Source organism: Streptomyces sulfonofaciens (genome assembly GCF_014656295.1).
Taxonomy (GTDB): Bacteria; Actinomycetota; Actinomycetes; order Streptomycetales; family Streptomycetaceae; genus Streptomyces; species Streptomyces sulfonofaciens.
Genome location: NZ_BNCD01000015.1, coordinates 1 through 56,160, shown reverse-complemented (window position 1 = coordinate 56,160; position 56,160 = coordinate 1). Strand labels below are relative to the sequence as shown.

Sequence of the window (56,160 nt, the reverse complement as noted above, 5' to 3'; positions counted from 1 at the left end):
CCCGGCGCGGGCGGTGGTGATGTAGAGGTCGGTGAGGCCGGCGCCGCCGAAAGCGGCCGCCGTGGGCCGCCGCACCGGCAGCTCCACCACGCGGTCGAGCCGGCCGGCCGGCGTGTATCGGCGCACCGCCGCGCCGTCCCAGAGCGCCACCCACACACAGCCTTCCGCGTCGACGGTGAGCCCGTCCGGGAACCCGGCGCCCTCCTCGACGGTGGCCAGCTCCCGCCGGCCGGTGACCCGTGCGCCGCCGTCCGCCACGTCGAAGACGTCGATGCGGCGGGTGGGGGTGTCGATGTAGTACATCAGGCGCCCGTCGGGGCTCCAGCCGATGCCGTTGCTGACGGTGACCCCGTCGAGGACACGGGTCGCGGTGCCGTCGGGGGCGATGCGGGTCAGGGAGCCGCGCCCCGGCGCCTCGCCGTAGTCCATGGTGCCGGCCCACAGCGAGCCGTCCGGGCCGACCGCCGCGTCATTGCCGCGTACGCCGGGCACCGGTGCGCGGTGCAGCCAGCGGAAGGCACCGGGCGGGCCGTCGCCGCCGGGGCCCGCGGGGGCGTAGGCGCCGACACCGTCGCGGAGGTTGACGACCAGGCCGCCGCCCGCGCGGGGCTTGGCCGCGCCCACGTGCTGCTCGGTGGCCCAGACCGTGCGGCGGCCGGAGACGGGGTCGAAGCCGTGGACCCGGGCGCCGAGGATGTCGACCCAGATCAACCGCCGGGCGGCCGGATCCCAGGTGGGGCCCTCGCCGAGGGTGGCCCGGGCCGGTACGGCGACCTCGAAAGCGCTGCCCATCACCTCACACCCCCCGGTACCCGAGTCGCTCCGACAGGTCGGCGGCGCCCTTGGCGGCGAGCCTCGCCAGCTCCGCGCGCCGCTCGTCGCTCCAGCGGCTCATCGGCACGGAGATCGACAGCGCGGCGACGACCCGTCCCGAGCGGTCGCGCACGGGGGCCGCCACGCAGCTCACGTCCGGGTTCGACTCACGGCTTTCGACCGCGGTGCCGCGGGCCCGGATCTCCACGAGTGCGGTGCGCAGCGCGGCCGGGTCGGTGATGCTGTTCGGCGTCATCGCGCTGAGGCGGGCGTCGTCCGGGATCCGCGCGGCGAGTTCGGCCTCCGGGAGCGAGGCCAGCAGCATCTTGCCGACCGAGGTGCAGTGCGCGGGCAGCCTGCGGCCCGCGGCGGATACCATCCGCACCGCGTGGGTGGAGTCCACCTTGGCGATGTAGATGACGTCGGTGTCCTCCAGGATGGCGACGTGCACCGTCTCGTCGCAGGTCTCCGCGACCAGCCGGGCCACCTGCCGGCCCTCCGCCGCCAGGTCGAGCTGTTCCGCGTAGCGGCTGCCGAGCTGGTAGGGGCGGACGCCCAGCCGGTAGCGGCCCGGTGTGTCCGGCAGGGGCACGAGGTAGGAGCGGGCGACCAGTGTGGTCACCAGCTCGTGCACGGTGGTGCGGGGCAGTTGCAGCTTGCGGACGATCTCGGGCGCGGACAGGGTGCCGTCGCCGTCGAGGAAGAGCTCCAGGATGTCCAGAGCCCGGGTGACTGCGGGTACGAGGCGTCCCATGGCGCCAGCCCCCTCCCTGCGCGGTTCGATATTTCAACGGATGATCGGAATGACGAACGACCGCCGCCAGCGTAGGCCGCGCCCCGGCACCCCGGCAATGCCCCCCCTTGACGGCGCCCGGCCCCGCCCCGGTACCGCACACCGGCCAGTGGCCCGGCCGCGATCGGGGCAGCCCCCTCAGGACGGTGACGACCTGTCCGGCCCCGGCGGGCCTCCTCGCGTGGCTTCCCGCGCCCCCGCCCGGCGGGGCCGCTGCCCCGCACAGGGCCCGGGGCACTGGACCGGGGCGGCTTCTCGCCGCGGTGGAGCTGGACGGCGGGGCGCTGGTCGGCACGGCGGAGCTGTGGGCGCCGACGACCACAACCGGTACGCCCGCATCCTCCCTTGGGCCCGGGGCGTCGCGGGATCCGCTCCCCCGGCCTCGCGGAAGCCGGTCCCCCAGGCCGGTACGGGAGTCCTGCTCCTTCCACGACCCGGTGCCACGGCCCGCCCGCACTCCGCGCCGCACCACCTCCGCGCCGCACCACCTCCGCGCCGCACCACCTCCGCGCCGCACCACCTCCGCGCGGCGCACCCACGCGTACCCGACCGTCGGCCCCCTCCGACGTGAGCCCTACTGGCGCCGCCGGCCGAGGACGCAGAACTCGTTGCCCTCGGGGTCCGCCAGTACGACCCACGACTGATCACCCTGGCCGATGTCCACACGCTGTGCGCCGTGGGCCACCAGACGGGCCACCTCCGCGTCCTGGTCGTCGGGCCTGAAGTCGAGATGCAGCCGGCTCTTGGCCTTCTTGCCCTCGTCGAGCCGGACGAAGTCCAACCCCGGCAGACGGTCCGGCTCCGGGCGGATCTCGAACTCGTCGTCGGAGGAGTGCACCACGACCCAGCCGAGAGCCGTGGCCCACCATTGCCCCAGGGCCACCGGATCTGCCGAGTGGACGATTACCTGTTCCCATTCCAAGGCCATCCGCCGAGCTTAGACGTGCCGGGGCTGCGCACAACAGGGATCAGGAACCCTCCCTGACCGGGCGGAACGCGAGCGCCTCCCCCTCTCGCGGAGCCGACGCCATCCGTAGGCGCGGCGCACACCGGCAGACGTATTCCGCGAACCCGCCGGTTCGCCGGCACGGCCGCCGGACACGGCCGCGGCAGTTCCCCGGGACGGTCGGAACCCGACGGGCGGAACCCGACGGGCGGACCGGGCGGGCGCGCCGTCGGGGCCCGGGGCCCGGGGCCCGAGGCCGGGGGCCGGGGGCCGGGGCCCGAGGGGAGAATGGGCAACATGCCCCCTGCGCCCTTCACCCCCCTGCACTTCCAGCTCGTGCTGCTGCGCCGGATGGCCGACCACCAGCCGGACCTCGTCGAGGACGCCCGGCGCGCACTGGGCGCGTCGAGGGAGGAGATGCGCGAGGCCAACCGGCGCTGGCAGGCCATGGTCCGCTCGCCGAGGGGGCGGTCCGCGGCGGGCCGCTACCGCTCCGTGCTCGGTGCGCCCGAGGCCCGGCAGCCCAGGCGGATCGGAGACCTGGACTGCGAGGCCCTGCTGTGGCCCGTACCGCTGTGGCCCACGCTCCGCTTCGAGGTGCTGCTCGCTCCGGACGGTGCGGTGTGGAACGACTGGCTGGTACGCGCCCCGGGCGCGCCGGCCCCCCGGCTGCGCACCATCGCGGACCTGCGCCCCTGGTCCTGCACGGTCGACGAGGTGGCCCGCGCCTTCGCCCCGGCCCGCCCGATGGAGGGCACCGCACCGACGCGCTGGCGGCTGGCGTTCACGGCCCCCCTCGACGCGGTACCGCGGGAGCGTGGGGCCGCGCCCCCGGAGGCGGCACCCCGGACGGTCGCACCGCACAGGGCCGCACGCCCCGAGGACGTCTCCGCAGCGGCGCGGGAGCCCGCCGGGGCGAGGCGGTGCGTGGCGGAGTTCACCTGGGGGCTGCTGCAACGGGTCAGTGCGGACGGATGACGGCGGCCGCCTTGAGGACGCCCTCCACGACCTGGGACAGGGAGCCGGGGTGGACGGAGAGGAAGAGGTTGGGCTCGACCAGCTCCAGTTCCATCACGCGCGGCCGTCCGTCGGCCCCGTCGACGAGGTCCACGCGCGCGTACAGCAGCTCGGGTGCGCCGGGCACGGCGGCGAGGGCGCGCTCTGCGACGTCCAGTTCGGCCCGGGTCGGCTCCCACGGCCGCGGATCGGGATGGGCGTTCTTCTTCGCGTCGTAGGCCGTTTGGGGCACGAGCACGGCGCCCTTGCGGATGGCGTGCAGCAGCCGTCCGCCGAAGAACAGCAGGGCGCGCTCGCCGGTGGTGTCGATCCGCCGCACGTACGGCTGCACCATCGCGGTCAGCCCGTCGGCGGCCAGCCTGGCGAGGTGCTGCCCGGCCGCCTCGGCCGCGCCGGGATCCGCGGTCCGGTAGCGGGCGGCGTACCGTCCGCCCGCACCGGCCGTCGGCTTGATCACGTACTCGCCGCCGTCCGGCTCCCCCGGCTCTTCCGGCCCCTTCCAGTTCCCCGGCTCCCCCGGCTCCCAGGGCCGCGCGCCCGCGGCGATGTCCTCGGGCGACAGATACCGGGTCCGTACGACCGGCACTCCGGCCGCGGCCAGATCGCCGAGGTAGCGCTTGTCGGTGTTCCAGCGCACCACCTGCGGCGGATTAACGAGCCTGGTGAGCGCCCCGCACCGGTCGGCCCAGGCCGTGAAGGCGTCGGTGCGCCAGGTGTAGTCCCAGGTCGAGCGGATCACCGCAAGGTCGTAGGACGCCCAGTCGATCGCCGGATCGTCCCAGCAGACGGCGTCCGCCTCGGCCCCCGCCTCGCCCAGCGCCCGCCACAGGCCCGGCAGGTCGGGATCGACCCGCACCCCCGGCTGCGGCCGGCAGGTGACCAGCGCGATCCTGCTGCGTGCGGGTATCACGGCATCCTCCTGCCAGGGTGTCCAGTAGGTCCGCCGGAAGGCTAGCAACCGGCGCGCCCCGCACCGCCCGGGGCCCGGCCCCGCCCGGGGCCCGGGCCCACCACCGCACGGCCGCGCTTGACCTTCCCCCTCGGGCAAGCCGCAGCATCGGTGGCGCCGGGCGAGGGCCCGGTGAGAGGGGACGCCAGGAGCAGGAGGGGGAGCGGGTGGACGGGCAGTCGCGGGGCGGATCGGCAGGTGCCGGGAGCACGGAACGGGGCGGTGCCGGCGGGAGGCCCGCGGACGTGCCCGCGGGCGCCGGGCGGGACGCGCCCGTGCTGACGATCGGAGTCTTCGCACGGGCGGCGCGGCTCTCCCCGAAGGCGCTGCGGCTCTACGACGAGCTGGGCCTGCTGCGTCCGGCCCGCGTCGATACGGCCACCGGCTACCGCTACTACGCGGTGGGCCAGCTCGAACAGGCCCGGTTGGTGGCGTGGCTGCGCCGGCTCGGCATGCCGCTGGAGCGGATCCGGCGGGTGTGCGCGGCCGGGTCCGCCGCGGCGGCCCACGAGGTCGCGGCGTTCTGGGCGGACGTCGAGGCTGACACCGCCGCCCGCCGCGCACTGGCGTCCTTCCTCGTCGAGGAGCTGTCACGAAAGGACACCGTCATGACCCGCGATCCCGATCTGCCGGTACCCGCCGCGCCCTTGCGGCTCAGCTACGCGGCACTCACGGACACCGGTCTCATCAGGCCGGACAACCAGGACGCGGTGTACGCCGGTTCACGGGTGCTCGCCGTCGCGGACGGCTTCGGGCCCGGCGGCGCGCCCGCCTCCAGTGCCGCGGTGGCCGCCCTGGGCGCCCTGGAGGACACGGCGCGCTCCGTGCCGGCGGGCCAGGTGCTCAACCTGTTGGACGACGCGGTGCGGGACGCCGCCCGGGCGGTGCGGGAGGCGGCGGGCGCCGGTGCGGCACCGGATGAGCAGGGCACCACGCTGACCGCGCTGGTGTGGACCGGGTCGGAACTGGCGCTGGTGCACATCGGCGACTGCCGCGCCTACCTGCTCCGCGACGGCGGCCTGTTCCGGATCACCACCGACGACACCCTCGTCCAGTCGATGGTCGACGAGGGGCGGCTCACGCCCGCCGAGGCCGCCGCCCACCCGCAGCGGTCCCTGCTCCTCAAGGCGCTGACGGCGGGCGCGGCACACGTCCCGCGGGTGTGGCTGCGGCAGGCGGGGGCCGGCGACCGGTATGTGCTGTGCTCCGACGGGGTGACCACGGCACTGCCCGAGGGGGAGCTGCGGGATGTGGTCGCCGCGGCGGCCACCCCCGAGGACGCCACCCGCGACCTGGTCGGCCGGGTCCGCGCGGCCGGGGCGCCGGACAACGTGAGCTGCGTGGTGGCCGACGTCGAGCCGGCCGCGGCCTGAGACGGACCCCGGCGGGCCGGGCCCCACGCCCCGCACACCGCATACCGCATACCGCATCCCACCCGCCGCGGGCACTATCCCCGGGCCACGCCGTCCCGGCGCGGCAGCGGATACCCGATCTCGACCGCGTCCTCGGTGAGGTCGACCAGCGTCAGCCCCGGATTGAGGACGCCGACCACCTCCTCGGTGAGGGGGTGGCCGGCGTAGACGTGGCGGACCGCGGACAGGGCGACCGGAACCTCGTAGTAGTCCTCGGCGAAGCGCCGGAACGCCTCTGGAGAGCGGTCGGTGAGCAGGTGGAAGAGGGATCCGGAGCCGTCCGGGTCGCCCGAGCCGTCGTCCGGGAAGTCGATGGTGCCGGTCCGCCAGGCGTCGTCGCCCGGGGCGCGCCACAGACAGGCGGTGACGACCGGTGTGCCGTCCTCGTCCGTGAAGGCGGGCTCCGTGACGTACGCGCGGAAGGCGTCGGGCACCTCGTCGAGGACGCCCGGCCACGGCCCGTCGCCGGCGAGGCCCGCATAGGGGCTCATCACCGACTCGTGCGCGAAACCGCGGACGTACGCCCCGGCGGGTGAGAAGACGACGGCGTACTCGTCGCCGGAGCCGTTGGTCATGGAGGCCATCTCCTCCGTCGCCGACCAGTGGGCGTCGAAGGCGTGGGCGCGGTCGGCGCGGTCGGGGTTCAGCACCGCCTCCAGCATCGCCAGGGCACGGCAGTGGTCGCGGAGCACGTCCGTCGCGGGCAGCAGCCGTGCAACATCGTGAACGGTCATGCGGCCATCCAAGCGCACCCGGATGACGCCCCGATGCCGAGCCCCGCACCACCCGTGCCGCCGACCGGCCGGCACCCCGTACCGTGGCGTCGGGCGACCGGCCGCCGTACGGCGAATCGGCGCACCGCACAGGCGGCGCACCGCACCCCACAGGCAACGCACAGCACAGGCAACGCACGACACGGCACCCCACAGGCAACGCACAGCACAAGCAACGCACGGCACCGCACCACACCGCACCGCACCGCACCGCACCGCACCGGCAGCACGCCGCCCCGGCGGCACACCGCACGACGACAAGGAGTACCGCGTGAGCCCCCTCCTCCCGGCCGTGGCGGCCGGTGCCGACCGCCCGGCCCTCAGCTTCGGCTCCCGGACCCTGAGTTACGCGGCCCTGCGCACCGCGGCGCTCGGCCTCGCGGTCCGGCTCGGGGGCAAGGAGCGCGTCGCCATCTGGGCGACGCCCACGCTGGAGACCGCGGTGGCCGTGGTGGGCGCGCTGCTCGCCGGAGTCTCGGTGGTGCCGCTGAACCCGCGCTCCGGCGCCGGCGAGCTGGCCCACATCGTGTCCGACAGCGCACCGGCCCTGCTGCTCGCCGCTCCGGGCGAGCAGCTCCCGGACGCGCTGGCCGGCCTCCCCCGCACCGACGTCGACACGGCGGCGGTGGCCACCACCGCCGCGGCCCCGCTGCCCGAACCCGACGCCGCCGCACCGGCGTTCGTCGTCTACACCTCCGGCACCACCGGGCCGCCGAAGGGCGTGCTCATCCCGCACCGGGCCGTCGCGACGACCCTGGACGCGCTCGCCGCGGCCTGGCGGTGGACCGGCGACGACGTGCTGGTGCACGGGCTGCCGCTGTTCCACGTGCACGGCCTGATCCTCGGCGTCCTCGGCCCCCTGCGGCGCGGCGGTGCGCTACGGCACCTGGGCAGGTTCAGCACCGAGGGCGTGGCGCGGGAACTGGCCGACGGCGCGACCATGCTGTTCGGGGTGCCCACCATGTACCACCGCATCGCCCAGGCGCTGCCGGACGACCCGGCGCTCGCCCGGGCGCTGGCCGGTGCCCGGCTCCTGGTGTCCGGCTCCGCGGCGCTGCCCGTGCACGACCACCGGCGGATCACGGCGGCCACGGGCCGCACCGTCATCGAGCGGTACGGCATGACCGAGACGCTGATGAACACCAGCGTCCTGCCGGGCGCGGAACCGCGGCCCGGCACCGTCGGCGTGCCGCTGCCCGGGGTCGAGCTGCGGCTCGTGGACGAGGCGGGCGAGGTGATCGCGGGCGCCGGGACGGCGGACGGCACGCCCCGTGCGACGGACGGCACGCCGGGCGCCGGGGGCCGCACGCCGGGCGTCGCGGACGGCACCCCCGGCGGGCCGGGCGCGGGCCGGGACGCCGAGGAGGTCGGCGAGATCCAGGTGCGCGGCCCCAACCTCTTCACCGGCTATCTGAACCGGCCCGACGCCACCGCCGCCGCCTTCACCGAGGACGGCTGGTTCCGCACCGGTGACATGGCGGTGCTCGATCCGGACGGCTCCGTACGGATCGTGGGCCGCAAGGCGACCGACCTCATCAAGAGCGGCGGTTTCAAGATCGGCGCAGGAGAGATCGAGAACGCGCTCCTCGAACACCCCGCGGTGCGCGAGGCGGCGGTGACCGGCGAGCCCGACGACGACCTCGGCGAACGGGTGGTCGCCTGGGTGGTGCCCGAGGACCCCGCGGCCCCGCCCACCGCGGCCCAGCTCGCCGACCACGTCAGCACCCGGCTCGCCCCCCACAAGCGGCCCCGCGCGGTGCGCTACCTGGACGCCCTGCCCCGCAACGACATGGGGAAGATCATGAAACGCGCGCTGGGCCGCTGACGGGCTCTCCCGCCCCCCGCTTCGACCCGCGGGCGACCGCCCCGCCGTTGGGCCGCGGGCGACCGCCCCGCCGGTGGCCCGCCCGCGGCCCGGCCTGCCCGCGGGCGGCCGGGCGGCCGGGCGGCCTCACGGTGCTCCGCTCGACCGGTGGGCACCCGTGCCCGTCCGCCCCTGGGCTCAGTCGAGTACGGGATCGGCGAACCGCCGTGCCGTGAGCCGCGCCGGCGGCACCCGGTCGCCCTCCGCGGTCACGAAGGCCAACTGCGCCACCGTCCCCGAGTCCTCGGAGGTGAACCGCGGCGAGGTGCCGTCGGGCCGCGGACGGTAGGCGCGCCCCCAGGCCGCCAGCGCCGCGATGACCGGGGTCAGACTGCGTCCGGCCTCGGTCAGGACGTACTCGTCGCGAGCCCGCACCCCCGGTTCCCGGTAGGTCCGCCGCTCCATCAGCCCCTCCTCGACGAGCAGCGCCATCCGCTTGGCCAGGATGTTCGGCGCGATCCCCAGCGCCTCCCTGAACTCCTGGAAGCGGGTCGATCCCGCCACGATCGCCTCGCGGATGATCAGCAGGGTCCAACTGTCCCCGAACACGTCGAGGCTCCGCGCGATGGAGCAGGTCGAGTCCTTGCCGAGCACCTTGTTCATGCCGCAAGTCTAGCGTTGAGTTGCGCGAAGCTATCCAGCCCGGCTAGGTTGCCCAGTGAAATCCAGCCATCGAGCTCCCGCCGTCGACAGCGGTCCCTCCCTCCTTCCGCCACCTTCCGGAGTCCCCCCATGCCCTCCCTCGGAAACCGCGCCGGCTTCTGGACCGCCGGCGCGGTCGTCGCACTCGCGTTGTGGACGAGCGCGTGCCCGACCATGACCTACCCGCTCTACCAGGCCGACTGGGGGGTCTCGACGACCACCATCACCTGGATCTTCGCCGCCTATCCGATCACCCTGATCCCCGTGCTCGTCGCCTTCGGCGACCTCTCCGACCACATCGGCAGACGGGCCTCCATACTGCTCGGCCTCGCCGCCGAGTTCATCGGGGTACTGCTCTTCGCACTGGCGGGCGACGTCGTCTGGCTCCTGGCCGGCCGGGCCTTCATGGGGCTCGGCGTGGGACTGGCCATCAGCCCCGCCAGCGTGGCCATGGTCGAGTTCAGCGCCCCTGGCCAGGAGAAGCGCGCCGGCGCCGCCAGCACGGCCGTATCGGCCCTCGGCATCGGCCTGGCGATGGTGGTCGGCGGCGCCCTGACCGAGTACGCGCCCTTCCCGCTCCACCTGAACTTCTACGTCCTGGCCGCCACGATCGCGGCCACGGCCTGCCTGGTGGCCCGGATGCCGCACCACACCCCGGACGAGACGAGGCAGCGGTGGCGCGTCCGGCCCGTCGTCATCCCCCGCGGCAGCCGCACCGTCTTCGTCGCCGGCGCGATCGCCTTCGCCTCGTCCTTCCTGCTCGGGGCGATCGTCCTGCCGCTCGGCGCGAAGATCGCCCAGCAGCTCGCCGGATCGACCAACGCCCTGGTCACTGGCGCCCTGCTGGCCGTCTTCGCGGCGTGCGTCACACTCTTCGCGCTGCTGGCCCGGCGGATCCACGTCTGGCTCCTCGTGGTCCTCGGGGCGGCGGGATCGCTCGCGGCGGTGTGGCTCTTCGTCGTCACGGGCGCGGTGCACTCGCTGACGGTCTTCTTCCTCGCCTCGGCCGTCGCCGGTGCCGCCTACGCATTCGACTTCGCGGGCGGGCTGATGGTCCTCAGCCGGTACGCCGCCCCCCACCACCGGGCGAGCATGGTGTCGGGCGGCTATCTCGTCGGTTACGCCGCCCAGGGCATCGGGGCGCCCGCGCTCGGCGCCGTCGTCACCGCCCACGGGCTGATGTCGGGCCTGCTGACCGGGGCGACCGCGTTCGGCGCCTTCTTCGTCCTCGCCCTCGTCGGGGGGCTCACCACCCTCGCACCCCTGCACCGGGCGGCACGCCGCAGCGAGGTGCACCGAGCCGGCCGCGCCGCCGCCCCGGGCACCGCACCGGCGGGGGAATCCTCCCGCGAGGCGGAGGTGGGCGGCTGATCAGGGCCTCGACCCCGCCACGGCGTCGCGCGGCGTCACGGACGAGAGGCGGCCCGCGGTCCGGTGGCGGCCGACGAGCGCCACGGCGCTGAGGGTCGCCGCGACCACCCAGGCGACCGGCCCCGCCAGGCCGGGCCACCACGGCGCATAGCCGGGCACGAGGACGAAGAGGACGAACGGGATGTCCAGCAGTGCCACCATGGTGAAGTTGAGCCAGAAACCCACCCTGGAGTTGCGCCAGTTCATCGTGAGGCCGACGACGATGGCGACGACGGCCCCGGCCATGATGTTCCAGGCGTCCTGGAAGACGCGCCCCTGGACCATGCCCGGGTCCTGCGACTGCCCCAGCCGCAGCAGGCCGTACGCCGCGTTGATGTGCAGGAGGCCCCAGATGACGTAGCAGAGCGCTGCGGCCCTGGCGACAAGCCGATGCATGTTCCACTCTCCCTGTTTCTTGGCACCTTCGCGCCTTCGCGCCCTCACGCCTTCGCGTCTTGGCTCTTGGCTTCCCGGCGTCTTCGTGTCTTCGCGTCTTCGCGTCTTCGCGTCTTCGTGTTGCCTGCCGCGGTGCGTGTGCGCGCCGCCGCCCATGCGGTGCCGGTGCGTAGGGGCGTTCGCGCCGGGGACGGCACGGGACCCCCGGCTTCTCCTCACCGGACGGGTTGTACAACATTAATCTTTCCATCTAGCTTTTCCTAAAGCTAGATAGCCAGAGGTGACCGTCCCGTGACACACGACACAGGCAGGGTCCGCCCGGCGCCGCGCCGGGCGGACCCTTGGACGAAAGCCTTCGGTACAGTCACTCCGTCCGGCGGAAGGAGATGAGAGGTGTGAGCGGAGGCAGCGGTCCGACCGGCCGCGATCGCGTGGACGGCCTCGCGGACGCGTGGCGCCGCGAGATGCCGAGCGTGGCGGTGCGCGAGTTCGAGCTCATCAAGCGGACCGCGCGACTCCACGCCCTGCTGGAGGAGACGCTCCTGGCCGAACTCGCCGCGTTCGACCTCACGAGGGCCGAGTACGACGTGCTGTCGACCCTGCGGTCCCTGGGTCCCCCCTACCGGATGCGCCCGACCGATCTGCGGCACCGCCTGGTGCTCTCCTCCGGCGGCACCAGCAACGTCCTGCGCCGGCTGCACACGGCGGGCCTCGTGCGGCGGGAGCCGGACGAAAGCGACGGCCGCGGCTCCGTCGTGACCCTCACCCAGGCCGGCATCGACCTCACCCACGCCCTGGTACCCGCCACCATCGCCGCACAGGCGAAGGCGTTCGGGAACGTTGCCGACGACACCGCCGCCGCGGCGTCCAACGCGCTGCGCGAGGTCCTGCTCGCCCTCGGCGACCGCGAGCCCGCGCCGGAAGGCGGCCGCCGCGGGCGGTCCCCCGGCCGGACGTCATGAGCGGACCGCCCCGGACGCCGGCCCGGCGCCGCCCCGCACGCCCGGCTCACGCCTGCGGTGACCGCGCGTCGTAGCGTGCGAAGCCCCGCCAGATCAGCCCGAGCCCCGTCACCGCGAGGACGCACAGCAGGCCGCCTCCGGTGATCGCGACCGTCGGCGAGGCGAGGTCGCCCACCGAGCCGGCCAGGAAGTCGCCGAGCCGTGGGCCGCCGGCGACCACGACGATGTAGACGCCCTGGAGCCGCCCGCGCAGCTCGTCCGGGCTGGCCGCCTGCATCATCGTGTTGCGCAGCACCATGGAGAAGGTGTCGGAGCAGCCGGCCACCGCCAGGAAGAACAGGCCGAGCGGCAGGCTCCGGGTCAGGCCGAAGGCGGCGACGGCGACACCCCAGCCGGCCACCGAGAGCAGGATCACCAGGCCGTGCCGGTGCATCCGCCCCAGCCAGCCGGAGAACACCGAGCCGACCAGCGCCCCCACCGCGGGCGCGGCCACCAGCAGACCGGTGGTGCCGGCGTCCCCGCCGAACCAGAGCGCGGCGACCGCGGGGAAGAGCGCCTTCGGGCTGGCCAGCACCATCGCGCACATGTCGGAGAAGAAGTTCATCCGGATGTTGGGCCGGGTGGCCAGGAAGCGCAGCCCGTCCAGGACCGAGGCGCGCCTGCGCCTGCCGTCCGCCCGCTCCGGGCGCATCGGGGGGAGCCGCCACATCGCGTAGAGCGAGGCGGTGAACACCACCGCGTCGATGAGGTACGCGGCCTGGTAGCCCCACAGGCCGACCACGACACCGCCGAGCATGGGCCCGAACATGGTGCCCGCCGTCATCGTCATGGAACCGAGGGCGTTGGCGGCGGGCAGTTGCTCGGCGGGCAGCAGCCGCGGCACCATCGCCGACCTGGCCGGCGAGTTCAGTGCCGCGCAGACGGCCTGCAACGCCACGATCGTGTACAGGAACCACACGTGCCGGAAGCCGGCGAGTGCGCCACCCGCGAGGATGAACGACAGCGCCCACAGGCCGAAGGACGAGTGGAGACCGAGCTTGCGGCGGTCCACGGTGTCCGCGATCGCGCCGCCGTAGAGCCCGAAGACGACGAGGGGGACGAGGGTGAAGAGACCGACGAGGCCCACCAGGAAGCTGGAGTGGGTGATGTCGTAGACCTGGAGCGAGATCGCGAGCGCGGTCATCGCCTGGCCGAGCCGGGAGACGGTGTCGCCGACCCACAGGCGCCGGTAGTCGGCGGAGGTGCGCAGCGGGGTCAGGTCGGCGAGGATGCGGCGCCTCGGGCCGGCGGGGGGCGGCACGGGCGGGGGCGCGGTGGCCGACGGGACGACGGCCTGCGGGGGGCCGGGTATCGGGCCGGCGTCGCGGGCGGCGCCGCTGTCTTCTTCTTCCGGGGCTCTGCTGGTCACACGGGATGCTAACAACGCCGTGCGAACGGCCCCGCGGAGTGCGTCCGCGCCACCCCGGGGGCGAGCGCCGGCGCGGCGTCGCGGGCGGGCCGTTCGGCGGGCCCCGCGTAGGCCGTCCGGGGGGCTTCCCGCGAAGATCACCCGTCCAGGGGCGCCCCACCCGGCTCATCCCATAGTGCGACTTTTGTCCTTTACCCGCACCATGCGAAGACGGGGCCACCTCCGTTGGCCCGCCACGGTCTTGCGCTCTCGGGAGGACCCGCCATGACCATCAGTGCCGGCCTGGAGCAGTTGCGCCGCTGCCATGTCGCCGTCGACCTCGGGGCCACCAGGACCCGTGTCTACGTGAAGGGCACCGGACTCGTCGTCGACCAGCCGAGCGCCGCCGCCGTCAACACCAGGACCGGGGCACTGATCGCGGTCGGCGAGCTCGCGGAGCAGATGACCGGCCGCACCCCGGGCTACATCCGGGTGGTGCGGCCGGTCTCCGGCGGCACCGTGGTCGACATCGAGGTGGGCCGGCGGATGCTGCGGGCCCTGCTCGGCGAGAAGGTGCGGCGTGCACTGCGCCGCAAGCCGCGGCTGAGGGCGGCCGTCTGTGTCCCGCACGACGCCGATCCGCTGGCCATGCGGGCGGCGACGGAGACGCTGCTGGGCCTCGGCGCCCGCCGGGTCGAGCTGGTGGACACGCTGATCGCGGCGGCCGTGGGCTGCGGCCTGCCGGTCGAGCGCGCCGAGGCGACCATGATCCTCGCGTGCGGTGCGGCCAGCACCCAGATCGCGGTGCTCTCGCTCGGCGCGGTGGTGACCGCCGACCGGGTGCCGGTCGGCGGTGACGCCATCGACCACGCGATCGTCCAGCACCTGCGGCAGCGGCACGAGCTGGTGCTGGCGTCCCAGTCGGTACGGCCGCTGCACCTCGCACTGTCCGGCGACGGCCCGGCGGCGGGGGCCGCGGTGGCCGAGATCCAGGGCACGGACGTGACCACGGGCCTGCCGCGGCTGGTGCGGGTGGACACCGCAGCGGTGCGCGAGGCGGTCCGCATGCCCCTGACCTCGGTGCTGGACGGCATCGGCAGGGTGCTGCGGGACTGCCCGCCGGACCTGGTGGCGGACCTCGCCGACCAGGGCGTGATGCTGGTCGGCGGCAGTGCGCTGCTACCCGGGCTCGACCGGACGCTGCACAACGCGACGGGGATGCCGGTGCGGATCGCCGAGCGGCCCGACGTGTGCGCGGTACTGGGCCTCGGTGCGCTGCTGGAGGGCAAGGTGCGGCCGATGGTCCTCGACCCGCTGGCCGGATAGCGCCGTGCGGGCCCGCCGCGCCGGGCAGGCGGCCCCGGGCCCACCACGCGGCGCCCCTCGCCGAGGAGGGCCGGCACCGTCGCGAACGGCAGATGCGGAGGACCCATGCCCGTCACCATCGAAGGCTCCCGTGTCCTGGTGACCGGCGCCGCCCGCGGCCTGGGGCGCGCCTTCACCGAGGAGTTGCTGCGGCGCGGCGCGGCCACCGTCTACGGCGGGGCCCGCGACCCCGCCGCGATCACGGTGCCCGGCGTGGTCCCGGTGCGGCTCGACATCACCGACGGGGCCGACGTCCGCGCGGCCGCGGGCCGCTGCTGCGACGTGGACGTCCTCGTCAACAACGCCGGCGTGATGAGCCTTTCCCCGCTGCTGTCCGCGCCGGGTACCGACCAGGCCCGCGCCCAGATGGAGACCAACTACTTCGGCACCCTCGCCATGTGCCGCGCCTTCGCGCCGGTGCTCGGCAAGAACGGCGGCGGAGCGCTGGTGAACATCCTCTCCGTCGTCGCCTGGTTCGCCATGCCGTTCAACAGCTCCTACTGCGCGTCGAAGTCCGCTGCCTGGTCCCTCACCAACGCGGCCCGCACCGAGCTGCGCCGCCAGGGCACGCTGGTCACCGGCGTCTTCGCCGGCCTCGTCGACACGGAGATGTCGGCCGCCGCGGGGGCGCCGAGGACCAGTTGCGAGAGCGTCGTCGCCCAGACCCTGGACGGGATCGAGGCCGGCGCCGAGGAGATCCTCGCCGACGACCGCTCCCGGGCGGTGAAGGCGGCCCTGCCGCACGACCTGACCGCCGTCTACCCGGCCCTCCAGAAGCTCTGGGACGCCTTCCACTAGCGGGCCCCGGGCGGCTTCCCGGCCCCGCTTTCGCGGCCCGTTTCCGCCGCCGCCGCGGGGGCACCCGTGGCCGGGAAGTGGCGGCACGTGCGAAAAGGAGCAGCGACAGATGAGCCAGCACGACCGGGGCACCGGCCACGATCCGCACTCCCTCCCGCTCGCCGACTACGACGAGCTGCCGCTCCCGGCGCTGGAGAGCCGCATCCGGCCACTGGGCCCCGCCGAGGTGCGCGAACTGCTCGACCACGAGAGGCGGCACGCGCGGCGCACCGGGGCCGTCGAGGTGCTGAAGGCACGGCTCGGCCAGCTCAAGTCCGGCAGCGAGCCGTCGTCGGGCGACCCGTCCGCGCCGCGTCCCGGTGCCGGGCACCACCGCGGGGGCTCGCCGGTCTCCCCGGCCACCTCCTCCGCGCCCGGCAGCCCGCCCCCGCACGGCACACCCGACCAGCCGGGCCGCCCGAAGGGCAACCGCGCCTAGGGCCTGCCGGCTGTCTCATGCCGGGCTCCCCCGCCGCTACGGTCGGTGGGCGGCGTCGAGCCGGCTCATCTCCTCGTCGGAGAGCCGCAGCGCGCCCGCCGCGACGTTCTCGACGAGGTGGTCCGGGTTGCCGGTGCCCGGGATCGCCAGCACGTGCGGGCCGCGCTGGAGCGTCCACGCCAGCCGGACCTGGGCCGGGGTGGCACCGTGCGCACGGGCGACGGCGGTCAGCTCCGGCGTCTCGGTGGTGTGCGCACCGCTTTCGCGGCCCTCGCCCGCGATCGCGAAGAACGGCACGAACGCCACGCCCTGCGCACCGCAGAGCGTCAGGAGGTCGTCCGCCTCCGGGCGCCGGGAGTCGAGGCTGTAGCGGTTCTGGACGCAGACCACGGGTGCGATGGCCCGGGCCTCCTCCAGGTGGTGCGCCCGCACGTTGGACAGGCCCAGGTGCCTGATGAGCCCGGCGTCCCTGAGGTCCGCCAGGGCGCCGAAGTGCTCCGCCAGGGAAGGGGCCCCGTTGCTGCGCAGGTTGACCACGTCCAGGTGGTCCCGGCCGAGCTGGCGGAGGTTCTCCTCCACCTGGCCGCGCAGTTGCTCGGGCCGCGCCCACGGCAGCCACCCGCCGGACGGGTCCCGGCCGGGGCCGACCTTGGTGGTGATGACCAGGTCGTCGGGGTAGGGGGCGAGGGCGCTGTTGATCAGCTCGTTCGCGGAGCGCAGCGAGGAGAAGTAGAACGCGGCGGTGTCGATGTGGTCGACACCGAGGTCCACCGCCCGGCGCAGCACCGCGATCGAGCGGTCGCGGTCGGCGGGCGAGCCGCCGAAAGCGGCGCCGCTGCTGGTCAGACGCATGGCGCCGAAGCCTATGCGGTGGACGGTGCGGTCGCCGAGGCGCCAGGTGCCCGCTGCCTCCGCGGTGATCGTCTGTGAGGTCATGGGCGGGAGTGTCGCACAACGCATCCCCGGCGAACCGGTCACCGCATGCCATACCACCGTCGTCAAGAAACCCTGGGAGCCCCGCGCCCGTCGCGCCGCGCGCTGTGCGCTGTGCGCTGTGCGCTGTGCGCTGTTTCGCCTAACGGCCTGGTTGACCGGGCCGCCCAGGGGTTAACCATGTGCACGCGTGGGGCCGCGAGGCAGGCAGGGCGGACGGGACGGAGGACGGTACATGCTGCTGCGGCGGCGCAGGGAGGGACTGCGGGCCCGGGCAGGGGAGACCGCGGTCACCGGCTTCGAGGTGCTGGACCGCAGACTGCCGGCGGCCGAGGCCGGCCGGCTGCTGCGCAAGGCGTTCCCCGACCACTGGAGCTTCCTGCTCGGCGAACTCGCGCTGTACAGCTTCGTGGTGCTGCTCCTGACCGGTGTCTACCTGACGCTGTTCTTCGACCCGAGCATGCGCGAGACCGTGTACCGCGGCAGCTACCTGCCGCTGCGCGGGCAACTGATGACGCAGGCCTACACCACGACGCTGCACATCTCCTTCGACATCCGCGGCGGGCTGCTGATCCGTCAGATCCACCACTGGGCCGCGCTGGTGTTCCTCGCCGCGATCGGGGTGCACATGCTGCGGATCTTCTTCACCGGCGCCTTCCGCCGGCCCAGGGAGGGCAACTGGACGATCGGCGTGACGCTGTTCCTGCTGGCCCTCCTGGAGGGTTTCTGCGGCTACTCGCTGCCGGACGACCTGCTGTCCGGCACCGGCCTGCGCACCGCGTACACGATCGTCACCTCGATCCCGGTGGTGGGCACCTACCTCGGCTTCCTCGCCTGGGGCGGCGAGTTCCCCGGGCACATCATCATCCCGCGCCTGTACATCACCCATGTGCTGTTCGTGCCGGGGCTGCTGGTCCTGCTGATCGCGGCGCACCTGGTCCTGGTGGTCTACCTGAAGCACACCCAGTGGGCCTCGCGCGGCAGGACCAACCGGAACGTGGTGGGCGCCCCGCTCTTCCCGCACTTCACGGCCAAGTCCTCGGGGCTGTTCATGATGGTGTTCGGGGTGCTCGCGCTCCTGGCCGCGCTGGCCCAGATCAACCCGGTGTGGGCCTACGGCCCCTATGTCGCCGACCAGATCGCCACCGGTGCGCAGCCGGACTGGTACGTCGGCTTCCTGGAGGGCGCGCTGCGTCTGATGCCGCCCTGGGAGAACTCCTTCGCCGGGCACACCCTGATGTGGAACGTGTTCGTACCGGCGGTGCTGCTGCCCGGCCTGCTCTTCATGGTGCTCTTCCTCTACCCGCTCTTCGAGAAGTGGGTCACGGGCGACCACCTGGAACACCACCTGTGCGACCGGCCGCGCGACCGGCCGGTGCGCACCGGGTTCGGGGTCGCGGGCATCGTGTTCTACGCCGTGCTGCTGCTGGCCGGCGGCAACGACGTCATCGCGTACTCCTTCAGGATCTCCGTCAACGCGCTCACGTGGATCTTCCGCATCGCCGTCGTCGCGGCCCCGGTCGTCGCCTTCGCCCTGACGAAACGGCTCTGCCTGGCGCTCCAGGCCCGTGAGCGCCGGGTGCTCACCGAGGGCGTGGAGACCGGCTGCGTACGGCAGAGCGTGTACGGCGGCATCAGCGAGGACCACCGGCCCGCGCCCGCACCGCGCCTGTACCGCTTCCTGGTGCGCGAGCTGCCCCGGCCGCTGCCCGCGCCCGGCGCGCGGGCCCCGCGCCGCCGCCGGCTGCGGGCCGCCCTGAGCACCTGGTACTACCGGGACAGGGTGGAGCTGCCGGTCACGCCAGAGCAGCGCAGGCACGTGGACGAGGCGCTGGCCGAGCCGGCCGTCGAGGGCAGGCGGTGAGGGCAGGCGGTGAGGGCGCGGCCCCTTCAGTCGAAGCGGCGCACGTACTCGAAGACCAGCCCGAGCACACCGGCCAGCAGCACCCCGACGCCGATCAGGAGGAGCCACAGGCCGTGCACCACGCCGAGCGCGGCGAGCCCCGCGCCGATCGCGGTCAGCACCGGGTAGGGGCTCTGCGGCGGGAAGAAGTCCAGCGGTCCCGCCCGCTCGGCGACCTCGGACGTCTTGGAGTCCTCCGGCCTGCTGCCCAGTCGCTGGTAGGTGCGGGCGAAGAAGAAGGCGATCAGGGAGGCCATCAGGAACGAGACGATGAGCGCGGCCGTGCCCGCGGGCTCCCTCGACCATCCCGCGTAGACGGCACCGGTGACGAGGAAGAAGCCCGCCACGACGGTGAACAGGTATGCCTCGGCCTTCATTCGCGCCACTCCTCGTACTGGCCGCGCCAGCCGCCCGCCCGCCGCTCCGTGTCGGGCGTGGGCCGCTGTGGAACACGCCCGCTCAGCAGTGCGCCGACCTCCGGATGGCGCAGGTCGAAGGCGGGCGAGTCGGAGCGGATGGGCGGCAGCGCGTGGAAGTTGTGCCGGGGCGGCGGGCAGGACGTCGCCCATTCCAGCGACCGCCCGTAGCCCCACGGGTCGTCCGTGGCCACCTTCGGCGACCGGGCGGTCCTTGCGACGTTGTAGAGGAAGGGCAGCGTGGAGAGCCCCAGCAGGAAGGCGCCGACGGACGAGACGGTGTTGAGGACGGTGAAGTGGTCGGCGGCGAGGTAGTCCGCATAGCGGCGGGGCATGCCCTCCTCGCCGAGCCAGTGCTGTACGAGGAAGGTGGTCTGGAAGCCGGTGAACAGCGTCCAGAAGTGGATCTTCCCGAGCCGCTCGTCGAGCATCCGCCCGGTCCACTTGGGCCACCAGAAGTAGAAGCCGCCGAACATGGCGAAGACCACCGTGCCGAACAGCACGTAGTGCAGGTGCGCCACGATGAAGTACGAGTCGGTGACGTGGAAGTCCAGCGGCGGCGAGGCGATCAGGACGCCGCTGAGCCCGCCGAGCAGGAAGGTCACGAGGAAGCCCACCGCCCACAGCATCGGTGTCTCGAAGGAGAGGCTGCCCCGCCACATCGTGCCGACCCAGTTGAAGAACTTCACTCCGGTCGGCACCGCGATGAGGAACGACAGCAGGGAGAAGAACGGCAGCAGCACGGCGCCGGTGGCGAACATGTGGTGCGCCCAGACGCTGGCGGAGAGCATCGTGATGGCGATGGTCGCGCCGACCATGCCCACGTAGCCGAAGATCGGCTTGCGGCTGAAGACCGGGATGATCTCGGTGACGATGCCGAAGAAGGGCAGCGCGACGATGTAGACCTCGGGGTGCCCGAAGAACCAGAAGAGGTGCTGCCACAGGATCGCCCCGCCGTTCGGCGCCTCGAAGATGTGCGCGCCGAACTTGCGGTCCGCCTCCAGCGCGAGCAGCGCCGCCGTCAGCACCGGGAAGGCGAGCAGCGCGAGGATGGCCGTGAACAGGACGTTCCAGGTGAAGATCGGCATCCGGAACATGGTCATCCCGGGCGCCCGCAGGCACACGATGGTGGCGACGAAGTTCACGGACCCGAGCGTGGTGCTCAGCCCCGCCAGCACCAGCCCCATGGCCCACAGGTCGCCGCCCTGGCCCGGTGAGCGCACGGCGCTGTTGAGCGGCGCGTACGCGAACCACCCGAAGGCCGCGGCGCCGCCGGGCACCACGAAACCGGAGACCACGATCACCGCGCCGAACAGGAAGAGCCAGTACGTCAGCGCGTTCAGCCGCGGGAAGGCGACGTCGGGCGCGCCGATCTGCAACGGCATCACGGCGTTGGCGAACCCGGCGAACATCGGCGTGGCGAACAGCAGCATCATCACGGTGCCGTGAATGGTGAAAAGCTGGTTGTACTGCTCCACGCTGACCACCTGGATGCCGGGCCGGGCGAGCTCCGCCCGCATCAGCATGGCGAGCACCCCGGCCAGCAGGAAGAAGCCGAACGCGGTCGCCATGTACATGTTGCCGATGACCTTGTGGTCGGTGGTGACGAGGTAGCCCAGCAGCCGGGTCCCGGCACGGGTGTCCCGGTCGGCCCCGGCCCTGGGGGCGGGCCGCACCTCCTCCTGGTCGAGCTGCGTCATCCCACCTCCCGCGGCACGCCGGTGCCGCGTTTCCCTAGCCGGACCGGGCGGCGGGCAAACGTGCGCTGGGCCATCCGGCCCATCTGGCTCATCCGGTGCGCGGGCGCGGCGGCCGGGAGCCCGTCGCCGCCGGACGGGTCGTTGAAGAGACAACAGGAAAGTTGCGGGCCCCGGCCTGAAGATGGCGTGAGGGGGCTCGAGGGTGCCGCGGGGCGCGTACGGGTGCGCGGCTTCGCGGCCCGGTCAGGGAATCGGGGCGCGGTCCGGGCCCAGGCCCGGATCGCAGTCGTCTGGAGGGCCCGTCTGATGCTTCTGCCCGACAAACCCCAGGTCGTCCGTCTGCTGCACCGCTACCGCATCTGGGAGCGGCGGCTGGGCGACGTGCCGTCCGATCCGGTGGTGCGGCGGCGGTTCGAGGACACGGCGTACACGCTGTGCATACTCATGGGCCGGCGGACGGCGCGTGAGGCGGTGACGGCAGCGGAGCTCTACGTCCGCTCGCCGTGAGTCCGCCGGCCGCGAGGCCGCCCGCCCCTGCGAGGCCGCCCGGGCCGACTGCCCCCGCGGGGCGCGGCGGGCCGTACCCCGCGGCGGGTCCGACCGCCCCGCGGGGTACGGCCCGCCGCGCCGCTTGTCCGCGGGCGCTCAGGCACCGGCGGGGAAGCGGTCCCAGACGCGGTGCGAGGCCAGCAGGGCGAAGACCCGGTCGAGGATGCCTCCCGCGCCGTCGCCGACCACCACGCCCGCGGCGTCCTCGGGCACCCCGGCCTCCTGAAGGACCCGCCCCGCGCCGCCCCAGGCCCCGATCGCCTTTCCGTGCCGGTACGCCTCGCCGAGCAGCAGGAGCACCCTCGGGTCGCTCGCCGCGTCAGCCGGTGCTGCGGGGTCGGCCGCCTTGGCGTCCCGCGCCCCGTAGGCGTCCGCACCCGGCCCGGTGACCCCGGCCAGCAGCACGGCGTCGAACTCGACCGACCGCGCCGTGGCGAAGGTGCGCTGCACCGCGACCGGCTGCGTGCTGCCGTTCTGCAGGGCACCGCCGGCCGGTGCGATCACCAGCGGCACCATCCCGGCGTCCAGTATCGAGCCGCGTGCCGACCGCACCGCGTCCAGGTCGCAGCCCTCGTCTGCGACGATCCCGACGACCCGCCCCTCGACGGGCCACTGACGGCCCAGTTGGGAGAGCGCCGGGCTGGGCTCCACCGCGGCCAGCGGCCGGTCGGGATCCGGCGCGGCGAGGCCGAGGCCGCGCGCCACGCCCTGGCACAGCTCCGCGTCGATGTTGGCCAGCACCTGGAGCGCCCGCTGCTTGATCGCCGTCTCGTGGCACTTGTTCAGCTCGAAGGTGTACGCGCCGATGATGTGCTCCCGCTCGACGGGCGTCATGCTGAGCCAGAACCGCCGCGGCTGGCTGAAGTGGTCGTCGAAGGAGGCCGGCGCCCCGCGCTCCTTCTTCGCCGCCGGCAGGTCGACCGGCACCTCGATGTACGCGCCCTCGTCCCGGCCCGCGAGGAACGGGCACCCGCCGTCCAGCGAGTTCGGCCGGTACGGTGCCGTGCCCCGGTGGACGGCGGTCTGGTGCATGCCGTCCCGCAGCATGTCGTTGACCGGGGCGTGCGGACGGTTGATGGGCAGTTGGGCGAAGTTCGGGCCGCCGAGGCGGGTGATCTGGGTGTCGATGTACGAGAAGAGCCGGCCGGCGAGCAGCGGGTCGTCGGTGATGTCGATGCCGGGCACGAGGTGGCCCGGGTGGAAGGCGACCTGCTCGGTCTCCGCGAAGAAGTTCGTCGGGTTGGCGTTCAGCGTGAGCAGCCCGATCGGCTGCACGGGGGCCAGTTCCTCGGGGACGATGTTCGTCGGGTCGAGCAGGTCGATCCCCTCGAAGGACTGCTCCTCGTTGTCGGGGAAGGTCTGCACGCCCAGCTCCCACTCCGGGAACGCACCGGCCTCGATGGCGTCCGCCAGGTCGCGGCGGTGGAAGTCGGGGTCCATGCCGTTGCTGATCTGGGCCTCCTCCCAGACCAGGGAGTGGATGCCCAGCTTCGGCTTCCAGTGGAACTTCACCAGGGTGGTCTCGCCCCGGGCGTTCACCATCCGGAAGGTGTGGACGCCGAAACCCTCCATCGTCCGGTACGAGCGGGGGATGCCGCGGTCCGACATGTTCCACAGCGTGTGGTGGGTGGCCTCGGTGTGCAGGGTGACGAAGTCCCAGAAGGTGTCGTGGGCGCTCTGGGCCTGCGGGATCTCGCGGTCGGGGTGCGGCTTGGCGGCGTGCACGACGTCCGGGAACTTGATGGCGTCCTGGATGAAGAACACCGGGATGTTGTTGCCGACCAGGTCGAAGACGCCCTCGGTGGTGTAGAACTTCGTGGCGAAGCCCCGGGTGTCGCGCACCGCGTCCGCCGAGCCGCGTGAACCCAGCACCGTGGAGAACCGTACGAAGACGGGCGTCTCCACGTCCTCGCCGAGGAAGGCCGCCTTGGTGATCTGCTCGGCGCTGCCGTACCCGCGGAAGACCCCGTGCGCCGCGGCGCCGCGGGCGTGCACCACCCGTTCGGGTATGCGCTCGTGGTCGAAGTGGGTGATTTTCTCCCGCAGGTGGTGGTCCTGGAGCAGCACGGGGCCGCGGCGGCCGGCCTTGAGCGAGTGGTCGCTGTCGTAGGGCCGGTTGCCCTGCGCGGTGGTGAGGTACGCGCCGCGCTGTGCGGACCTGCCCCGGTCCCCGTCGGTGGGCGCTCCGGTGGGGCTGTAGGGCTCGGGAGCGCTCTGGTCCGCCTTCGGGGGCAGCGGGTCGCGGGGCGTGGTGGGCTCGGCCACCGGCGGCGACTCGGGGCCCGGCTTGCCGGGGATCCCGTCCCCGGCGGCCTTCTTCTGCTTCTTCTCGTTCATCGCTCCTCCGTAGCTGCGCGCGTACCTCGGAAGGCTTCGGGTCGGCGTGACACCGCCCCGGCGGACGGCGGGCTCGGCCGGCCGGCAGGACCGGCACCCGCCGGCGCACACCGGCCGAAGCCGGCGGGTACGCCGCTGAGTACCCCCTGCCGCGGATCCGACGCCTGCGGTTCCCGGAGGCGCTCGGGGCCGCCCCGCGGCCGGCGCCGTCCCCGGCCCCGGCGCCGTCCGCCCCGGGCGTCACTCGGCCCGTACGCGGACCGTGTACAGCTCGGGGTCATGCGCGTCCGGAAGGTGCATGCCGGCCTGGACACCGGAGCGCAGGTAGCGCAGGACGGGTTCGTTCAGCCGTTCGCCGGGCATGGCGACCGGGATGCCGGGCGGGTACGGGGTGATCATCTCCGCGGCGACCCGGCCGGCCGCCTCGGCCACCGGCACGTCCTCGGTGCGGCCGAAGTACGCCTCCCGGGGCGGGCAGCACTGTTCGAGCCGTAGCTCGTGCGGCTCGGGCACCACCACGCGGACCGGCGCGTCGAAGCCGTCGGCCGAGTGCGCCAGGTCCTTCAGCGCGGCGAGCAGGACCCCCGCGGTCTGCTCGTCGTCGGCGTGGGTGAGCTGGGTGTTGATCCTGCGGTGGTCGGAGATGTGGACGTCGACGCGGTGCCGCTCGCGCAGCCAGTCGGCCGCCTGGTAGCCGCTCACGCCGAGACCGCCGACGTCGATCACGACGGGCAGCGGGTCCAGGTCGTGGGCGAGGCCGGGGCCGCAGACCTCCGCCCGGTCCATCACGTGCAGGCCCTCGATCTCCTCGATCGCCGCCCGTACCGTGCCGGCCAGGTCGAGCGCGCGGCCGAGCAGGGCGTGCCCCTGCTCCACCATCTGCCGCCGCCAGCCGTCGAGCCCGGCGTACAGCAGGACGGAGGGGCTGGTGGTGCCCAGCAGATCCGCCCGGGACTTCAGCGTCCCCGGGCTGATCAGGTCGCCCTGGAGGTGGAAGACCGAGCCCTGTTCCAGGCCGCTGCCCATCTTGTGGATGCTGGTGACGCACACGTCGGCGCCCGCGTCCATGGCCCAGGCCGGCAGGTCCGGGTGGAACGGCAGGTGGGCACCCCATGCCTCGTCCACGATCAGGGGCCGTGCGCGGCGGTGGCAGACTTCGGCGATGCCCGCCACGTCCGCGCAGGTCCCGTACGGCGTGGGGCTGGTGACCAGGGCGCCGAGGGCGTCCGGATGCCGGGTGAAGGCGTCCTCGAACGCCGCGGGCGACGGCGGGTGCGCGAGCCGGCGTCCGGTGTCCCACTGCGGGTCCACCCACACGGGCCGGATGCCGGAGAGGATGAGCCCGGCGACCACCGACTTGTGGACGTCCCTGCCGATCAGCAGCTCTTGGCCCGAGCTGGCGACGGACAGCATCGCGGCCTTGACGGACAGCGAGCTGCCGCAGGTGGAGAAGAAGGTGTACTCGGCGTGCACGGCGTCCGCCATCAGCTCCTCGGCACGCTCCAGCACCCGGCCCCGCATACGCCGGTCGTCCAGGCCGCCGACCAGCAGCACGTCGTTGTGGAAGACCGCGTCGCCGAGCGCCTCGCGCACCCGGGGGTCGGCGCCTCTGGCCTGCTTGTGGCCGGGCGGGGTGAAGGACGCCCCGTCCGACTTGCGGTGGCGGGCGAGCGCTTCCAGGATCGGGGCGTGGGAATGATCACGTGGGTTCATAGGGTCACCGGGGGTCGGGGGCGGTGGTCTCGGTTTCGCCGGGCGGTCCCTCCCGGCCGTGCGGCGCCGGGTTCCCCCTCACGGGGTTTTCTCACCCGGCGGCTGCCGGACGCGCTCACCCGGCGGGTGCCGGGTGAACTCACTGCCGCGGCAGCAGCGGGCCGAGCGGCCCCAGGTCCAGGTTCAGGTCCTCGGGCCGCAGGCCGTAACGCTCGCGCAGTTCCGTCATCCGTTCGTCGAGCAGCATCAGCGTCAGGCCGATCCGCTCCTCCTGCTCGTCGGTCAGGTCGCCGGCGTCGACACGGCGCAGTGCCTGCCGCTCCATGAGCTGGCGCAGCAGTTCCACGACGGTGAGCACCAGCTTGACCAGGTCGCGCTCCACCGTGTCGGCGTCGAGCGAGATCCTGTTCCGGCCGGCCCTGTCCTCCTCGTCCTCCTCGTCCTCCTCGCGGGGGCGGGGCGCGGTGTCCGTCACGACGGTGTCGCCTCCTTCTCGGGCCAGGGCGCGGGGACCTCTGCGCGGACCGCGCTGATCAGTGCGTTCAGGTCGATGCGCACCAGGTCGACGTCCGCGATCCGCAGGGTGAGGTTGCCGGTGACGACGACACCGCCGGCCAGCAACCGGTCGAGCAGGTCGACGAGGGCGACCTCCCGGTGCTCCAAAGCCGTGGTCATCGCGGCTCCAGCCCGGTCCGCGCCGTCCCGTCCCGCCCGGCCCCGGCCCGCGCCGGGCGCGGCGCCGGTACGGCCGCGGCGGTCGGCCGCACGCCCTCCTGGCCTGTGCCGTCCGGCCCGCCGGATTCGGCGGATTCGCCGGATTCGGCGGAGTCGGCGGCATCGGCGGCATCGGCGTCGGCGGAGTCCGCGGCGCCGAAGGAGTACGCCGCCCACGGCCCGGTCAGCTCCACGCGCAGCCCGGGGGCCTCGCCATCGGCCCGTCGCACGGCCTCGGCGAACTCCGCGGCGCGCTCCCGGTCGACGAGGTACGCGGCGTTGAGCACGTTGCGGCCCGGGGCGCCGGACAGCTCGGCACTCTGCGGCCGGTGCAGCCGCTCGGCCGCGGAGTGCCCGGCGAGGACGCGCCGCAGCCGTCCTGCGAACTCCTCCGCGTACTGCCAGGACCGCTCCCGGCCGTCCCGCTCGGCGCGCCTGCGGCGCAGGTAGTCACGGCCGCTCGCGGGCCGGTCGGGACCGCCGCCCGCCGCCCGGCCGGCGTCCGCCGCCGGCTCCGCGTACACCTTGACGCCCCATTCGACCCGTCCGGCCAGCCGCTCCAGCAGGTTCTCGAAGTCGTCGTACCGGCTGTGCAGCATCTCGCGCACACCGTCGCGCGCGTGGAAGACCGTGGCCAGCCGCAGGGGCAGCGGACTGGTCACCCGGCTGAGCGCGGCCAGCACCTCGTCGTGGCGGCGGGCGGTGGCGGCGAGCCAGTCCAGGTCCTCCAGACGGGCGCGCAGGGCCGCCTCGCAGAAGTCGCCCTCGGGCACCTCCCCGACGACCGCGACGAGGTCACGGTGCCGCAGCAGTTCGGGCGGCGCCCCGGCGACGCCGGTGAGCCCGGAATCCAGCGGCTCGTCGAAGGGGCGGCAGACGGCGTACACGTACCAGGAACCGCTCATCGCTCCCGCCCCCTCGCCACCGCGCCGGCGTCCGTGCCTTCCGTGTCTTCCGTGTCTTCCGTGTCTTCCGCGGCGGGGGACCCGTCGGCGTCCTGCCCGCCCGCGGTGAGTTCCTCGATACGGGCCCTCAGCTCCGCGTTCTCCTCGGCGAGGTCCCGGCCGCGGGCGCGGCTGGAGAGGGCCGGATCGTCCTCCCACCAGTCGATGCCCATCTCCTTCGCCTTGTCGACGGAGGCGACCACCAGCCGCAGCTTGATGGTGAGCAGTTCGATGTCGAGCAGGTTGATCCGGATGTCGCCCGCGATCACGATGCCCGTGTTGAGCACCCGCTCCAGGATGTCGGCGAGGTTGCCACCACCGCCGGCCGCGTACGGATCGGGCAGCGACCGTGCGGTGGACGTCAGCGGCGTGGTCATCGGCGGCTCCGGGCACGCGCTCCGGTGCGGGCGCGGTGGCGGCTGCGGGCCGCTGCGCGCTCGTCCGCCGACGGCTCCGCCTCGGGTTCGGCCTCGGACTCGTCCTCGGCGTACCCGCCGTCCTCGTAGGCGTCCTCGGCCTCGTCCTCCTCGTACTCCCCTTCGCCCTCGTCCTCCTCGTACTCCCCTTCGCCCTCGTCCTCCTCGTACTCCCCTTCGGCCTCGTCCTCGGCCTCGGCGGGTTCCTCCTGCTCGTAGCCGTAGTCCGCCTCGTCCTCGTACTCGCCGGCCGGCTCCTCGGCGGCCTCGGGCTCCTCTTCCCCGGCGCGCGCTCCCTCGTCGCCGCGCACCACCTCGCCGTCCCGGAGCTCATCGGGCCGGCCGCCGCTCGCCTCGCCGTTCAGGGAGACGAACCGGGCGAAGTCCTTGAGGTCGAACCGGGCCCTGCGGTCCTGAGCGCGCCAGATGTTGCCGGTCTTCTCGACGAAGCCGACGGGGTGGTACTCCATGATCAGTTGGAGCCTGGTCAGCCGCGGTGCCAGCTCGTGGAAGGTGACCACGCCCTTCGTGGGGCCGAGCTCGCCCTCCGACTCCCAGGCGATCCGCTCGTCCGGGAGCTGCTCGGAGGTCATGGTCTTGTAGCCGCCGTGGGACAGGAAGATCTTGAACCGCCAGTCGGACCCGGTGTCCTCCGGGACGTCGACGTCCTCGACACCCCTGGCGAAGCCGCTGTACTCCTGGTACCGCGTCCACTGGTCGTAGGCGGTGCGCAGCGGAACACCCACGTCCATGGACTCCATCAGCACCGTGGGCTTGCCGCGGCCCTTCTTGCCGCCTTTCCTCCCGTCCTCACCTCCCGGGAGGACACCCTTGACGGTGTCCTTGAGGCGAGACGCCCCCTTCCCGGCCAGGGAGCCCAGCGGGTTGTGCCCGGCGAGCTTCCTGCCGCCTTCCACAGCGAGCCTGCCGAGGCCCGGGCTCTTGCCATCGGCGATGTCCGTCAGCCGGGCGGTGCCCTGTCCGAGCTTGTGCCCGACGCCCGAGACCAGGCGCTCCACCTGGGCGCCCAGGTAGTCCCGGGCCTCCGCCTTGAGGCGGTCGGCCGCCGGGCTGCCGGCGATCCCGTGGAGCGTACCCCCGGTTGCCTGCTGTGCGGTGGACCTGGTGTCAGCCACGGTCGCCGCCTCCCTTCGCCGAGCGCTGCCGCGCGGCCGGGCGCGCCTCGCCGCGGGCCGCGGCGGCCCTCTTGCCGGGCGGCACACGGCCGGGGCTCCGCTTGGCCGCCGCCCGCTTCCCCGGAGGCGGGGCCTTCTTCGCCGGTGCCTTCTTGGCCGGTGCCTTCTTCGCCGCCTTCTTGGCGGCGGCCTTCCTGGGCCGCGGAGGCTCCTCGCCCTCCGCCGGCTCGCGGCCCTCGGCCTCCTCGGGGACCTCCGCGTCCTCGCCCGTGTCCGGGGCCGCCCCTTCCCCCTCTTCGGCCTCTTCGGCCTGCTCGGGTTCTTCCGCCTCCGCTTCCCCGGTGTCCGACTCCTCCTCGGGCGGGGCCGCCTTCCCCTCCCGCACGCCGGCGGTCCGCTCGTGCAACCGGTCGGCCAGTTTCTCCAGCCGCCGCTCGATCAGGGCACCGGAAGCGGCCTTCCCCACCCCGCGCAGCTCACCGGTGAGCTGGTCGCCGACCTGCTTGAGCTGCGGGTTGCTGCGCAGTTGCTCGGTCACCACGCCCTTGAGCGCGGCCGGGTTCAACGGCAGCCGCCGACCCGCGGCCATGGCGCCGAGCACGAGTGCCAGCTTCATCTTCCTCGTGCGCCCGAGGAGGTATCCGGCCCCGACAGCGAGGCCCGTCGTCCTGCGGTTCATCGTGTCCTCAACCGCCTTCCGCTTCTCGTGGGGCCGTCCATCCGTCCTGTGTGCCGCCCTCGCCGCCCCAGGGTTCCGACGGGACCCCGCGGGAGCGTTCGAGGCGGTCGAGGAGTTCGTCCTCCAGACGGTCGAACTCCTCCTCGTCCAGTTCGCCGGCGGCGAGCCGCTCCTCGAGCCGGCCGAGCTCAGCGACGATCGCGGCCGGATCGTCGTACCGGCGCTCGGCCTCGGCCAGCACCTGCCGCATCACCCAGGCGCTGCCGCGCACCGGGGCCAGCGGAAGCAGGAGCACCTCACCGAGCAGTCCCATGGCCTCACTCCACCGTCTCGGACACGTGCCCGGCGCCGCGCGGCACCGCGGGCGCGGCGGGGCCGGGCTCGACGAAGCTGTACGGGGGCAGCGGGCCGTTGACGCGCAGCTCCAGGTGCGGCCGGTCGGCGCGCACCCGCTCGACGGCCGCGGTGAACGCCTCGACCGACGCCCGGTCGACCAGGAAGGAGACGTTCGCCACCCAGGCGGCGGACTCCGGGCCCGCCGCCACCCCGGCCGCCGCGGGCTCCAGCATCCGGTACAGCCGCTCGGCGTCCTCCGCCTCCTGGGCCTGGACGGCGGCCACCACCAGCTCGCCCAGCCGCATCCGCTGCTGGTAGCTGCCGCCGCCGGCCGCGTTGTTGGCGTCGCTCAGCTCCTTGATGTGCGGGTTGTGCGCCATCACGTGGCGCAGCACCGCGGCCTCCTGGTGGGTGGCCTTCACGTTGTACTCGACCTTGCCCGCCAGCGCCTTCAGCCGCTCGCGGAAGTGCCGGCCGCGCTCGGCGAGCACGCCGCGCACGGACGCGTCGTCCGGGGCGATGCTGCCGAACCGCATGGGCAGCACGGGGCCGTCCGCCTCCGCCCGGTAGAGCACCCGCTGGTGGGCCATCAGGTCCCGGCGCTTGGGCCGCAGCCCTTCCGGCGCGTCGCTGACGACCGCCGCGAGGCCGTTCTCGACGACGGTGCGCACCGCCCGGGCCGGTTCACCCACTCCGGTGGTGCCGTCAGGCAGGTCTGGGTGCGAGCACTCGGCGATGCCATAGACGTAGGTACTCATCCCCGCTCACTCCTCGTCGTCCGTGCGTGCCGTCCCGGACCTGGACCCGGAGCCGCTCGCCGCGGCCTTCTTGCGCGGGGCGCGGCGGCGGCGGGGCTCCTCCTCGCCGTCGTCCCCGTCCCGGCCCTGCTGGAAGGCGTGGGAAATCGTTTCTGCCGCACCGGAGAGCACACCCTTGGACTTGCCGCGCGCACCTGACTCGGTGATCTCGCCGACCAGGTCGGGCAGGCCGGGATCGCTGTGCGGCCCGGATTCCAGGTCGAGGCGGTTGCAGGCCTCGGCGAAGCGGAGGTAGGTGTCGACACTGGCCACCACGACCCGTGCGTCGATCTTGAGGATTTCGATGCCGACCAGTGAGACGCGCACGAAGGCGTCGATGACCAGTCCTCGGTCGAGTACGAGTTCCAGGACGTCGTACAGTCCGCTGCTGCCGCCGCCTCGGGATTGCTGTGCTGGGACCACGGTGGTCATACGACCGCCCCTCCTTGCTGTGGTGTGTGTTTGTTCTGCTGTTGTGTGTGGTGTTCGTCCTGTTTTGTATGACGTGTTCGCTGATGCTTCATCGTGTTCGCTGATGTGCGTCCGGTCGTCGTACCCGGTGTTCGCCACCGTCGCGCTCGATGCTTCCTGCGCTCAGGCGTGCACCAACCGCTCCCTGCGGCCCGGTGCCGCGCTTCAGCCGCGCTGGTGCGAATCGGCACGGCCCCGCTCGTAGCGGCGGACGCGCCGGTAGCCCATGAGCTCACCGTCCTGGTCCACCTGGACCTGGTAGCTGCCGATGAGGCTCATCGTGTCGGGTACCCTGGCCAGTTCCAGGACCTCGACCTCCAACGTCCAGCCGTCCTCGGACCGCTCGAACGAGGACACCGACTCCGCGGTCATCCCGGTCAGCTCGGTGAGCTGGGCACGTGCACGGTGCAGGATCTGCATCGGGCCCGGCGGCTTGTCACGCGCGCTCCCGGACCTCTGCTCGTCTGTCACGTCGCTGCTGTTCTCTTCGGTTGTGCCGTGATGCTTTCTCTGGGGCATTGGGCCACCTCGTCGGTTCGGGTGACCGGGATCGCCCCGTCCAAACCCCCGCCACCGGGGGTGACGGGTCCGAGCACGGTGGTGGTGCGCCCGGCGGGCGGGAGCGGCGCCCGTCGCGCGGCACGCCCGACCGGGGCCGGATCGCCCGAGGTCGCGTACAGTTCGATCTGCCGGCCGCGACCGGCGGCGTGGGCGGTACCGCTTCGCCCTCCGGTCATGGCGCGTGCCGCGCGCCCCTGCGGCCTGCCACCCCGCGTCGACCTCCATTCCGGACAGGAAGAGGGCATGCCCGTGGACCAACTGGTGCAGGACGGCGTCTACGTCCTGGAGAACGCCGCCTCCGGGAAGGTCCTCGACGTGCCGGGCGGCGGCTGGGACAACGGCCTGCCCGTGGCCGTGTGGCAGCGGCTCGGTCCGCACGGCAGCCCCGGCCAGCAGTGGGCGGTGGAGTTCGACCCGGCCCACGACGCGTACACCCTGCGCCGGCCCGACACGGAGAAGTTCCTGGACGTCGCCGGCGCCAGCCGTGCGGACGGCGCCGTGGTCCAGGTCTGGGAGGCCACGGACAGCGACGCCCAGCGGTGGCGGTTGGAGTCCCATGGCCCGGGCGGGCGGCTCGCCGTGGTCAACCTCGGCTCCGGCCGGCTGCTGACCGCGGCCGGCGACGACGACGGCGCCGCCGTGTGGCAGCGGACCTGCACCGGCGCGGACCACCAGCTCTGGCAGCTCGACGCGGTCAGTTGACGTCGTCGTGCCGTTGCCGCCGGCCGCCCGCCGGTGCCGCTTCGGCCGCCTTCAGCGGGTGCACCGCGGGCCCTTGGAGCACACGTCCGTCGGTGGCGAACCGCGACCCGTGGCACGGGCACTCCCAGGTACGCTCGGCGTCGTTGAACCGCACCAGGCAGCCCAGGTGCGTACAGCGCGCGGAAAGCGCGTGCAGGCCGCCCTCCTCGTCCCGGTACACGGCGCGGTGCCGTGCTCCGCTGCGCACCACCGCCCCGCGGCCGGGAGCGATGTCGTCCGTCGAGGGCTCCTCGCGGCCGGGCAGCCGGTCGCCCACGAAGTACCGGGCCGTCTCGGCCTGCCGCTCCACCAGGCCCCGGCCCTCGCGGGCTAGGTGCAGCCGGCGCGGGTCGTAGAGGCCAGCCCACGGCAGGCTCTCGCCCGCCATCAGCGACCGCAGCAGCCGCCCTGCGACCATCCCCCCGCTCATTCCCCAGCCGCCGAACCCGGTGGCGACGTACACGTGCCGGGCCGCGGGGTGCAGAAGGCCGATGAACGGCAGCCCGTCGGTGGTCGAGTTGTCCTGCGCCGCCCAGCGGTGCACCGGTTGCGCGGTGGGGAAGTGCTCCAGCATCCAGGCCGCCAGCCGTGCGTAGCGCTCCACCACCCCGCCGGTGCCCGGGAGGAACTTCTCCCCCGTGGCGATGAGCAGCCGGTGCTCCTCGTCCAAGGGCGCGGTGCGCAGGGATCGGGTGCGGTCCTCGGGCGTCAGGTACATGCCCTGCGGGTCGTCCTCCCGCGGGATGCGTCCGGTGACGACGAGTTCCCGGTGCGGAGCCATCCGCGCGAAGAGCAGCGCGCGGTCGAAGATCGGGTAGTGCGTGGCCACCACGACGTCGCGCGCGGTGATCTCGGCGCCCTGCGCGGTGCCGACCCGGCACGGTGAGCCCTCGTGGAGTCCGGTGACCCGGGTGTCCTCGAAGATCCGGCCGCCTCGGTCGGTGATGTCACGGGCCAGGCCGGCGAGGAACGCCAGCGGGTGGAACTGGGCCTGGTCCGGCACCCGGACCGCGCCCCGGACCGGGAACGGCAGCACGGTCGCCGCCACGAACTCCGCGTCGAGCCCGGCGTCCCGCGCCGCCTCCGCCTCCGCACGCAGTTCGTCCTCGCCCTCGCTGCGGGTCGTGTACGTGTAGGCGTCACGGCGTTCCCACCGGCAGTCGATGCCGAGTTCCGCACTCACCTCGCCCACCCGTTCCACGGCCTGGCTCTGCGAGGTGGCGTACCGGCGGGCCGCCTCGGCACCGAACGCGGTGCGCAGCCGGTGGTACGTGAGGCCCTGGAGCGCGGAGAGCTTCGCGGTGGTGTGACCGGTCACCCCCGCCCCCAGCCGGTCCGCCTCGACGAGGACGACGGAGCGGCCGGTGCGTGCCATCTCCCACGCGGTGCACACCCCCGCCAGACCGCCGCCGAGCACGGCGACGTCGGCCTGCGTGTCGGCGCGCAGCGGAGGGTACGGACGGGCGGGCTCCGGCGCCGTCTCCATCCAGAGCGACACCGGTGTACCGGGCAGTCGGGGCGACCTGGTCATGAAGGGCCTCTTTCCGTCACCGGGCGCGGTCCCTGTGCCGCGCCCCGGGTCATCGCGACGCGAGTATCCGGGGATGGCCGGCTCATACGTGGGCCCGGCAGCACGAGGACGTTTTAGCTGGTCGGGCCGGGCCCGGCGCACGACGGCGGACGGGCGTGACGCACACCGGCGGCCGGCCCGACGGCGTTCCGGGGACGCAGGCCGTGCGGACGAGGGACCGGTAGACCGGCCGGGGCGGGGTACGCGTAGGTGGTCCACAGGGCCGAAGGCGCCCGACCCGCTTCCGGCCGTCCGGCCGGGGCATCCGGCACGGCGCCCCCGGCCGACGCCGACTCGCGGAGGTTCTGCATGACGACCGCTTTCCGACCGGCCCCGGGCATCCCGGCCGGCCGCTTCGCACCGCTGGTGCCACCGGGCGTCTATGCGCCGCAGGAAGATACGTTCCTGCTGGCCGAGGCGCTGTCCCGGGAGCAGTTCGCGGCGGGGGCGGAGGTGCTGGACGTCGGCACCGGCAGTGGTGCGCTCGCCATCCGCGCGGCACGGCGGGGCGCGCGGGTCACCGCGGTGGACATCGGACGGCGTGCCGTACTGACCGCACGCCTGAACGCACTGTGTGCGGGCCAGCGGATCGCCGTGCACCGCGGGGACCTGTTCGGTCCGGTCCTGGGACGCTCCTTCGACCTGGTCCTCTGCAATCCCCCGTACGTCCCCACGCCCCCGCCCGGCGCGGCGGAGCGCCGCGTGGTGTCCGCTCCCCCGGAGCCGGGGGCGGGAACGGCGGCGGGGGCGCAATCCGGCGCCGACCGGGACGGCGACCCCCGGCGAGGAGTCGGGCCCGGCGGGACGCGGCGCGGCGGCGAGTGGCCCGCGGACCGGCCGCGGGGCGCCGGCCGGACCTTCGAAGGCGGTACCGACGGGCGGACCGTCCTGGACGCGATCTGCGCCGGCGCCGCCGGGGTGCTGCGGCCGCACGGAGCCCTGCTGCTGGTGCAGTCGGGGCTCTGCGGTGTCGAGGACACCCTCCACCGGCTGGCGCTCGGGGGCCTGCGGGGCACGGTCTGCGACCGCAGGCGCATTCCGTTCGGGCCGGTGCTGCGCGCCCGGCTGCCCTGGCTGCGCGCCCGCGGCCTGCTCACCGTGCGCGACGAGGACGAGGAACTGGTGGTCATCCGTGCCGAACGCATCTGATCCCGCGGCGCGCCGCCCCTGCCGCATCACCCTCGGCGCCGAGGGCCCGCTCCTGGTGCCCGGCCCGGTCGAGGTGGTGCTCGACGACGGCACGGTGGCCACGTCGGACCGCTTCACCGTGGCCGTCTGCACCTGCCGGCGCACGCGGACCCCGCCCTGGTGTGACACCAGCCACCGCAGGCACCGAAGAAAAGCGTCCCGGCCGGGCGGGACACCGCGCGACGGCGCGCGGGACGACGACACACCGCACAGCGGCACACCGCGCGACGACGGCCCACCGCGCGGAGCGGCGGGGGCGGGCCCCGGGCCCGCCGGCACCGGCGGGGCCCGCCCGCACGACACTCAGGGAGAGGAACGATGACGGCACCGGTACGAGCCACGGAACAGGCCCCGGGGCGGCCGCCGCACGGCAGGTCGCGCACCGCGGGCCCGCCCGGCGGCCCCCCGCTGCCCGGTCCCCGCGGCGAGCTGTCCGGCGCCGTGCGCGCCGCGCTGGTCTCGCCCGACCCGGACCGTACCGCCCTGCCCGGCGCGCGCGAGACCGCGGCCGCGGACCCGTACGGCGACGACCTCCAGCTCGCCCTGTACCTCCTGTACGAACTGCACTACCGCGGCTTCGCCGGCGTCGGACCCGACAGGGAGTGGGACGCCCGGCTGCTGGGCCTGCGAGCCCGGCTGGAGCGGTGCTTCGAGGCGGCGCTGCACGACGCCGTGCCGCGGGGCGCGGACGTCACGGCCGCTCTGGACGCGCTGCTGGTCGAGCCCGCCGAGGACGACGGCACCGACATCAGCCGCTTCCTGTCCCGTGCCGGGAGCCTGGGGCACCTGCGCGAGTACGCCGCGTTCCGCTCGCTGTACCACCTCAAGGAGGCCGACCCGCACGCCTGGGTCATCCCGCGTCTGCGGGGCCGCGCCAAGGCCGCCATGGTGGCGGTCGAGTACGACGAGTTCGGCGCGGGCCGGGCGGAGGGGGTGCACGCCGAACTGTTCGCCGCGCTGATGGCCGACCTCGGCCTGGACCCCGCCTACGGCCGCTATCTGGACCGGGCGCCCGCCGCGGCCCTCGCCACCGTCAACCTGATGTCCCTGTTCGGCCTGCACCGCGCCCACCGCGGGGCACTGGTCGGGCACTTCGCCTCGGTGGAGGTGACGTCGTCGCCCGCCTCGGCGCGGCTGGCCGCAGCCATGCGGCGCACCGGCGCCGGACCCGCCGCGGAGCACTTCTACACCGAGCACGTGGAGGCCGACGCCGTGCACGAGCAGGTGGTGCGCCGCGAGGTCGTGGACGGCCTGCTCACCGAGGAGCCCGACCTCGCCGCGGACCTCGTCTTCGGCATCCGCGCCACCGGCCACCTGGACCGCCTGCTGGCCGCCCACGCCCTGCCCCGCTGGCGGTCCGGCCGCACCGCGCTGCGCAGCCCCCTGTGAGCACCGCGGGCGGCGCGCGGCGCCCGCCGGCACACCTCGCCACACGTGCCGGGCGGCCGCCCCGGCAGGGGGTCCGGGCCCGGCGCGGACCGCGCCGGCTCAGGCCGCTCCGGACCCGGCTCCGGGTCCGAACCGCTCCGGCGCCAGGGAGGCGAGCAGGGCGGAGACCACGCGGTCGGTGGCCGCGGCCATGTCCACCGCCTCGGGCGAGAGCAGCCACTGCACCTGGAGGCCGTCCATCACCGCGATGACGGCGTTGGCGACATGCTCCACCTCCCGCCGCTCGGCCTCCCACCCCTCCCACTCCCCGCTCCCCGCGGGCCCGGTGGCCGCGGGCCCGGCTTCCGCGGGCTCGCTCCCCGCGGGCCGGGTCTGCGGATGCTCCCTCTCCGGCCGCTCCTCCCGGGCCCGCCCGCTCCCCGGCCGTCCGGCCGGTCCCAGGCCGCAGGCTTCGCACAGCGCATCGGCGACGAAGGTGCGCAGGCCCGTGTAGCGGTCCCGGAAGTACGCCTGGGCCGGGTGCCCCTCGGTCACGCTCTCCGCGGACAGCACGGCGTAGAGCCGTACGATCCCCTCCCGCTCGGCGTTCCTGTGGGCGGTGTCGACCAGGTGCCGCAGGAACGCCAGGCCGCGCGGCCGTTCCGGCCCGAGCTGCTCGATGTCGGTCTGGTCGCGCAGCTCCAGCACGCCGGTGAGCAGCAGCGCCTTGGAACGGAAGTAGTGCAGCACCCCTGCCTGGGTGAGCCCGACGCGGTCGGCGATCTCCGCGAGCGAGGCGTTGTGGTAGCCGCGGGCGGCGAAGGTCTCCACCGCGGTGTGCAGGATCTCCTGGCGCCGCCGCTGGGCCTCGGGGCTGCGCGGAAGGCGGGGTGCGGGTCTCCCGGACGCCCGCCCCCGCGCCGTGTCGTCGGTCACCAGGCGCAGTGTACGGCGCCCCGGGCCCGTGTCCCGCGCCGTGCGAGGGCCGGACATCAAGTCCGGACCAAGGGCTTACTAAGTACTCGGTAAGTGTGTTTCCATGACGCCGTCGCACCCGCGTGACACCGGGTCGACGACCCGGGAGCACCCACCTTGCGCGACGAGCCGAGACCCCCCACGGAGCATCAGATGTCCCACACCCCCGCCGGCCCCGCGTCCGGCACCCCCGCGGAGGGCCGCGGTGGACACAGCCGCCGGAACTTCCTCGCGCTGACCACCGCCGGTGCCGCCGCGGCCGGATCCGCGCTGCTGATGCCGGGCCAGGCCGGTGCCGTACCGCGCGGTCCCCGGGGCTCCGGCGCGGCACAGGTGACCTTCAGCTCGGAGTCCACTGCCGCCGGCTTCGAGCCCAAGAGCGGGACCTGGTACGACGACCCGGCCGCGGGCCTCGCCGCGGTCGCCCACCGGCTGAGCCCCCAGGACGACATCGCCTTCGTCCCGGCGGGCGACGACTCCGGCCAGGTGATCAACGTCGATCCGGCGACGACGTACCAGAGCGTGCTGGGCATCGGCACCTCGATGGAGGACTCGACCGTCTACGCCCTGTCGCTGATGAACGCCGGCATCCGTACGAAGGCCCTGCGGGCGCTCTTCGACCCGGCGGCAGGGGCCGGCTTCAACCTCACCCGGATCTGCTTCGGCACCTCCGACTTCAGCCAGCCGGCGTTCTACACCTACGACGACGGCGCGGCGGACCCGGACCTCGCGAACTTCTCCATCCAGAAGGACATCGACAACCAGATCATCGCGACCCTCAAGGAAGCGCTGGAGATCAACCCGGACCTGGTCGTCTTCGGCACCACCTGGAGCGCCCCGGTCTGGATGAAGGACAACAACAGCCTGATCGGCGGCCACCTCCTCGACGAGTACGTCCCGGTGTTCGCGAAGTACTACCGCATGACGGTGGAGGCGTACGCCGAGCAGGGCATCACCATCCACGCGGTGACGCCCCAGAACGAGCCCCTGAACGCCGCCTCCAACTACCCCAGCATGCTGATCTCCGCCGAGCAGGAGGGGCGGCTCCTCGACGCCATGCACGCGGAGTTCGCCGAGGCCGGCCTCAGCACCGAGATCTGGGGCTACGACCACAACTTCGGCCAGGCGGAGGACTACGCCGCGGGCCTGTACGGCACCCCGGGCGCCTACACCGACGCCTACTCCCACTCCACGGCCATCGCGCTGCACGACTACTCGGGCGACCCGAGCGCCATGAGCCGGCTCAAGAGCGACTATCCCGACCTCGACGTGATCATGACCGAGCGGATGGTCTGGGGCACCGAGGGCGCCGACCGCATCGCGCAGTACCTGCGCAACTGGTCGATCGGCTACGTCGCCTGGGCGACCATGCTCGACCAGAACCGGCAGAGCCAGCAGTTCGGCAAGCCCGACCCGACACCCCTCATCCAGAGCCTGGCCGACCGGAACACCTACTGGGAGCTTCCCGAGTACAACTTCTTCGCGCAGTACGCGAAGTTCGTCCAGCGCGGCGCCCAGCGCGTGGACAGCGACTACGGCAGCGCGGACACGGTCACCAACGTGGCCTTCCTCAACCCGGACGGCACCGTGGCGACCGTGGTCATCAACCAGACGGACGCCGACCAGGACTTCACCCTCCGCTCCGAGGGCCGGCAGATCACCGCCACCCTCCCGGCGAAGACCACGGGCACCTACGTCTGGCAGCGCTGACCCGCCGGCACACCACTGCGCCCCCTTCGACCCGGGGCCTGACACCCGGGAGCCAGGGCCCTCGCGACCGCGCGAGGGCCCTGGTTCGTTCCCGGCCAGGCACTCCGCGCGGCGCGACTCGGGCCGGTCGTCCTACGGCTGCGGGTGCCCGCCAGGTTCTGCGCCCCGGACCCGTACGGCGCGGAGAGGACGAGTCCGCCCGCGTCGCAGACCCCGGCCGGCGCGGAGCAGCCCTCGGCCGCCAATCGTGCGCCGGGCCACCGCCGGTCGTGCGCCGGGCCACCGCAGGGCAGGGGGCGGGCGTCGGCGCGGGTGACGGGCGTCGACGCGGGCCTGCGGGGGCGCGCGGGCGCGCGGATACCGCGTCAGGGTGGGCACGGGCGATGTGAACGGTGTCGCGGCGCTCCGGTGCACGCCCATCGGGTCATACAAATGCTCTTGCGCTTACCGGTTCAGGTGACTTCATTCCTTCCCGCGCGTGCCCCGGGGGCTGCGGGGCATATCCCAGCGGAGTCCAGAGGGTCCGCGGGAGAGGAGGAGTGATGATCAGGAAGCTGATGAGCATGCTGCCGACCCCTCGCCGTCTCGGCGCCTACATCTACTACTACTAGCCCCGGCGATCGAGTCGGTGGGCTTTCCGTGCGCCTGAAAAGGCCCTGAAAAGGCCGTGAAGAGGCGGCGTGCGGAGCCCCGGAGCAACCGTGTGGGCGGGATCGGCCGACCGTTCCCGCCCGCTTTCCCTGACCACCAGCCCCACCGGCCGTGCGAGAGATGCCGCTGACGATGCCCTTGATGATGCCGTCCCGAATCGTGTCGGAGCGACTGGTCCTGCGTGTCCCCGAGCTCAACGACGCGGTGGGGCTGCAGGACCTGATCAGTGATCCCGTCGCGCTGAAACACGCCGGCACCCGGGCGGCGTGGAGCCCGGACCGGCTCCTCGCCCTGCTCGCCAGGATGCCCGTACTGCACCGGGAACGCGGCTACGGGATGTACACCGTGTGCAAGAAGGACGACGGCTCCGTCCTCGGCCTCTGCGGCCTCTCCCCCGAGGAGCACGACACCCCGGAACTGAGCTGCGTGCTGATGCGCCGCCACTGGCGCAACGGCTACGGCCGCGAGGCGGCGAGCGCGGTCCTCGCGCAACTCCGCGGCACCGCGGGTCTGCGCGGCATCGTGGTACGAGCGGAACCCGACCACCCGGCGCTGCCCTATATGGAAGAAGTGGTCCTGCGCCCGTTCGGCCTCCTCTTCGACAGGGAGGAGTATTTCCCGCTCGGGCGGAAGACCATGCGGCATTACCGGTGGCAGCCCAGGGACGCCTCCGCATGACGGGCGTCCCCGCCACCCGGGCCGCCTCACCGCCTACCGCCCGGCTGCCTACCGCCCGGCTTCCGGGCGCCCGGCTGCCGATCGGGCAGGCCCGCACAGCGGTACCGGCCGCCGCCGACGGCGACGGGGCCGGTGGGGGTGGCGGTGACCGCAGAACACGCTCCGAGGCAGGGGGAATCAGCAATGGGCCGAGCCGAGCAGCCTCAGCCGCCGCGGCTGCCGGGGCGGGAGGGCGGGTCGGCCGCGTGGCACCGTGACCGCCTCGGTGCGGCGGTGCGCGCCGCACGTGCCTGCGGTGACGTGTGGCAACTGCGCGCCGGCGTCTACGTGGCGGCCGCGGCGGGCCCGTGCGAGACCGTGCTGCGGCGCACGACGTACGAGTACACCACGGCGCCCGGCACCTTCCGGCCCGTCAGGCGGGCGGGCGGGCGCCCGCCCGGGCCCCAGGAGCGGGCGTACGGCCATGCGGCCCGAATGCGGACCCTGCGGCCGAAGGCGGTGGCGGCCCGGATCGGCGTGATCGCCCCCGGCGCCGCGGAGTTCGCCGCCGGCTGGCCGCAGGACCGTGACGTGGAGGTGCTGCCGCGTGCCCAGCGCGTGCTGGCCAGGATCGGCTGCCGCTACCTGTTCTCCGGGGACGCCGACGCCATGCTGGCCGCGGGTGCGGGGCTCGCCGCGGCCCGGGAGGGCATGATCCGCTCCTGGCCCCTGCCCGGCTGGGCTCCCACGCCCGCGCGGCGCTCGCTGGCCCGGCAGCAGGCGGTGTTCGCGGCCGGGTTGCGGCGGGTGATCGAGCGGCGCCGGGCCGCGGGCCGCCCGGGGGACGATCTGCTCGGGCGGATGCTCCGGCCCTCCGCCCCGTACGGACTGCTGCCGACCGCCGTGGTGATCGACAGCCTGACCGCGCTGACCGTGGCCACCGTCGAGACGCCGACCCGCGCGGTCGGCTGGATCCTGCTCGCCCTGGCCCGCCACCCCGAGGCCGCGGACCGCCTCGCCGCGGAGGCCCGCCTGCTCCCCGACGACCCGGCCGCGGTGACCTCCGCGCACCTCGCCGCCCTGCGGCACACGCAGGCGCTGGTCCGTGAAGTCCTGCGCCTGTACCCGCCGAACTGGCTCCTGGAACGCACGGCCACCCGGCGCACCGAACTCGCCGGCCACCCCGTCGCGCCCGGCACCACCGTCCTGGTCTGCCCCTACACCGCCCACCGGGACGCCCGTGAGCACCCCGCGCCTGACGAGTTCCGGCCCGAGCGCTGGCTCGACCCCGCCGGATCCCTCGTCACCCCGGGTGTGTTCCTGCCCTTCGGCACCGGACCGCGCAGTTGCGAGGGGACCGCCCTGGCCCTTGCGGAGCTCACCCTCATCACCGCGGAGACGGCCCGCCGACTGCACCTCCACGAGCCGCCCGGGCCCGCAGCCGGCCACCGGGTCGACACACTCGGCGCCCTCACTCCCACCGGTCTGCGGCTGCGTGCCACTCCTCGGCGCGGCGGTCCTGCGTCACACGCGTGAGCGGCCGCGGGCCCGGCGGCCGTGTGCGGCCACGGCCTTGCGTGACGGCGGTCAGGAGTCGTGCAGCCAGATGCGGAGCGCGCCGAGCACGGCGAATCCGGCGTCGAGCGCGCCCGCGAGGTCGTCCCCGTGCTCGTAACCGACGAGGGGGAGGCCGGGGAAGCGGTCGGCGGCCGCGGTGATCGCGGACGACCGGACGACGTCGGCGTCGATGCCGTCGACGGCGAAGAGGTTGGAGAGGCCGACGAGCCCCGCACTGCGGTTCAGGACGACACCGCCAAGGAACTCTTCGCCCTCGTGGAAGGCGAGCACCAGCACGGCCGGATCGTGCAGCAGCGCAGGACGGAAGACGTCCGGGGCCTGGCCACCACCGTGCCAGGCGAGTTGCCAGTCGTGCAGCCGGGCGGCCGTGGAGACCCGCCGGGCGCGCAGCGCCGACGCCCCCGGTGCCGGGCGTTCCGCGGGACGGTGGACCCATCTGGCGTCGAAGAGCTCGACGAAGCCGCTGGCGGTGAGGTCGCATGCGGCGAAACTGTCCTTGACCGTGCACCCGGGTGACGCCGTGTCGAGCCGGGCGAGAACGGCGGCCGGCACCGCGTCCTGGTGGAGGGTGACGGCGTCGGGGTAGTACGGCGGCGTGCGGAGGGAACTCCACCATGCCGTCCCGCCGAAGGTCGAGGGGATGCCGTGGGAGCGGCAGACCGAAGCGCACCAGTCGGCATTGTTCCGAGCCGCTGCGGCTCGGAGGGAGAACGCCCCGGTCGAGGTCACGCGGGACATGCTGACACCCCTCCCGCCCCGCCGCACGTCCGTTTCACGCGGGGCGGGACCGGCTGTCGCCGAGGGCCGCCCGCGCATGGCCCATCCCCGAGGGCTGCGGCTCGGGCTCCGGTGGCGATGCGGAAGGGGCCCTCGTCGTCCCCGGGCGGCAGGGAGCGATGCCGGGCGCACACACGGGGGCTATGCGCAGGGCGCGGGCGAACACGGCGCCCACCGCATGGCCCGCCGCTCGCGGCAACGGCCCCGCCCCGCGGTTCTGCCGTATATTCGGCCAACGCGTGAGCGCTCCAGGAAAATGCGGCCCCCTGTATTCGGTCGCACAGAATCCCGCATTCCGATTTCAGCGGCGGACAAACGCTGGTCACCCAGTCATTGCGTTACCCGGAGCGGAATTCCAGAGGCGGTTCAGGCCATTCGTCCGTGTGGCCGATGAGAAACACCAAGCCGTCGCGTCCCTGCTGTTAGCGTGCGGCAGCGACTCCACACGGAAGAACCAAGAGACATCACAGGAGGTACCTGCATGCGTTCTCTGACGCGTCGTCTGGCACTCGGATTCACCGCCCTCGCCGCCATCGCAACCCTGGGTATGAACATGGCCGGCACCGCGAGCGCGGCGACGGGCCAGTCCACCACGCTCAGCGCGGCGGACTCGGCCCTGTTGAGATCCTCGGAGCCGAAGACCGTCACGATGGACCCGGCCACCGGTGCCGTCCTCTCCGTGGTGGAGGGATATGCACACAACACACCGATGATCAGCAACCACAACATATGCAATGCGAACGACGGCTGTTTCTACAGCGGTGCCGTGCCGTACGCGCACCAGGGTTTCTACGGCACGGCCGGCACGTTCTCCGGTAACTGGCCGTACCGCTCCGGCTATTACACGGGGCAGTACACGGCATCGGCGTGCTGGGTCGGGGCATGCAGTCAGGTCCGGCTGGCGCCGCGCACGGAAGCCACCTTCTCCGGCGCCCTGGTGACCGGAACGTCCTTCACCATCTACTAGGAGCCGCGGCGTTGTCCCGCCGGACGTACGGTCCGGCGGGGCGACGCGCCACCGGACGGCGCGAGCTCGGCACGGCGGGCCCGTCGAGGCCCCGGCCAGGCTCCTCACGGCCCCGTCAGGCCCCGCAGGCCCATCAGGCCCCGCAGGCCCCGCAGGCCCCGCAGGCCCCGTAGGCCCCGTAGGCCCCGTAGGCCCGTCAAAGCTTTGGCCAAATCTTGCGCACCAGTCACTCCCGCCACGGCTGCCGTGATCTGGTCTTCCCGAACAGTTGACTTCGCAACCAGTTCTGGGGAGGCAACACTTGTCACCATCGAGACGTGGGAGACGGTGGCTCGCGGTCTGTGCCGTCACCGTCTCGGGCGTGCTGGCCGCCGTGCCCGCGGCCGCGACACCCGGCGCCAAAACAAGCCCGTTCGGTGCCCGCGCGTTGAAGGCGCAGGCCCAGGAGCGGACCTCGCACACCGATCGCCTCGGCGCCGCGCTCAGCGGCGACGATGACGACGACGGCAACGAGTCCGAGGAGATCGCCGAGGGCGCGCAGCAGTTCGCCGAGGCGCGCACGGCCCCGGGCGTGGTCGCCCCCGGCGCCTTCGGCGCGGCATGGCAGAGCCTGAGCAGCCTGCCGAACACCGGCGGCACATGGAAGAACATCACCAATCTTCCCTACGACTCCGACGACCCGCGCTACCGGGACTTCGACTCCAACTCCAGTGGCGGCTCCGGCCTGGTCACCGGCCGTATGGCGGCGCTCGCCGCCGACGACGACGGCTATGTGTACGCGGGCAGCGCGGGCGGCGGCGTGTGGCGCTCCAGCACCGGCGGCGGGCACTGGACGCCCATCAGCGACAAGCTGCCCACCCAGTCCACCGGCGCGCTGGCGCTGGACGGGGCGGGCCGGCTGTGGCTCGGCACCGGCGAGGCGACCACCAACGCGGACGCCTACCTCGGCAGCGGTGTCTACGTGCTGTCCGACCCGCGCCGCGGCACGTTCTCGCAGCGCACCCGGGTAGGCGGCGACGAACTGGAGAGCACCACCATCCACGAGCTGCGGTTCGGCTCGGGGAAGGTGTGGGCGGCCACCAGCGAGGGCGTGTGGAGCCACTCCACCAGCAACCTGTCCGCCCACTGGAAGCTGGAGTTCGCCCCCAACCCGGACTACCTGCCGGGCCACGCCAAGGCGAACGACCCCGAGGCGGCGTACAAGAACATCACCAACGACATCGCCGTCGATCCGAAGGACCCCACCAAGGTCCTGCTCGCGGTCGGCTGGCGCAGCGGTGACGACTACAACGGCTTCTACGCCGAGAAGGACGGCTCCTGGCAGAAGGTGACGACCGGTCTCGGCGCGCTGCCCTCGGATCCGGACGAGATCGGCCAGACCACGTTCGCCCCCTCCGCCGACGGATCGCGCTACTACGCGATCGAGCAGTCGCCGAAGGAGCTGGAGGACAACCCGGACAGCTCGCTGGAAGGCGTCTACGTCTCCAGGTCCGGCTCGCCCTTCGGCCCCTGGACGAGGATCGCCGACTACCACCAGCTCTCCGCCGCCGGCTCGGCGCTGACCGATCCGGGCTTCATGCCGGGCGTGCAGGCCTGGTACAACCAGTTCCTCGCCGTGGACCCGGCGGACGCCGACCACGTCTACGCGGGCCTGGAAGAGGTCTACGAGAGCAAGGACGGCGGCGCCAAATGGTCTACCGTCGGCCCGTACTGGAACTTCGGCTTCCCGTGCTGGAGCATCGACCCCGCCGAGCAGACCGGTGACTGCAACCCCACCACGCACTCCGACCAGCACGGTGTGGCGATCGGCCGGTACCACGGCAGGACGTACGTGTACGTGGGCAACGACGGCGGCGTCTACAAGCGCCCGGTCGACGGCGCCCAGGACGCGGACGGCCACGCCACCGACTGGACCTCGCTGAACGACGGCACCATCGACGCCCTCCAGTACTACTCGGTCGGCGTCGGCAGGGACCTCGACCACGGCGGTGTCTCGGTCACCGGCGGTCTGCAGGACAACGGCCAGTCGGAGCTGCGGAGCAACGACACCGTGATGGGCTCCAACTTCGGCGGCGACGGCACCACGACGATCACCGATCCCGCCAACGGCTGCAACATCGCCCAGGCGTACGTCTACCTCCAGGTCCAGGTCACCCAGAACTGCGCGGTCAACGACGGCTCCTGGGTCGACGACCCCGCCAAGGCGACCTCGTACTCCGTCGCACCGCCGGACAACGAGACCGGTGAGGCCCGGTTCGTCGCCCCGATGTCGGCTGACCTCAAGGACAGTTCGACCTGGGTCGCGGGCGGTCGGCACGTGTGGGTGCAGAGCCACGGGTACGCCATCCGCAGCAGCGAGGAGTGGACCGATGCGTTCGACCTCGGCGAGGGCCACACCGCGACCGCGGTGGCGGCCTCGGGCGGCAAGGTCTACGCGGCGTGGTGCGGCCCCTGCGACAGCAAGGGCTTCGCGCGCGGCATCGCGGTCGGCAACGCGGACGGCACCGGATGGCACCAGGTCGACCTGCCCGCCGACGCCACCGTGCCCAACCGCTATCTGAGCGGCTTCGCCCTCGACCCGAAGAACGCCGACCACGTGTACCTCGCCGTCGGCGGCTTCTCCCGGCAGTGGACCGAGGGCCCGGGCGCGGGCGTCGGCCACGTCTTCGAGTCCAAGGACGGGGGCACCACCTGGAAGGACGTCTCCGGCGACTTCCCGGACGTGCCCGCGGACTCCGCCGTCGTCACCCCGAAGGGCGGCCTCGCCGTCGCCACTGACCTGGGCGTCCTGTACCGGGCCCCGGGTGCGACCGGGTGGCAGCGGGTGGGGGAGCTGCCCGCGGTGGCCGTGCTCCAGTTGGAGATCGGCCCCGACGGCAAGCTGTACGCGGCCACGCACGGCCGCGGCATCTACACCCTTCCGGTCGGCGACCTGCGCTGAGCGGGCCGTGACCGGCGCCCGGACCCGGGCCGGACCGCCCTGCGCGGCCGGGCCGGGTCCGGGACGCCGCACCGGCCACCCCACGGGTCCGGGCCTAAGCACGCTCTCGGCCCGCACCCGCGCGCGTCCGTCCCGGGTCCGGGGCCGCACCGTCCGACGCCCGCGGCCGCCGCCCGCCCTACGCCGCCCCGGTCCAATTCTTAAGGCGGCCGCCGCCCGCCATTGGCTCGCGCGTCACGAACGGCGACCAGGCTCCCGGCCTGTGGTGAACGTCAGGTGGTGCCGTCTGCTCGGGCTCGCGGGAACGTCGGCACTGGCGCTCGGGAGCATGGGCGGCGCGGGGGCACTCCCGGTGCGCGACATGCCGCGCGCGTCCGCCGGCCCTCCCGCGCTGGGCCTGGGCGCCTCGTACTTCGGCCTCGTGCTCCTCGTCGGGGCCTGGTGGTGCCTGGGCCGGCTGGTGGGCCGGAAGGCGGGGACGGGTTCCGGCGTCCCGCCGTCGCCGCGGCAGTTGCAGGTCACGCTGGTCGTCTGGACCGTACCGCTGGTGCCGGCGCCCCCGCTGTTCAGCCGGGACGTCTACAGCTACCTCGCGCAGGGCGCCATGGTGAACGCGCACATGGACGTGTACACCAGCGGCCCGGACAGGCTCGGCGGCCCGCTCGTCGAGAACGTCGCCCCCATGTGGCGCGGCAGCCCGGCGCCGTACGGACCGGTGTTCCTGGAACTGGCGAGGGTGCTGGAGCCGGGCGGGCTGCTGGGCATGCGGGTGCTCGCGCTGGCGGGCGTCGCGCTGATGGTCGTCCTGCTGCCGGTGCTGGCCCGGCGGTGCGGGTCCGACCCGGCCGCCGCACTCTGGCTCGGCGGCCTCAACCCGCTGGTCCTCCTGCACCTGGTGGGCGGCGCGCACAACGACGCCGTGATGCTCGCACTGCTCGGGACCGGGCTGCTGGCCGCCCTGAGCGGCAGCCGCCGCTCAGCGCGGGGCGCCGTCGGTGCCCGGTGGTCCGCGGTCGCCCGGCCCCTCGCCGCCGCCACCCTGGTCACGCTCGCCGCCCTGGTCAAGGCGCCCGCCGCGCTGGGCCTCGTGGCCGTCGGCTCGCTGTGGTCGTCCCGCCTGACCGGGCGCTGGAGGTCGGTGCGGGCGGCCGCGGCGACCACCGCCGTCGCGGCCGCGGTCACCGCGGTGGTGACCGCGCTCGCCGGAACCGGCTACGGCTGGGTCTCGGCCCTCGGCACTCCCGTCACCCCGTACAACTGGGCGCCGATCGCCGCCCTCGGACGGCTCACCGGCCGGCTGCTCGCCGCTGCGGGCAGCGGCCTCGCCCCGCTCGTGGTCCCCGTGTGGCAGCTTGTGGGCCTGGCCGCGACGGCCGCGGTGGCCGCCCTCGCCTGGCGGCACCGGGCGCGTCTCGGATCGGTGTACGCGCTCGGGGTCAGCCTCGCCGCAGCCGCCGTGCTGGCCCCGGCGGTACGGCCCTGGTACCTGCTGTGGGGGCTGTTCCTGATCGCCGCCGCCGCGCCGCCGGGTCGGGCACGGCGCTGGACCGCGGCCGTCAGCGCGGTCCTCGCCCTCGTCGTCCTGCCCAGTGGCTCCGCCGCGGACGCCGGTGAGGTGGGGTTCGCGGTGGCAGGGGGCGTGCCGGCCGCGCTGGCCGCGCTGTGCGTCCTCAGCCTGGAGCTGCGGGCGCGCCACGTGCACACCCTCTCGTGAGGTCGCCCGGTGCCCGGGCCGCGGCGGCCGTGCGGCGGCGGCCGATGCCCGCGGTCCTCGCGCTGGTCTGCGCGACCGCGCTGTTCACGGCCACCGTTCCGCTCTTTCGCGGCTGGTTCGACCTGTACGTGTACTACGGCACGGTGCACTCCTGGGTCTGGCACGGCGGGCGGATCTACGACTTCGTGGTGCCGGGCACCCAGTACGGCTTCACCTACCCGCCCTTCGCGGCCGTCTGCATGCTGCCGCTGGCCCTGATGAGCCGCCCGGTGGCGGTCGGCGCCGCACTGGCGCTGAACGTCGCCGCCTCCGCCGTCATCGTGCGGGCGCTGCTCGGCCGGATGTCCGGCTGGCGGGGATACGCCGTCGTGGGCTGCCTGTTCCTCCTGCTGGAGCCGGTGCGCGACACGTTCAGCTTCGGCCAGGTCAATCTCGTCCTGCTCGCCCTGGTGCTGTGCGACAGCCGCCTGGGCCGCTGGTCGGGGGCGGCCACCGGGCTGGCCGCCGCGTTCAAGCTGACGCCCGCGCTCTTCGTCCTCCATCTGCTGCTGACCGGACGCCGCAGGCAGGCGGCGGTGGCCGCGGCCACCGCCGTGGCCGCCACCGCCCTCGGCTGGCTCGTCGCGCCGGGTCCGTCCGCGCGCTACTGGGCCCGCGAGCTGTGGCACACCGACCGCGTCGGTGCGCCCGGGTACGTGTCGAACCAGTCCCTGCGCGGTGTGCTCGCCCGGCTCGGCGACCCGGGCGGCACCGCCCTGTGGGCCCTGGCCGTCCTCGTGGTCCTCTGCGTGTGGGCCCGGCGCGTGAGGCGCGCCGACCACCGCACCGGGATCGCCCTGACCGGCGCCGCGGCCTGCCTGGTCAGCCCGGTGACCTGGGTCCACCACCTGGTCTGGCTGCTGCCCGCGCTCGCCCTGCTCGTCCGCTCCGGCCGGTACGCCAGGAGCGCGGTCGCCCATGTGCTGCTGTGCAGCAGCGTCGTGTGGATCTGGCGCTTCGACGCCTCGGGCCCCCTGGGCTTCCTCGGCTCCAACGCCTATGTGTGGCTGGCCGTGTGGCTCCTGGCCTCGTCACCGCGCCCGGCAGCGCCCGCGGCGGCGCAGAGCCGGTGGCGGGGGGCGTGGGACGCACCGTGACCGAGGGGCTGGGCGCCGGGCCCCTCACGCCCGGTGCCCCCTCACCGGGGGGTGAGGGGGCACCGGGTACGCGGGTTGGGCGGCGGAGGACCGCCGGGGCGTCAGCCGCCGAAGCGGACGGAGGCGATGGGCTGCGAGAAGATGCCCGAGAGATCGGCGACACTGCTGCTCACCAGCGCCGAGGTGCCCGTGCACTGCTTGCCGGACCAGATCTTGATCGGGCCACCGCTCAGTTGCAGTGACAGGGCCTTGAACGGCTGGACGAGGTCCTGGCAGCCCGGCCCGGCCGTGGCCTGCGAGCCGTCGGGCTCGCTGAAGTTCTTGCCGCTGTCGAGGATGACGCTGCCGTTGCCCAGTGCGGCTGAGGTGTCGGAGGCCGACGGCGCGGGGGCGGTACCGCCGCCGTTCTGCACACCCGAACCGTTGTCCGCGGTCGGCGGCAGGACCTTGCCACCGGTCGGCGAGACGGCGAACCACGTGCCGCCCACACCCTCGCCGTTGGTCTGCCCGGGGCCGGTGTCGCCGCTGAACCGGTAGACGGGCCAGCCGCCGATGGTGACCTGCCGCCTGCCGTCGTCACGCTTGACGATGCCGATCTTCGCGGTGGGCACGCCGTCGACGAAGATCCGGGAGCCGTTGCGCACCAGGACGGGCGGCCAGGTCTTGGCGCAGTCGCCGTTGCAGTTCGACTTCGACGGGTTGGGGCTGTCCTTGTCGAAGCGGTAGAGGGTGAACCCGGCACCGTCGTGCACGATCGGGTTCAGGCCGTTGGCCGAGCCCGACGTGAGCTGCACCCACTTCATCGCGGCCGCGCTGCCGCGGTCGCCCTTGTAGTTGTCACCGGTGTTCGGCGGCGCGTGGTGCTGCCCGGCCGTGCCGTTGCGGTAGTCGAGGCCGGTGCCCTGGTCGGTGCCCTCGGGGGACTGGCCCGCCTTCGTCCCGTCCGGTGTGACGCCGAACCACGTGCCGCCCACGCCCTGGCCGTTGGTCTGCCCCGGCGCCGTGTCCAGGCTGTACTTGTAGACGGGCGAGCCGCCGACGGTGACCTGGAGGTTGCCGTCGGCGCGCTTGACCACACCGACCTTCGACTTCGCCACGCCGTCGAGGAAGATGCGCCCACCGGGCTTGACGAGCACCGGCGGCCAGGTCTTCGCGCAATCGCCGTTGCAGTTCGACTTCGACGGGTCGGCGGTGTCCTTGTCGAAGCGGTAGAGCGTGAACCCGGCACCGTTGACGACGACGGGGTTGAGCTTGCCGGCCGCGCCCGCGCTCAGTTGCACCCACTTCATCGCGGCCGGGGCGCTGCTCGGTCCCTTGAAGAAGTCGCCCGTGTCCGCGGGGGCGTTGTTGTCCTTGGCCGTCCCCGGCGTGAACGAGAGGGAGGTGAGCCCCGCAGCGCTCCCCGCCCCCTGGGCCCCGGCGGATGCCGATGTCCCGGCCCCCTGGCCGTCGTTCGGGCCACAGCCGGTCAGTACGGCAACACCCATTGCCACCACGGCGCCCAGCAGGGCCACACGAGTTCTGATCATGACTTCATTTCCCTCAGCGGTCGCGCAGCAGGTCAGCGCCTGCTGTTCGATGAGATACACGTGAGGGCCCGCCGGACTGTTCAAGCAACTTACGGAAATTTCTCCCGTGCCCGCCGACACGGACGCAAGAGCGCGTATCCGGTACGACTTCGTCAATTTATGGACAGAGCGTGAAGACGAAGAGGTGGAGATGTGCGGGTCGGCTCGATGCTGGTCCTGCCCACCCCGCCGGTCCCGGCCGGGACCGGATCAGCCCGCCCCGAGGAGTCCCATGAAGCTGCTCCGCCGAAGCGCGGCCGCTCTCGCCGCTCTCGCCGCGCTCATCCTGACCTCGTCCCTCACCTCGGCCCCCGCACAGGCGGCACCGGCCATCTACCACGCCGGTATGACGTGGACCGTACTGGAGAAGGGGCCCTACGAGGACGGCACCGTACGGGTGGGTGCCGACTCCCAGACCAATGCGTACACGGGCGACACCTCGGCCGACACGGCCCTGCCGCTGCTGTGCCTCAGAGACTGGGGGACCGGGGTGCCCACCCGCATCACCCCCACGTACTACGCGGGCTGGGCGCGCGGCACCGTGGCCGCGACGGGCCCGATACCGGGCCTCGCGCTGACCAGCCGCGAGGTGGCCGACCGGCTCTGCTCGCTCTGGTTCGGCTCGGACTGGCGGGCCGCCGAGTTCCACGACGGCCGCTACGGCACCGATCTGGAGCTGAGCGGCGGCTGGTCCTTCTGGGCCTACGGTTACGTGCCGGACAACCAGCGGTTCTGGGTCGCGATCAACGACCAGCCCGCGAACCCCTGGACCTGAGGGCCCGGGCACGCAACGCGGCGGGGGCGCCTGGCGCTCCCGCCGACCCGCCGCCACCCCCGCCTGCCGTGGCGTCGTCCGCCCGGGGGGCGGGCCGCGGCCCGCGACCGCCGACGTCCCCCGCCCGACGGTCGCCGCTCCGCGGTGTGTTGCACGGGAATTCCCCTGACACCGGGACGCCGGTGGGAAGATGATGGGCCCTCACCTCACCTACCGCACATCCCTTGCAGGCACAGAGCCGGACACAGAGTCGATCATTCACGGGGGCATGGATGACGCACCGCGCACTCCACGGGTACGGGCAGCTCCTGGAAATCTTCGTGCCCGCGGCGGTCGGACTGGACGCCCGGGGCAGGGGCGCCTCCTCCGCATACCCCCGAGGGGCCCCGGTGGTCACGGTCCACGGAGGGCGCGGCACCGGGAAGACGGCGCTGTGCGAGCGGTTGCACGAGATCCACGTCAACCGCATCCACGTCGCCAAATGGCCGATGACGGGGGCGCGTCCCGGACCCGTGGGACCACCGCCCGACCAGTCGGACCCCCTCGCGTCCCGTCCCCTCGCGGCCCTTGCCTACCTCGTCCAGCAGTTGGACGCGAGCGTCCCGAGGTTCGGCCGCATCGAGTTCCCCCGCTTCACGTACGGCCTGATCGCCGCCACGACACTGGACGAACCGCCGGACGCCGCCCTGGACGGTGCGGACGGCGGGCCGGGGCTGGCGGATCTGCGGCTGTTCCGGGACAAGCAGCGCGACCTGGAGGAGGCCCTGCGGGGCAACGGCCCGGAACCCCCGCTGCGGGAGTCCTTCCGGGCGCTCGCCGTCGCGGCGGTCCCGCTGCTGCGCTGGACAGCCCCCGGGCTGGCCCCGCTGGAGGACCTCGTCCGGCACTTCGTCACCCACGGCCTCGGCGGCGAGGGCGGCGGCAGGGGGCTGCACGCGGTCGCACTGCGGTGGTGGGACGGCCAGCTCCGCGACATCGCGGGCTCCGGGATCAGAAAGCTCCTGGGCTATGTGCTCAGTCTGCGCTACCAGGTCACGGCACGTGCCCGGCACGATCTGGAGGAGCGTCTGACCGCCGCCTTCCTCGCGGACATCGACGCCCACCACAGACGCCCGCACCTGCGCATACACCCTCTGCCGCTGCTCCTCCTCGACGACACCCACACCCCCGCGGGCAGCCGCCTGCTCGATCTGCTCCTGACCGCCTACGCCCGGGCCGCGGGCCCCGACAACGCCCGGGGCGGGAAGGTCGGACGGCCGGTGATCGTCGCCACCGAACTCAGCGCGGCCGATCGGCCCGCAGGCGCAGGGATCCCGCATCCGCTCACGGTGGCGCAGCTCGACACCCTGAAGTGGGACAGTCCGCACAGCGACGCGCCCGGCGCGTGGCGGGTGCGGCTCAGGGCTCCGGCCCTGCGGGCCGAGAGCGTCGGCGCCGCGCTCGGCTCCCCCTGCCCGCAGGGCCTGCCCAATGTGATCGAGCAGCTCAGCGCCGGGCGGCCGGGCTGCGCCTGGCCGCTGGTCGAGGCCGCCCGGGAGGACCTGCGCACCGGCACGCGCAGCGTCCTGCTCCGCTGCGAGCCGGAGGAACTGGGCCCCGCCCTGCTGGGCCTGCCCCCGGCCGGCGCCGCGCGCGAGCCGACCGTCGCCGACTCCCTGCTGCGCTACCTCGTGCCCGAGCGTGCACTGATGGACAGCCTGCTGCCGTGGGCGGCGGCGCTGCGCCCGGACGACCTGCCGGACCTGCCGCCGCCGCGTGCCGAGCAGCACGCGGCGCACTCCCGCATACGCGCCTTCCTCGGGGCGGACCACTGGTACCGGTGCGCCTGGGCGGGCGACGAGGGCTTCCTGCCCGTGGTCGCCGACCGCACCCTGCGGGAACTGCTCCTGCACCGTCTGCGCACCGTGTGCACCCCGGCGCCCGGCGAGTCGGGCACGGACGACGCGTTCGGGTACTGGACACGGCTGCACACGGCAGCCCGCGACCGCCGGGGCAGGCCGGCCCCGGACGGGGACGGCACCGCGTACACCGCCTACCTCCACCACTCCTTGGCGCTGGGACACCACGAGACGGTCGTCGCCGGCCTGCACACGCTGTTCGGCGGCAGCGACCGGAGCACCTGGCTGGCCGCGTTGCAGTTCGTCTGCGCGGCCCCCCGCCCGCCGAGCGGCTACCCCGTGCGGGGATCCGGGGCCCGCCCCTCCTGCCCCGCCTGCCCCGGTCCGGAGCCCGACCACCGGCACCTGGCCATCGGGCGGCTGGTGCGCGTGCTGGGGGACCTGTCGACGCTCTCCTCGCTCTACACGGACGACCCGGACAGCCCGGACAACGAGCTGCGCCGGCTCCTCGGCGGCCTCGACGTCACCTACGGGCACCAGGACGCCGCCACGGCCCAGGCCGCCAGGCGTTGGCCCGTACTGCTCGCCCAAGGGCGGCGGGTCCCCGAACTTCCGGTCACCAGAAGGGACCACTGACGTGCCGGCACCCAGGTTCTGGCCCGCGCCCGTGCTGTTCGGCGCCCCGGCCGCGCTCCTCGTGGTCCTCGCCCTCGCGCTGTGGCTGGGGTGGCGGGCCGGTCTCGTCCCCGTCGTGCGCAATGCCCTGGCCGGCGGCTGCCTGGCCCTCGCGGCCGTCGCGGTGGGCGCCGTCGTCTGGGCGGCGCAGTTGCCCGAGTACTGCCAGAGCGGCAACGGGCGGCTGGTCGTCGAGGACGGCCAGTGCGTGGGCATCAGCGACGGCGGTCACGCCTTCGTGGAGGAGCTCCGCCCGGTCTCCGCACGGATCAAGGCGCTCAACGACCGCGTCACCCGGGGCGACACCCCGTACGCCACCATCGCCCTCATGATCCCCATGACTCCGGACGGGGAGAGCAGGGCGGAGCGGACCCAGCTCCTGCGCGAGGTGCAGGGCGCCTACCTCGCCCAGTACCGGGCCGACGAGGCGGGGAAGGAGGACGTGCCCATCCGCCTCGTGCTCGCCAACCCGGGCCGTGACGGCCGGCACGGCAGGCAGGTGGCCGACTGGCTCTCCGACATGGCCCGCTCCCCGAAGGACCGGCTGCGGGTCGTCTTCGGCTTCAACCTCAGCGTCCGGCAGACCGCCGACACCATCGGCTACCTGACCCGGCAGAAGCACATCCCCGTGGTGGGCGGCCCGATCACGGCCACCGATCTCGCCAACGACCGCGACAACCGCTACCCCGGCCTGGCGAAGGTGGTGCCGTCCAACCTCGACCAGGCGCACGCCCTCCAGCACCACCTGGAGGCCGACGACGAGAAGACCTTCCTCATCGAGGACATCAGCGGCAACGACATGTACTCCCGGTCCCTGCGCACGGCCTTCCGCGAGGTGACGAAGGGCGCGGCCAACGGCCCGGAGCGGTACGACTCGTCGCAGGTGACGAACAACGACTTCCGGCTGATGGTCAACAACGTCTGCGACTCCGAGGCCACCACGATCTACTTCGCCGGGCGCCCGCCCGCCCTCGCCCGTCTCATCAACGCGCTGGGCGCCCGCGGTTGCACCGACCGGCACCTCAGGCTCGTCACCGTCTCGGGTGCCTCGACCATCGCCCTGGACCCGCGGCTGGACTGGTCGGCCCTCGCCCCGGGCAGAGGACTGACCGTCGAGTACGCCACCATCACGCACCCCGACGCGTGGACGGTCCGGCACAACGCCGGCGCCCGTACGCCCCCCGCCACCGGCGGGTCGCCGCACGCCCTGGGCGTCCTGACCGGCCTGCTGGAGGGCGACTCCCCGGAGGGACCGGGAGACATCGGCCCCACCGACCTGTCCGACGGGCGCACCATCACCATGTACGACTCGGCGCTCACCGCCATCACCGGCATCGAGAACCGCGTGACCAGGAAGGGCCCGGTCCCGGCGCTCGCGAACATCGCGGAGGCGTGGAACCATCTGCACGGCGTCGCCAAGGTGAGCGGTGCGAGCGGATGGATCTGCCTGGGCAGCAACGGCACGCCGTACGACAAGGCGGTGGCCATCGTGCGGCTGGTGCCCGGCAGCGGGGGTGCGGACGGACACCTCGCCTTCCAGGGCGTCGCCTGGCCCACCGGCAGGGCCCTCACCGAGGAGACGTGCCGCAACACCAGGGGGTGACCCCGCGGCCGCCGGGGAGTGGCCCCGCAGCCGCCGGGCGGGCCGGCCGCGACCGCCGACGGCCCGGCGACAGCGTCCGGCGGCACCCGGTCGGCCGGGCGCCCGCGGGCGCCCGGCC

At 73.8% G+C, this 56,160-nt stretch carries 51 protein-coding genes (1 of these 51 only partly in view); 24 read left to right on the top strand and 27 right to left on the bottom strand.

Features of this window, described 5'->3' with window-relative positions; all coding sequences use genetic code 11:
- The 3 genes from IE313_RS23235 to IE313_RS23225 form a co-directional block, all read right to left on the bottom strand.
- Positions 1 to 792, bottom strand: the 5' portion of a protein-coding gene (locus IE313_RS23235) for an SMP-30/gluconolactonase/LRE family protein (RefSeq protein WP_189935388.1). 87 nt of this gene lie to the left of the window's left edge; the window shows 792 of its 879 coding nt (coding positions 1–792); it begins with the start codon at positions 790 to 792; its stop codon lies beyond the left edge, outside the window.
- Positions 793 to 796: 4 nt separating this feature from the next.
- Positions 797 to 1,567, bottom strand: a complete 771-nt coding sequence (locus IE313_RS23230; RefSeq protein ID WP_189935386.1) for an IclR family transcriptional regulator — start codon at positions 1,565 to 1,567, stop codon at positions 797 to 799.
- Positions 1,568 to 2,180: 613 nt separating this feature from the next.
- Positions 2,181 to 2,534 (bottom strand): VOC family protein, encoded by a 354-nt coding sequence (locus tag IE313_RS23225; RefSeq protein WP_189935384.1) that lies wholly within the window; start codon positions 2,532 to 2,534, stop codon positions 2,181 to 2,183.
- 315 nt (positions 2,535 to 2,849) lie between these two features.
- Between IE313_RS23225 and IE313_RS23220 the strand changes: the two genes are divergently transcribed.
- A complete protein-coding gene (locus tag IE313_RS23220) occupies positions 2,850 to 3,530 on the top strand; it encodes a hypothetical protein (protein WP_229924875.1) in 681 nt (226 codons plus the stop codon).
- On the opposite strand, the gene IE313_RS23215 is transcribed toward IE313_RS23220, so the two are convergent.
- Positions 3,514 to 4,479: an ATP-grasp domain-containing protein gene (locus IE313_RS23215; RefSeq protein ID WP_373317044.1), complete on the bottom strand. Its 966-nt coding sequence runs from the start codon at positions 4,477 to 4,479 to the stop codon at positions 3,514 to 3,516. The two genes, IE313_RS23220 and IE313_RS23215, sit on opposite strands and share 17 nt — an antisense overlap.
- Before the next feature lie 314 nt (positions 4,480 to 4,793).
- Here IE313_RS23215 and IE313_RS23210 point away from each other — a divergent pair, with 314 nt between their 5' ends.
- Positions 4,794 to 5,891, top strand: a complete 1,098-nt coding sequence (locus tag IE313_RS23210) for a MerR family transcriptional regulator (RefSeq protein ID WP_189935363.1) — start codon at positions 4,794 to 4,796, stop codon at positions 5,889 to 5,891.
- A 74-nt stretch (positions 5,892 to 5,965) separates the two neighbouring features.
- On the opposite strand, the gene IE313_RS23205 is transcribed toward IE313_RS23210, so the two are convergent.
- On the bottom strand, positions 5,966 to 6,664 hold the full coding sequence (locus tag IE313_RS23205) for a hypothetical protein (protein WP_189935361.1): 699 nt from the start codon (positions 6,662 to 6,664) through the stop codon (positions 5,966 to 5,968).
- 310 nt (positions 6,665 to 6,974) lie between these two features.
- Between IE313_RS23205 and IE313_RS23200 the strand changes: the two genes are divergently transcribed.
- Positions 6,975 to 8,528 carry an acyl-CoA synthetase gene (locus IE313_RS23200; RefSeq protein WP_189935359.1) on the top strand — a complete coding sequence of 518 codons (1,554 nt, stop codon included), beginning with the start codon at positions 6,975 to 6,977 and terminating at the stop codon, positions 8,526 to 8,528.
- A gap of 177 nt (positions 8,529 to 8,705) precedes the next feature.
- On the opposite strand, the gene IE313_RS23195 is transcribed toward IE313_RS23200, so the two are convergent.
- A complete protein-coding gene (locus tag IE313_RS23195) occupies positions 8,706 to 9,170 on the bottom strand; it encodes a winged helix-turn-helix transcriptional regulator (RefSeq protein WP_189935357.1) in 465 nt (154 codons plus the stop codon).
- A gap of 129 nt (positions 9,171 to 9,299) precedes the next feature.
- On the opposite strand from IE313_RS23195, the gene IE313_RS23190 reads away from it, so the two are divergent.
- Complete coding sequence (locus tag IE313_RS23190; protein WP_189935355.1) at positions 9,300 to 10,580, top strand: MFS transporter; 1,281 nt, start codon at positions 9,300 to 9,302, stop codon at positions 10,578 to 10,580.
- On the opposite strand, the gene IE313_RS23185 is transcribed toward IE313_RS23190, so the two are convergent.
- Entirely contained in the window at positions 10,581 to 11,015 is a 435-nt protein-coding gene (locus IE313_RS23185; RefSeq protein WP_189935353.1) for a hypothetical protein, read from the bottom strand.
- Between the two features lie 395 nt (positions 11,016 to 11,410).
- Here IE313_RS23185 and IE313_RS23180 point away from each other — a divergent pair, with 395 nt between their 5' ends.
- A complete protein-coding gene (locus IE313_RS23180) occupies positions 11,411 to 11,977 on the top strand; it encodes a MarR family winged helix-turn-helix transcriptional regulator (protein WP_229924874.1) in 567 nt (188 codons plus the stop codon).
- 46 nt (positions 11,978 to 12,023) lie between these two features.
- Here the strand turns inward: IE313_RS23180 and IE313_RS23175 are convergent, their stop codons facing one another.
- Positions 12,024 to 13,385, bottom strand: coding sequence for an MFS transporter (locus tag IE313_RS23175; RefSeq protein ID WP_373317043.1), 1,362 nt, complete (start codon positions 13,383 to 13,385; stop codon positions 12,024 to 12,026).
- 264 nt (positions 13,386 to 13,649) lie between these two features.
- Between IE313_RS23175 and IE313_RS23170 the strand changes: the two genes are divergently transcribed.
- The 3 genes from IE313_RS23170 to IE313_RS23160 all read left to right on the top strand — a co-directional run bounded on the left by IE313_RS23170 (position 13,650) and on the right by IE313_RS23160 (position 16,005).
- On the top strand, positions 13,650 to 14,690 hold the full coding sequence (locus IE313_RS23170; protein WP_189935349.1) for a rod shape-determining protein: 1,041 nt from the start codon (positions 13,650 to 13,652) through the stop codon (positions 14,688 to 14,690).
- Positions 14,691 to 14,795: 105 nt separating this feature from the next.
- A complete protein-coding gene (locus tag IE313_RS23165) occupies positions 14,796 to 15,527 on the top strand; it encodes an SDR family oxidoreductase (protein ID WP_189935347.1) in 732 nt (243 codons plus the stop codon).
- Positions 15,528 to 15,636: 109 nt separating this feature from the next.
- Positions 15,637 to 16,005 (top strand): DUF8129 domain-containing protein, encoded by a 369-nt coding sequence (locus IE313_RS23160; protein ID WP_189935345.1) that lies wholly within the window; start codon positions 15,637 to 15,639, stop codon positions 16,003 to 16,005.
- Positions 16,006 to 16,041: 36 nt separating this feature from the next.
- On the opposite strand, the gene IE313_RS23155 is transcribed toward IE313_RS23160, so the two are convergent.
- Positions 16,042 to 16,941, bottom strand: coding sequence for an oxidoreductase (locus IE313_RS23155; protein WP_189935343.1), 900 nt, complete (start codon positions 16,939 to 16,941; stop codon positions 16,042 to 16,044).
- Positions 16,942 to 17,173: 232 nt separating this feature from the next.
- On the opposite strand from IE313_RS23155, the gene qcrB reads away from it, so the two are divergent.
- A complete protein-coding gene (gene qcrB, locus IE313_RS23150; protein ID WP_189935341.1) occupies positions 17,174 to 18,802 on the top strand; it encodes a cytochrome bc1 complex cytochrome b subunit in 1,629 nt (542 codons plus the stop codon).
- Positions 18,803 to 18,828: 26 nt separating this feature from the next.
- On the opposite strand, the gene ctaF is transcribed toward qcrB, so the two are convergent.
- Positions 18,829 to 19,218 carry an aa3-type cytochrome oxidase subunit IV gene (gene ctaF, locus IE313_RS23145; protein ID WP_189935339.1) on the bottom strand — a complete coding sequence of 130 codons (390 nt, stop codon included), beginning with the start codon at positions 19,216 to 19,218 and terminating at the stop codon, positions 18,829 to 18,831.
- On the bottom strand, positions 19,215 to 20,957 hold the full coding sequence (ctaD, locus tag IE313_RS23140; protein ID WP_189935337.1) for an aa3-type cytochrome oxidase subunit I: 1,743 nt from the start codon (positions 20,955 to 20,957) through the stop codon (positions 19,215 to 19,217). Before ctaD ends, ctaF begins: the two co-directional genes overlap by 4 nt.
- Positions 20,958 to 21,263: 306 nt before the next feature.
- Between ctaD and IE313_RS23135 the strand changes: the two genes are divergently transcribed.
- Positions 21,264 to 21,464 (top strand): DUF5133 domain-containing protein, encoded by a 201-nt coding sequence (locus IE313_RS23135; protein ID WP_189935335.1) that lies wholly within the window; start codon positions 21,264 to 21,266, stop codon positions 21,462 to 21,464.
- Between the two features lie 138 nt (positions 21,465 to 21,602).
- Here the strand turns inward: IE313_RS23135 and IE313_RS23130 are convergent, their stop codons facing one another.
- From IE313_RS23130 to IE313_RS23075, 12 genes are all read right to left on the bottom strand, one after another.
- Entirely contained in the window at positions 21,603 to 23,843 is a 2,241-nt protein-coding gene (locus IE313_RS23130; protein WP_189935333.1) for a catalase, read from the bottom strand.
- 240 nt (positions 23,844 to 24,083) lie between these two features.
- Positions 24,084 to 25,556, bottom strand: coding sequence for an aminotransferase class I/II-fold pyridoxal phosphate-dependent enzyme (locus IE313_RS23125; RefSeq protein ID WP_189935331.1), 1,473 nt, complete (start codon positions 25,554 to 25,556; stop codon positions 24,084 to 24,086).
- A gap of 139 nt (positions 25,557 to 25,695) precedes the next feature.
- The gene (locus IE313_RS23120) at positions 25,696 to 25,959 is read right to left on the bottom strand and encodes a gas vesicle protein K (RefSeq protein WP_189935657.1); all 264 of its coding nucleotides are present in this window, start codon (positions 25,957 to 25,959) and stop codon (positions 25,696 to 25,698) included.
- 68 nt (positions 25,960 to 26,027) lie between these two features.
- A complete protein-coding gene (locus IE313_RS23115) occupies positions 26,028 to 26,231 on the bottom strand; it encodes a gas vesicle protein (RefSeq protein ID WP_189935329.1) in 204 nt (67 codons plus the stop codon).
- Entirely contained in the window at positions 26,228 to 27,175 is a 948-nt protein-coding gene (locus IE313_RS23110) for a GvpL/GvpF family gas vesicle protein (RefSeq protein ID WP_189935327.1), read from the bottom strand. The genes IE313_RS23115 and IE313_RS23110 overlap by 4 nt, the downstream gene beginning before the upstream one ends.
- Positions 27,172 to 27,591, bottom strand: a complete 420-nt coding sequence (locus IE313_RS23105) for a gas vesicle protein (RefSeq protein WP_189935325.1) — start codon at positions 27,589 to 27,591, stop codon at positions 27,172 to 27,174. Before IE313_RS23105 ends, IE313_RS23110 begins: the two co-directional genes overlap by 4 nt.
- Positions 27,588 to 28,766, bottom strand: a complete 1,179-nt coding sequence (locus tag IE313_RS23100) for an SRPBCC family protein (RefSeq protein ID WP_189935323.1) — start codon at positions 28,764 to 28,766, stop codon at positions 27,588 to 27,590. The genes IE313_RS23105 and IE313_RS23100 overlap by 4 nt, the downstream gene beginning before the upstream one ends.
- The gene (locus tag IE313_RS23095) at positions 28,759 to 29,382 is read right to left on the bottom strand and encodes a DNA primase (protein WP_189935321.1); all 624 of its coding nucleotides are present in this window, start codon (positions 29,380 to 29,382) and stop codon (positions 28,759 to 28,761) included. Before IE313_RS23095 ends, IE313_RS23100 begins: the two co-directional genes overlap by 8 nt.
- Before the next feature lie 70 nt (positions 29,383 to 29,452).
- The gene (locus IE313_RS23090; protein ID WP_189935320.1) at positions 29,453 to 29,758 is read right to left on the bottom strand and encodes a gas vesicle protein GvpG; all 306 of its coding nucleotides are present in this window, start codon (positions 29,756 to 29,758) and stop codon (positions 29,453 to 29,455) included.
- A gap of 4 nt (positions 29,759 to 29,762) precedes the next feature.
- Positions 29,763 to 30,539: a GvpL/GvpF family gas vesicle protein gene (locus IE313_RS23085; RefSeq protein WP_189935317.1), complete on the bottom strand. Its 777-nt coding sequence runs from the start codon at positions 30,537 to 30,539 to the stop codon at positions 29,763 to 29,765.
- A 6-nt stretch (positions 30,540 to 30,545) separates the two neighbouring features.
- A complete protein-coding gene (locus IE313_RS23080; protein ID WP_189935315.1) occupies positions 30,546 to 31,010 on the bottom strand; it encodes a gas vesicle structural protein GvpA in 465 nt (154 codons plus the stop codon).
- Between the two features lie 204 nt (positions 31,011 to 31,214).
- Positions 31,215 to 31,568: a gas vesicle protein GvpO gene (locus IE313_RS23075; protein WP_189935313.1), complete on the bottom strand. Its 354-nt coding sequence runs from the start codon at positions 31,566 to 31,568 to the stop codon at positions 31,215 to 31,217.
- Positions 31,569 to 31,853: 285 nt separating this feature from the next.
- On the opposite strand from IE313_RS23075, the gene IE313_RS23070 reads away from it, so the two are divergent.
- Entirely contained in the window at positions 31,854 to 32,312 is a 459-nt protein-coding gene (locus tag IE313_RS23070; protein WP_189935311.1) for an RICIN domain-containing protein, read from the top strand.
- On the opposite strand, the gene IE313_RS23065 is transcribed toward IE313_RS23070, so the two are convergent.
- Positions 32,305 to 33,882 carry an FAD-dependent oxidoreductase gene (locus tag IE313_RS23065; protein WP_189935309.1) on the bottom strand — a complete coding sequence of 526 codons (1,578 nt, stop codon included), beginning with the start codon at positions 33,880 to 33,882 and terminating at the stop codon, positions 32,305 to 32,307. The two genes, IE313_RS23070 and IE313_RS23065, sit on opposite strands and share 8 nt — an antisense overlap.
- Before the next feature lie 348 nt (positions 33,883 to 34,230).
- Between IE313_RS23065 and IE313_RS23060 the strand changes: the two genes are divergently transcribed.
- Genes IE313_RS23060 through IE313_RS23050 form a run of 3 tightly spaced genes read left to right on the top strand, consistent with a single transcriptional unit; the run spans position 34,231 to position 36,498 of the window.
- The gene (locus IE313_RS23060) at positions 34,231 to 35,070 is read left to right on the top strand and encodes a methyltransferase (RefSeq protein ID WP_189935307.1); all 840 of its coding nucleotides are present in this window, start codon (positions 34,231 to 34,233) and stop codon (positions 35,068 to 35,070) included.
- Positions 35,054 to 35,431: a CDGSH iron-sulfur domain-containing protein gene (locus IE313_RS23055; protein WP_189935305.1), complete on the top strand. Its 378-nt coding sequence runs from the start codon at positions 35,054 to 35,056 to the stop codon at positions 35,429 to 35,431. The genes IE313_RS23060 and IE313_RS23055 overlap by 17 nt, the downstream gene beginning before the upstream one ends.
- Positions 35,428 to 36,498 (top strand): iron-containing redox enzyme family protein, encoded by a 1,071-nt coding sequence (locus IE313_RS23050; RefSeq protein WP_189935303.1) that lies wholly within the window; start codon positions 35,428 to 35,430, stop codon positions 36,496 to 36,498. The genes IE313_RS23055 and IE313_RS23050 overlap by 4 nt, the downstream gene beginning before the upstream one ends.
- 99 nt (positions 36,499 to 36,597) lie before the next feature.
- Here the strand turns inward: IE313_RS23050 and IE313_RS35400 are convergent, their stop codons facing one another.
- Complete coding sequence (locus IE313_RS35400; protein WP_229924872.1) at positions 36,598 to 37,413, bottom strand: TetR/AcrR family transcriptional regulator; 816 nt, start codon at positions 37,411 to 37,413, stop codon at positions 36,598 to 36,600.
- Between the two features lie 192 nt (positions 37,414 to 37,605).
- Here IE313_RS35400 and IE313_RS23035 point away from each other — a divergent pair, with 192 nt between their 5' ends.
- The 3 genes from IE313_RS23035 (at position 37,606) to IE313_RS23025 (ending at position 42,006) form a co-directional block, all read left to right on the top strand.
- Positions 37,606 to 39,162 (top strand): glycoside hydrolase family 30 protein, encoded by a 1,557-nt coding sequence (locus tag IE313_RS23035; protein ID WP_189935301.1) that lies wholly within the window; start codon positions 37,606 to 37,608, stop codon positions 39,160 to 39,162.
- Between the two features lie 792 nt (positions 39,163 to 39,954).
- The gene (locus IE313_RS23030; protein ID WP_189935299.1) at positions 39,955 to 40,491 is read left to right on the top strand and encodes a GNAT family N-acetyltransferase; all 537 of its coding nucleotides are present in this window, start codon (positions 39,955 to 39,957) and stop codon (positions 40,489 to 40,491) included.
- A gap of 273 nt (positions 40,492 to 40,764) precedes the next feature.
- Positions 40,765 to 42,006 carry a cytochrome P450 gene (locus IE313_RS23025; protein WP_229924871.1) on the top strand — a complete coding sequence of 414 codons (1,242 nt, stop codon included), beginning with the start codon at positions 40,765 to 40,767 and terminating at the stop codon, positions 42,004 to 42,006.
- Positions 42,007 to 42,057: 51 nt separating this feature from the next.
- Here the strand turns inward: IE313_RS23025 and IE313_RS23020 are convergent, their stop codons facing one another.
- The gene (locus tag IE313_RS23020; RefSeq protein WP_229924870.1) at positions 42,058 to 42,777 is read right to left on the bottom strand and encodes a hypothetical protein; all 720 of its coding nucleotides are present in this window, start codon (positions 42,775 to 42,777) and stop codon (positions 42,058 to 42,060) included.
- A 529-nt stretch (positions 42,778 to 43,306) separates the two neighbouring features.
- On the opposite strand from IE313_RS23020, the gene IE313_RS23015 reads away from it, so the two are divergent.
- The 4 genes from IE313_RS23015 (at position 43,307) to IE313_RS23000 (ending at position 49,583) form a co-directional block, all read left to right on the top strand.
- The gene (locus tag IE313_RS23015; protein WP_189935293.1) at positions 43,307 to 43,792 is read left to right on the top strand and encodes a hypothetical protein; all 486 of its coding nucleotides are present in this window, start codon (positions 43,307 to 43,309) and stop codon (positions 43,790 to 43,792) included.
- Positions 43,793 to 44,093: 301 nt separating this feature from the next.
- Positions 44,094 to 46,733: a ligand-binding sensor domain-containing protein gene (locus tag IE313_RS23010; RefSeq protein WP_189935291.1), complete on the top strand. Its 2,640-nt coding sequence runs from the start codon at positions 44,094 to 44,096 to the stop codon at positions 46,731 to 46,733.
- Between the two features lie 262 nt (positions 46,734 to 46,995).
- Positions 46,996 to 48,447 carry a polyprenol phosphomannose-dependent alpha 1,6 mannosyltransferase MptB gene (mptB, locus tag IE313_RS23005; protein WP_189935289.1) on the top strand — a complete coding sequence of 484 codons (1,452 nt, stop codon included), beginning with the start codon at positions 46,996 to 46,998 and terminating at the stop codon, positions 48,445 to 48,447.
- Entirely contained in the window at positions 48,444 to 49,583 is a 1,140-nt protein-coding gene (locus tag IE313_RS23000; protein WP_373317041.1) for a glycosyltransferase 87 family protein, read from the top strand. Before mptB ends, IE313_RS23000 begins: the two co-directional genes overlap by 4 nt.
- Before the next feature lie 101 nt (positions 49,584 to 49,684).
- On the opposite strand, the gene IE313_RS22995 is transcribed toward IE313_RS23000, so the two are convergent.
- Positions 49,685 to 51,112, bottom strand: a complete 1,428-nt coding sequence (locus IE313_RS22995; protein ID WP_189935286.1) for a hypothetical protein — start codon at positions 51,110 to 51,112, stop codon at positions 49,685 to 49,687.
- 271 nt (positions 51,113 to 51,383) lie between these two features.
- On the opposite strand from IE313_RS22995, the gene IE313_RS22990 reads away from it, so the two are divergent.
- From IE313_RS22990 to IE313_RS22980, 3 genes are all read left to right on the top strand, one after another.
- Positions 51,384 to 51,926: a flagellar hook-length control protein gene (locus IE313_RS22990; protein WP_189935284.1), complete on the top strand. Its 543-nt coding sequence runs from the start codon at positions 51,384 to 51,386 to the stop codon at positions 51,924 to 51,926.
- 272 nt (positions 51,927 to 52,198) lie between these two features.
- Positions 52,199 to 54,400, top strand: a complete 2,202-nt coding sequence (locus IE313_RS22985) for a hypothetical protein (RefSeq protein WP_189935282.1) — start codon at positions 52,199 to 52,201, stop codon at positions 54,398 to 54,400.
- A 1-nt stretch (position 54,401) separates the two neighbouring features.
- The gene (locus IE313_RS22980; protein ID WP_189935280.1) at positions 54,402 to 56,042 is read left to right on the top strand and encodes an ABC transporter substrate-binding protein; all 1,641 of its coding nucleotides are present in this window, start codon (positions 54,402 to 54,404) and stop codon (positions 56,040 to 56,042) included.
- Positions 56,043 to 56,160: the final 118 nt, after the last annotated feature.

What these genes read in the sequence shown, in the direction of transcription:
- IE313_RS23230 (WP_189935386.1), bottom strand. Translation starts at nt 1,567, where the DNA reads ATGGGACGCCTCGTACCCGCAGTCACCCGGGCTCTGGACATCCTGGAG.
- IE313_RS23225 (WP_189935384.1), bottom strand. Translation starts at nt 2,534, where the DNA reads ATGGCCTTGGAATGGGAACAGGTAATCGTCCACTCGGCAGATCCGGTG.
- IE313_RS23220 (WP_229924875.1), top strand. Translation starts at nt 2,850, where the DNA reads ATGCCCCCTGCGCCCTTCACCCCCCTGCACTTCCAGCTCGTGCTGCTG.
- IE313_RS23205 (WP_189935361.1), bottom strand. Translation starts at nt 6,664, where the DNA reads ATGACCGTTCACGATGTTGCACGGCTGCTGCCCGCGACGGACGTGCTC.
- IE313_RS23195 (WP_189935357.1), bottom strand. Translation starts at nt 9,170, where the DNA reads ATGAACAAGGTGCTCGGCAAGGACTCGACCTGCTCCATCGCGCGGAGC.
- IE313_RS23190 (WP_189935355.1), top strand. Translation starts at nt 9,300, where the DNA reads ATGCCCTCCCTCGGAAACCGCGCCGGCTTCTGGACCGCCGGCGCGGTC.
- IE313_RS23185 (WP_189935353.1), bottom strand. Translation starts at nt 11,015, where the DNA reads ATGCATCGGCTTGTCGCCAGGGCCGCAGCGCTCTGCTACGTCATCTGG.
- IE313_RS23170 (WP_189935349.1), top strand. Translation starts at nt 13,650, where the DNA reads ATGACCATCAGTGCCGGCCTGGAGCAGTTGCGCCGCTGCCATGTCGCC.
- IE313_RS23165 (WP_189935347.1), top strand. Translation starts at nt 14,796, where the DNA reads ATGCCCGTCACCATCGAAGGCTCCCGTGTCCTGGTGACCGGCGCCGCC.
- IE313_RS23160 (WP_189935345.1), top strand. Translation starts at nt 15,637, where the DNA reads ATGAGCCAGCACGACCGGGGCACCGGCCACGATCCGCACTCCCTCCCG.
- IE313_RS23155 (WP_189935343.1), bottom strand. Translation starts at nt 16,941, where the DNA reads ATGACCTCACAGACGATCACCGCGGAGGCAGCGGGCACCTGGCGCCTC.
- qcrB (WP_189935341.1), top strand. Translation starts at nt 17,174, where the DNA reads ATGCTGCTGCGGCGGCGCAGGGAGGGACTGCGGGCCCGGGCAGGGGAG.
- ctaF (WP_189935339.1), bottom strand. Translation starts at nt 19,218, where the DNA reads ATGAAGGCCGAGGCATACCTGTTCACCGTCGTGGCGGGCTTCTTCCTC.
- ctaD (WP_189935337.1), bottom strand. Translation starts at nt 20,957, where the DNA reads ATGACGCAGCTCGACCAGGAGGAGGTGCGGCCCGCCCCCAGGGCCGGG.
- IE313_RS23135 (WP_189935335.1), top strand. Translation starts at nt 21,264, where the DNA reads ATGCTTCTGCCCGACAAACCCCAGGTCGTCCGTCTGCTGCACCGCTAC.
- IE313_RS23130 (WP_189935333.1), bottom strand. Translation starts at nt 23,843, where the DNA reads ATGAACGAGAAGAAGCAGAAGAAGGCCGCCGGGGACGGGATCCCCGGC.
- IE313_RS23125 (WP_189935331.1), bottom strand. Translation starts at nt 25,556, where the DNA reads ATGAACCCACGTGATCATTCCCACGCCCCGATCCTGGAAGCGCTCGCC.
- IE313_RS23115 (WP_189935329.1), bottom strand. Translation starts at nt 26,231, where the DNA reads ATGACCACGGCTTTGGAGCACCGGGAGGTCGCCCTCGTCGACCTGCTC.
- IE313_RS23110 (WP_189935327.1), bottom strand. Translation starts at nt 27,175, where the DNA reads ATGAGCGGTTCCTGGTACGTGTACGCCGTCTGCCGCCCCTTCGACGAG.
- IE313_RS23105 (WP_189935325.1), bottom strand. Translation starts at nt 27,591, where the DNA reads ATGACCACGCCGCTGACGTCCACCGCACGGTCGCTGCCCGATCCGTAC.
- IE313_RS23095 (WP_189935321.1), bottom strand. Translation starts at nt 29,382, where the DNA reads ATGAAGCTGGCACTCGTGCTCGGCGCCATGGCCGCGGGTCGGCGGCTG.
- IE313_RS23090 (WP_189935320.1), bottom strand. Translation starts at nt 29,758, where the DNA reads ATGGGACTGCTCGGTGAGGTGCTCCTGCTTCCGCTGGCCCCGGTGCGC.
- IE313_RS23085 (WP_189935317.1), bottom strand. Translation starts at nt 30,539, where the DNA reads ATGAGTACCTACGTCTATGGCATCGCCGAGTGCTCGCACCCAGACCTG.
- IE313_RS23080 (WP_189935315.1), bottom strand. Translation starts at nt 31,010, where the DNA reads ATGACCACCGTGGTCCCAGCACAGCAATCCCGAGGCGGCGGCAGCAGC.
- IE313_RS23075 (WP_189935313.1), bottom strand. Translation starts at nt 31,568, where the DNA reads ATGCCCCAGAGAAAGCATCACGGCACAACCGAAGAGAACAGCAGCGAC.
- IE313_RS23070 (WP_189935311.1), top strand. Translation starts at nt 31,854, where the DNA reads ATGCCCGTGGACCAACTGGTGCAGGACGGCGTCTACGTCCTGGAGAAC.
- IE313_RS23065 (WP_189935309.1), bottom strand. Translation starts at nt 33,882, where the DNA reads ATGACCAGGTCGCCCCGACTGCCCGGTACACCGGTGTCGCTCTGGATG.
- IE313_RS23060 (WP_189935307.1), top strand. Translation starts at nt 34,231, where the DNA reads ATGACGACCGCTTTCCGACCGGCCCCGGGCATCCCGGCCGGCCGCTTC.
- IE313_RS23050 (WP_189935303.1), top strand. Translation starts at nt 35,428, where the DNA reads ATGACGGCACCGGTACGAGCCACGGAACAGGCCCCGGGGCGGCCGCCG.
- IE313_RS23035 (WP_189935301.1), top strand. Translation starts at nt 37,606, where the DNA reads ATGTCCCACACCCCCGCCGGCCCCGCGTCCGGCACCCCCGCGGAGGGC.
- IE313_RS23030 (WP_189935299.1), top strand. Translation starts at nt 39,955, where the DNA reads ATGATGCCGTCCCGAATCGTGTCGGAGCGACTGGTCCTGCGTGTCCCC.
- IE313_RS23015 (WP_189935293.1), top strand. Translation starts at nt 43,307, where the DNA reads ATGCGTTCTCTGACGCGTCGTCTGGCACTCGGATTCACCGCCCTCGCC.
- IE313_RS22995 (WP_189935286.1), bottom strand. Translation starts at nt 51,112, where the DNA reads ATGATCAGAACTCGTGTGGCCCTGCTGGGCGCCGTGGTGGCAATGGGT.
- IE313_RS22990 (WP_189935284.1), top strand. Translation starts at nt 51,384, where the DNA reads ATGAAGCTGCTCCGCCGAAGCGCGGCCGCTCTCGCCGCTCTCGCCGCG.
- IE313_RS22985 (WP_189935282.1), top strand. Translation starts at nt 52,199, where the DNA reads ATGACGCACCGCGCACTCCACGGGTACGGGCAGCTCCTGGAAATCTTC.